The sequence below is a fragment of the Undibacterium sp. Tian12W genome, from assembly GCF_049339405.1.
GTDB lineage: Bacteria > Pseudomonadota > Gammaproteobacteria > Burkholderiales > Burkholderiaceae_D > Undibacterium.
The window spans coordinates 114,618-172,288 of record NZ_JBMPPK010000010.1; the positions used below are offsets into that span (position 1 = coordinate 114,618).

49 protein-coding genes (2 of these 49 cut by a window edge) are annotated in these 57,671 nt (G+C 52.0%); 21 read left to right on the forward strand and 28 right to left on the reverse strand.

From position 1 onward, the window contains the following. Positions 1 to 386: the 3' portion of a fasciclin domain-containing protein gene (locus tag ACO0LI_RS14180; protein ID WP_423033085.1), read on the forward strand. The gene continues 166 nt to the left of window position 1, outside the view; 386 of the gene's 552 nt are visible here — the last part of the coding sequence; its start codon lies beyond the left edge, outside the window; it ends in the stop codon at positions 384 to 386. Positions 387 to 473: 87 nt separating this feature from the next. Here the strand turns inward: ACO0LI_RS14180 and ACO0LI_RS14185 are convergent, their stop codons facing one another. The 3 genes from ACO0LI_RS14185 to ACO0LI_RS14195 are packed head-to-tail and all read right to left on the reverse strand — an operon-like array spanning position 474 to position 3,348. Next, positions 474 to 1,112 (reverse strand): phosphohydrolase, encoded by a 639-nt coding sequence (locus tag ACO0LI_RS14185; RefSeq protein WP_423033086.1) that lies wholly within the window; start codon positions 1,110 to 1,112, stop codon positions 474 to 476. Between the two features lie 29 nt (positions 1,113 to 1,141). Then, positions 1,142 to 2,635 (reverse strand): HAMP domain-containing sensor histidine kinase, encoded by a 1,494-nt coding sequence (locus tag ACO0LI_RS14190; protein WP_423033087.1) that lies wholly within the window; start codon positions 2,633 to 2,635, stop codon positions 1,142 to 1,144. Beyond that, positions 2,632 to 3,348 (reverse strand): response regulator transcription factor, encoded by a 717-nt coding sequence (locus ACO0LI_RS14195; protein WP_423033088.1) that lies wholly within the window; start codon positions 3,346 to 3,348, stop codon positions 2,632 to 2,634. The genes ACO0LI_RS14190 and ACO0LI_RS14195 overlap by 4 nt, the downstream gene beginning before the upstream one ends. A gap of 152 nt (positions 3,349 to 3,500) precedes the next feature. Between ACO0LI_RS14195 and msrB the strand changes: the two genes are divergently transcribed. The 3 genes from msrB (at position 3,501) to msrA (ending at position 6,730) form a co-directional block, all read left to right on the forward strand. Beyond that, positions 3,501 to 3,977, forward strand: a complete 477-nt coding sequence (gene msrB, locus ACO0LI_RS14200) for a peptide-methionine (R)-S-oxide reductase MsrB (RefSeq protein WP_423033089.1) — start codon at positions 3,501 to 3,503, stop codon at positions 3,975 to 3,977. A gap of 20 nt (positions 3,978 to 3,997) precedes the next feature. Beyond that, on the forward strand, positions 3,998 to 5,896 hold the full coding sequence (locus ACO0LI_RS14205) for a cytochrome c biogenesis protein DipZ (RefSeq protein ID WP_423033090.1): 1,899 nt from the start codon (positions 3,998 to 4,000) through the stop codon (positions 5,894 to 5,896). Between the two features lie 126 nt (positions 5,897 to 6,022). Next, positions 6,023 to 6,730 (forward strand): peptide-methionine (S)-S-oxide reductase MsrA, encoded by a 708-nt coding sequence (gene msrA, locus ACO0LI_RS14210; protein ID WP_422950805.1) that lies wholly within the window; start codon positions 6,023 to 6,025, stop codon positions 6,728 to 6,730. 230 nt (positions 6,731 to 6,960) lie between these two features. On the opposite strand, the gene ACO0LI_RS14215 is transcribed toward msrA, so the two are convergent. Next, positions 6,961 to 7,485: a hypothetical protein gene (locus ACO0LI_RS14215; RefSeq protein ID WP_422950806.1), complete on the reverse strand. Its 525-nt coding sequence runs from the start codon at positions 7,483 to 7,485 to the stop codon at positions 6,961 to 6,963. Between the two features lie 229 nt (positions 7,486 to 7,714). On the opposite strand from ACO0LI_RS14215, the gene ACO0LI_RS14220 reads away from it, so the two are divergent. After that, positions 7,715 to 8,830 (forward strand): catalase family protein, encoded by a 1,116-nt coding sequence (locus tag ACO0LI_RS14220; RefSeq protein ID WP_423033091.1) that lies wholly within the window; start codon positions 7,715 to 7,717, stop codon positions 8,828 to 8,830. 126 nt (positions 8,831 to 8,956) lie between these two features. On the opposite strand, the gene ACO0LI_RS14225 is transcribed toward ACO0LI_RS14220, so the two are convergent. The 3 genes from ACO0LI_RS14225 to ACO0LI_RS14235 all read right to left on the reverse strand — a co-directional run bounded on the left by ACO0LI_RS14225 (position 8,957) and on the right by ACO0LI_RS14235 (position 11,222). Further along, complete coding sequence (locus ACO0LI_RS14225) at positions 8,957 to 10,144, reverse strand: GAF domain-containing sensor histidine kinase (RefSeq protein ID WP_422950808.1); 1,188 nt, start codon at positions 10,142 to 10,144, stop codon at positions 8,957 to 8,959. Positions 10,145 to 10,310: 166 nt separating this feature from the next. Beyond that, positions 10,311 to 10,769: a MarR family winged helix-turn-helix transcriptional regulator gene (locus ACO0LI_RS14230; RefSeq protein WP_423033092.1), complete on the reverse strand. Its 459-nt coding sequence runs from the start codon at positions 10,767 to 10,769 to the stop codon at positions 10,311 to 10,313. Between the two features lie 63 nt (positions 10,770 to 10,832). Continuing rightward, on the reverse strand, positions 10,833 to 11,222 hold the full coding sequence (locus tag ACO0LI_RS14235; protein ID WP_423033093.1) for a tautomerase: 390 nt from the start codon (positions 11,220 to 11,222) through the stop codon (positions 10,833 to 10,835). Positions 11,223 to 11,838: 616 nt separating this feature from the next. On the opposite strand from ACO0LI_RS14235, the gene ACO0LI_RS14240 reads away from it, so the two are divergent. The 3 genes from ACO0LI_RS14240 to ACO0LI_RS14250 all read left to right on the forward strand — a co-directional run bounded on the left by ACO0LI_RS14240 (position 11,839) and on the right by ACO0LI_RS14250 (position 16,096). Continuing rightward, entirely contained in the window at positions 11,839 to 13,923 is a 2,085-nt protein-coding gene (locus ACO0LI_RS14240) for a multicopper oxidase family protein (protein WP_423033094.1), read from the forward strand. Between the two features lie 156 nt (positions 13,924 to 14,079). Beyond that, the gene (locus ACO0LI_RS14245) at positions 14,080 to 15,738 is read left to right on the forward strand and encodes a tyrosinase family protein (protein ID WP_423033095.1); all 1,659 of its coding nucleotides are present in this window, start codon (positions 14,080 to 14,082) and stop codon (positions 15,736 to 15,738) included. 28 nt (positions 15,739 to 15,766) lie between these two features. Next, entirely contained in the window at positions 15,767 to 16,096 is a 330-nt protein-coding gene (locus ACO0LI_RS14250) for a hypothetical protein (protein WP_423033096.1), read from the forward strand. 425 nt (positions 16,097 to 16,521) lie between these two features. Here the strand turns inward: ACO0LI_RS14250 and ACO0LI_RS14255 are convergent, their stop codons facing one another. Next, the gene (locus tag ACO0LI_RS14255; RefSeq protein ID WP_423033097.1) at positions 16,522 to 17,457 is read right to left on the reverse strand and encodes a LysR family transcriptional regulator; all 936 of its coding nucleotides are present in this window, start codon (positions 17,455 to 17,457) and stop codon (positions 16,522 to 16,524) included. A gap of 82 nt (positions 17,458 to 17,539) precedes the next feature. Between ACO0LI_RS14255 and ACO0LI_RS14260 the strand changes: the two genes are divergently transcribed. Next, complete coding sequence (locus tag ACO0LI_RS14260; RefSeq protein WP_423033098.1) at positions 17,540 to 18,295, forward strand: SDR family NAD(P)-dependent oxidoreductase; 756 nt, start codon at positions 17,540 to 17,542, stop codon at positions 18,293 to 18,295. Positions 18,296 to 18,794: 499 nt separating this feature from the next. On the opposite strand, the gene ACO0LI_RS14265 is transcribed toward ACO0LI_RS14260, so the two are convergent. After that, positions 18,795 to 21,281, reverse strand: coding sequence for an adenosylcobalamin-dependent ribonucleoside-diphosphate reductase (locus ACO0LI_RS14265; protein WP_423033099.1), 2,487 nt, complete (start codon positions 21,279 to 21,281; stop codon positions 18,795 to 18,797). Between the two features lie 603 nt (positions 21,282 to 21,884). Further along, entirely contained in the window at positions 21,885 to 22,133 is a 249-nt protein-coding gene (locus ACO0LI_RS14270) for a hypothetical protein (protein WP_423033100.1), read from the reverse strand. A 15-nt stretch (positions 22,134 to 22,148) separates the two neighbouring features. Here ACO0LI_RS14270 and ACO0LI_RS14275 point away from each other — a divergent pair, with 15 nt between their 5' ends. Continuing rightward, the gene (locus ACO0LI_RS14275; protein ID WP_423033101.1) at positions 22,149 to 27,263 is read left to right on the forward strand and encodes a two-component regulator propeller domain-containing protein; all 5,115 of its coding nucleotides are present in this window, start codon (positions 22,149 to 22,151) and stop codon (positions 27,261 to 27,263) included. Here the strand turns inward: ACO0LI_RS14275 and waaA are convergent. Both waaA and ACO0LI_RS14285 read right to left on the reverse strand, forming a co-directional pair. Beyond that, positions 27,258 to 28,535 (reverse strand): lipid IV(A) 3-deoxy-D-manno-octulosonic acid transferase, encoded by a 1,278-nt coding sequence (waaA, locus tag ACO0LI_RS14280; protein WP_423033102.1) that lies wholly within the window; start codon positions 28,533 to 28,535, stop codon positions 27,258 to 27,260. The two genes, ACO0LI_RS14275 and waaA, sit on opposite strands and share 6 nt — an antisense overlap. A 3-nt stretch (positions 28,536 to 28,538) precedes the next feature. Beyond that, a complete protein-coding gene (locus tag ACO0LI_RS14285; RefSeq protein ID WP_423033103.1) occupies positions 28,539 to 29,441 on the reverse strand; it encodes a DMT family transporter in 903 nt (300 codons plus the stop codon). Positions 29,442 to 29,831: 390 nt separating this feature from the next. On the opposite strand from ACO0LI_RS14285, the gene ACO0LI_RS14290 reads away from it, so the two are divergent. The 7 genes from ACO0LI_RS14290 (at position 29,832) to ACO0LI_RS14320 (ending at position 34,773) form a co-directional block, all read left to right on the forward strand. Beyond that, complete coding sequence (locus ACO0LI_RS14290) at positions 29,832 to 30,830, forward strand: hypothetical protein (RefSeq protein ID WP_423033104.1); 999 nt, start codon at positions 29,832 to 29,834, stop codon at positions 30,828 to 30,830. Positions 30,831 to 30,885: 55 nt separating this feature from the next. Beyond that, entirely contained in the window at positions 30,886 to 31,731 is an 846-nt protein-coding gene (gene kdsA / locus ACO0LI_RS14295; protein WP_110256067.1) for a 3-deoxy-8-phosphooctulonate synthase, read from the forward strand. Between the two features lie 63 nt (positions 31,732 to 31,794). Continuing rightward, positions 31,795 to 32,160, forward strand: a complete 366-nt coding sequence (locus ACO0LI_RS14300; RefSeq protein WP_423033105.1) for an energy transducer TonB — start codon at positions 31,795 to 31,797, stop codon at positions 32,158 to 32,160. Positions 32,161 to 32,184: 24 nt separating this feature from the next. Next, positions 32,185 to 32,484: a hypothetical protein gene (locus ACO0LI_RS14305; RefSeq protein WP_423033106.1), complete on the forward strand. Its 300-nt coding sequence runs from the start codon at positions 32,185 to 32,187 to the stop codon at positions 32,482 to 32,484. A 53-nt stretch (positions 32,485 to 32,537) separates the two neighbouring features. Continuing rightward, positions 32,538 to 32,966 (forward strand): hypothetical protein, encoded by a 429-nt coding sequence (locus ACO0LI_RS14310; protein ID WP_423033107.1) that lies wholly within the window; start codon positions 32,538 to 32,540, stop codon positions 32,964 to 32,966. Positions 32,967 to 32,999: 33 nt separating this feature from the next. Then, positions 33,000 to 33,446: a hypothetical protein gene (locus tag ACO0LI_RS14315; RefSeq protein WP_423033108.1), complete on the forward strand. Its 447-nt coding sequence runs from the start codon at positions 33,000 to 33,002 to the stop codon at positions 33,444 to 33,446. A 334-nt stretch (positions 33,447 to 33,780) separates the two neighbouring features. Further along, positions 33,781 to 34,773, forward strand: coding sequence for a proline dehydrogenase family protein (locus ACO0LI_RS14320; protein WP_423033109.1), 993 nt, complete (start codon positions 33,781 to 33,783; stop codon positions 34,771 to 34,773). A 21-nt stretch (positions 34,774 to 34,794) separates the two neighbouring features. On the opposite strand, the gene ACO0LI_RS14325 is transcribed toward ACO0LI_RS14320, so the two are convergent. The 15 genes from ACO0LI_RS14325 to rfbB form a co-directional block, all read right to left on the reverse strand. Continuing rightward, entirely contained in the window at positions 34,795 to 35,622 is an 828-nt protein-coding gene (locus ACO0LI_RS14325; protein ID WP_423033111.1) for a helix-turn-helix domain-containing protein, read from the reverse strand. Positions 35,623 to 35,902: 280 nt separating this feature from the next. After that, positions 35,903 to 36,898, reverse strand: a complete 996-nt coding sequence (gene waaC, locus ACO0LI_RS14330; protein ID WP_423033113.1) for a lipopolysaccharide heptosyltransferase I — start codon at positions 36,896 to 36,898, stop codon at positions 35,903 to 35,905. 172 nt (positions 36,899 to 37,070) lie between these two features. Further along, on the reverse strand, positions 37,071 to 38,447 hold the full coding sequence (locus ACO0LI_RS14335; protein ID WP_423033115.1) for a phosphomannomutase/phosphoglucomutase: 1,377 nt from the start codon (positions 38,445 to 38,447) through the stop codon (positions 37,071 to 37,073). Between the two features lie 25 nt (positions 38,448 to 38,472). Further along, positions 38,473 to 40,401 (reverse strand): polysaccharide biosynthesis protein, encoded by a 1,929-nt coding sequence (locus tag ACO0LI_RS14340; protein WP_423033293.1) that lies wholly within the window; start codon positions 40,399 to 40,401, stop codon positions 38,473 to 38,475. A gap of 18 nt (positions 40,402 to 40,419) precedes the next feature. Then, a complete protein-coding gene (locus ACO0LI_RS14345; RefSeq protein WP_423033295.1) occupies positions 40,420 to 40,980 on the reverse strand; it encodes a sugar transferase in 561 nt (186 codons plus the stop codon). 8 nt (positions 40,981 to 40,988) lie between these two features. Then, positions 40,989 to 41,945, reverse strand: a complete 957-nt coding sequence (locus tag ACO0LI_RS14350; RefSeq protein ID WP_423033117.1) for a UDP-glucose 4-epimerase family protein — start codon at positions 41,943 to 41,945, stop codon at positions 40,989 to 40,991. 3 nt (positions 41,946 to 41,948) lie between these two features. Beyond that, positions 41,949 to 42,740 (reverse strand): hypothetical protein, encoded by a 792-nt coding sequence (locus tag ACO0LI_RS14355; RefSeq protein WP_423033119.1) that lies wholly within the window; start codon positions 42,738 to 42,740, stop codon positions 41,949 to 41,951. A 15-nt stretch (positions 42,741 to 42,755) separates the two neighbouring features. After that, positions 42,756 to 44,180, reverse strand: a complete 1,425-nt coding sequence (locus ACO0LI_RS14360; RefSeq protein ID WP_423033121.1) for a hypothetical protein — start codon at positions 44,178 to 44,180, stop codon at positions 42,756 to 42,758. Further along, the gene (locus ACO0LI_RS14365) at positions 44,167 to 45,414 is read right to left on the reverse strand and encodes an O-antigen translocase (RefSeq protein WP_423033123.1); all 1,248 of its coding nucleotides are present in this window, start codon (positions 45,412 to 45,414) and stop codon (positions 44,167 to 44,169) included. The genes ACO0LI_RS14360 and ACO0LI_RS14365 overlap by 14 nt, the downstream gene beginning before the upstream one ends. After that, positions 45,414 to 46,550: a DegT/DnrJ/EryC1/StrS family aminotransferase gene (locus tag ACO0LI_RS14370; protein ID WP_423033125.1), complete on the reverse strand. Its 1,137-nt coding sequence runs from the start codon at positions 46,548 to 46,550 to the stop codon at positions 45,414 to 45,416. The genes ACO0LI_RS14365 and ACO0LI_RS14370 overlap by 1 nt, the downstream gene beginning before the upstream one ends. A 117-nt stretch (positions 46,551 to 46,667) precedes the next feature. Beyond that, a complete protein-coding gene (locus ACO0LI_RS14375; protein ID WP_423033129.1) occupies positions 46,668 to 47,078 on the reverse strand; it encodes a sugar 3,4-ketoisomerase in 411 nt (136 codons plus the stop codon). Beyond that, on the reverse strand, positions 47,075 to 48,052 hold the full coding sequence (gene rfbD / locus ACO0LI_RS14380) for a dTDP-4-dehydrorhamnose reductase (protein WP_423033131.1): 978 nt from the start codon (positions 48,050 to 48,052) through the stop codon (positions 47,075 to 47,077). Before rfbD ends, ACO0LI_RS14375 begins: the two co-directional genes overlap by 4 nt. Then, positions 48,049 to 48,594 (reverse strand): dTDP-4-dehydrorhamnose 3,5-epimerase, encoded by a 546-nt coding sequence (gene rfbC, locus ACO0LI_RS14385; RefSeq protein WP_423033133.1) that lies wholly within the window; start codon positions 48,592 to 48,594, stop codon positions 48,049 to 48,051. Before rfbC ends, rfbD begins: the two co-directional genes overlap by 4 nt. Before the next feature lie 17 nt (positions 48,595 to 48,611). After that, complete coding sequence (gene rfbA, locus ACO0LI_RS14390; protein WP_232063086.1) at positions 48,612 to 49,520, reverse strand: glucose-1-phosphate thymidylyltransferase RfbA; 909 nt, start codon at positions 49,518 to 49,520, stop codon at positions 48,612 to 48,614. Beyond that, positions 49,517 to 50,593: a dTDP-glucose 4,6-dehydratase gene (rfbB, locus tag ACO0LI_RS14395; protein WP_423033135.1), complete on the reverse strand. Its 1,077-nt coding sequence runs from the start codon at positions 50,591 to 50,593 to the stop codon at positions 49,517 to 49,519. The genes rfbA and rfbB overlap by 4 nt, the downstream gene beginning before the upstream one ends. Before the next feature lie 592 nt (positions 50,594 to 51,185). Between rfbB and grpE the strand changes: the two genes are divergently transcribed. The 3 genes from grpE to dnaJ all read left to right on the forward strand — a co-directional run bounded on the left by grpE (position 51,186) and on the right by dnaJ (position 55,139). Then, positions 51,186 to 51,788 carry a nucleotide exchange factor GrpE gene (gene grpE, locus ACO0LI_RS14400; RefSeq protein WP_422950839.1) on the forward strand — a complete coding sequence of 201 codons (603 nt, stop codon included), beginning with the start codon at positions 51,186 to 51,188 and terminating at the stop codon, positions 51,786 to 51,788. A 142-nt stretch (positions 51,789 to 51,930) separates the two neighbouring features. Continuing rightward, positions 51,931 to 53,871 carry a molecular chaperone DnaK gene (gene dnaK / locus ACO0LI_RS14405; RefSeq protein ID WP_422950840.1) on the forward strand — a complete coding sequence of 647 codons (1,941 nt, stop codon included), beginning with the start codon at positions 51,931 to 51,933 and terminating at the stop codon, positions 53,869 to 53,871. Between the two features lie 146 nt (positions 53,872 to 54,017). Further along, positions 54,018 to 55,139, forward strand: a complete 1,122-nt coding sequence (dnaJ, locus tag ACO0LI_RS14410) for a molecular chaperone DnaJ (protein ID WP_422950841.1) — start codon at positions 54,018 to 54,020, stop codon at positions 55,137 to 55,139. Between the two features lie 2 nt (positions 55,140 to 55,141). Here the strand turns inward: dnaJ and ACO0LI_RS14415 are convergent, their stop codons facing one another. Continuing rightward, complete coding sequence (locus ACO0LI_RS14415; protein ID WP_423033137.1) at positions 55,142 to 55,297, reverse strand: hypothetical protein; 156 nt, start codon at positions 55,295 to 55,297, stop codon at positions 55,142 to 55,144. Positions 55,298 to 55,456: 159 nt separating this feature from the next. Between ACO0LI_RS14415 and ACO0LI_RS14420 the strand changes: the two genes are divergently transcribed. Continuing rightward, positions 55,457 to 57,671: the 5' portion of an EAL domain-containing protein gene (locus ACO0LI_RS14420; RefSeq protein ID WP_423033139.1), read on the forward strand. It continues 764 nt past the right edge of the window; 2,215 of the gene's 2,979 nt are visible here — the first part of the coding sequence; its start codon is at positions 55,457 to 55,459; its stop codon lies off the right edge, out of view.

Here is a 57,671-nt window from a genome sequence, read left to right on the forward strand (position 1 = left end):
AGGCTGCAGGCCTGGTTGATACCTTAAAAGGCAAAGGCCCATTCACGGTGTTTGCGCCAACCAATGCCGCGTTTGCCAAGCTGCCTGCGGGTACCGTCGATACCCTGGTCAAGCCTGAAAACAAGGCGACACTGACCAAAATACTGACTTACCACGTAGTACCAGGCAAACATGATTTCATGAGTATTTCTGCCCAGATCAAAAGGCAGGGTGGCCCCGTAGAACTGGCGACAGCCAGTGGTGGCAAATTGTGGTTCATGATGAATGGCCCGCATAACATCAGCATCAAGGATGAAAGCGGCAATGTCGCCAGCATCAGCACCTATGATGTGTATCAATCGAATGGCGTTATCAATGTCATTGATACCGTCTTGATGCCCAAGTAATGATGTGGCTGTAACCGATACAGAAGTATCAGATATAGCCAGAGTGAATGGTGAAGTATCAATGCCGGATTTTTTCCGGCATTGATTTTATGTATTCAGCGCAGTATTGCTCAGCGCAGTATTGCTAAGTGAAATCAGTTTTCCCAAAAACCGCTCACAGGCCACGTCCGGTGCCCATGGTTCCCATGGCTGGCAATCATAGATTTCTGCCAGGGGATCTTCTTCCAATATGGGCAGTTTGATTTCCAGCACATCCAGTACCTCATTACGTGGCCAGCCAGCACAATGCACGGCTTCTGAGGCGGCGATCAGTTCATCTGCGAGTTTATGCAGGCGGTAATCCATATCATCCCAGGCGGGTAGCTGATAGCGTCTGACGATCGCATCTGTGAGCCTGTCGCTGACTTCCTTGAATGGCGCGCCCAGTACGGCTTTGAGTGGTGAAATACAGTCGAAGGCCAGCAGGCCTTCTTCACCATCATGCAAGAGTTCGCGCAAGGCAGCTCCTGCGCTCATAGGCTTTTCTGTCATGGTACTGCGCAGGGCAAGTACGTTCAGGCTATGCTGGGCTACTGACAGTGGCCGTGGCCAACAGGATTCGCCACCCCAGCGGTAAGTTCTCGACAGTCTGTCTGCCAGGTCGCTATCCAGCCAGGCCTGGGGATCGGGGTTAATCAGGTCAAGGTGTTTGCCTGACGGCAGCCTGATCCATGCTCTTGTTTTCAATGGTACTTTTCCTGAATCTATTTGTGTATTTATGAGTGAGTGTTACCCGCAGCGCCAGTTGCCAGTGGCAGGGCAAAGCAGAAGCAGGCTCCCATGCTGTTTGCAGCCGGGTCTGTACGTAATTCTATACTGCTATGGTGTAATTGCAGGATGCGGTGCACGATCAGCAAGCCGAGCCCACCGCCACCGTGACCTTCGCCACTGAGTGCAAATGGTCGCTTGAACAGTTTATCCAACAATTCTGCGGGTATGCCGGGGCCGGTATCGCGTATGCAGATTTCCACTGCCTGCAGGCGTTTTGCTACCTCCACAGTCACCGTGCCGCCTGCCGGTGTATGGCGTATGGCATTGTCGATGAGATTGGTCAGCACCCGCTCTATCATGCCCAGGTCTGCCATGACCATGGTATTGCCATCCAGCCCTGCTTCCAGCCTTACGTGGCCGGTTTGCGCCAGCAGCTCAAACTTCTGGAATACGTCCTGTATCAGGTCATTCAACATGAAGGCTTCAGGCTCTGGCGCTACGCCGCCATGCTCAAGACGCGCGAGATCAAACAGCGCCTGCGCCAGACGGCCAACCTTGCGGCTCTGGCCCAGCACAATCGCCAGGTAGCGCTGGCGCTCAGCAGCATCCAGCGTCGCATCTCTGGCAGCCAGGGTTTCCAGGTAACCGTGGATGGATGTCAACGGCGTGCGCAGGTCATGGGAGATATTGGCGACCACTTCGCGCCTGTCATGATCCATCTGCTTCAATGTATGCCATTGCTCATTGATGCGCGCCGCCATTTGCCCGAAGCTGGTTTCCAGCACCGCGATTTCATCACGCTGATTAGTAGCCTGTGCTAACGGTGGTGGTACGACGGGTTGTTCAGCCTGGGTATCAAAACGGCGCATGGTGTCTGCCAGCTTGTGCAAAGGTCGGGTGACCCAGCGCAGTGCAGCCCAGCCAGCCACCAGGGTCAGCAATGCCACCAACGCCATTGACAACAAGGTGACACGCAATACCGCATTGATACCCGCATGGGCAACATAGCGGTCATGTTCTTCGCCTTGCAAAATAACGTAGATGTAATGCACCTCAGGCCTGTTACTGCGCAATGCCGCCGCGCTGAATACCTTGCGTCTGTTTTCACTGCGCGGGTCGTCCCCGAGTATGGGCAACATGCGGCCATCAAGGAATTTACGTATGGGTACGAGATCAACCTGCTGGCGCTTCAGACGTCCAGGCGGTGCCGCATTGCCGATGATCTTGCCGGTTTCATCGAGCAGATAAACTTCCACACTGGGGTTGACGCTCATTAACTGGTCAAACAAGCGGCGTACAGAATCTGGCCCCATTTCTTCTGTGCCAGTCAGTTGTGCATTGACGGCGATGCTGCCTGCCAGCCCGCGCGACAGGCCTTGCACCACTTCCATTTCGCGCATGTCATTGGCGCGTATCTGCAACCAGGCAGAGACACCGCAACTGGCCAGCAACAATACAGAAAATACCAGCGACAAACGCTGGGACAGCGTCAGCTTCACGTTGCCTCTCCAGGCAGTGCATAACGGTAGCCCTTGCCCCATACCGTCAGTATGCGCTGCGGTTCTGCCGGGTTGCTCTCTATCTTGGCGCGCAGGCGGTTGATATGGGTATTGACGGTATGTTCATACCCCTCGTGTTCATAACCCCAGACCTTGTTGAGCAAATCCAGGCGTGAATATACCTGACCGGGGTGACGTACAAAGAAGTACAACAAGTCAAATTCACGCGGGGTCAGGTCCAGCAACTTGCCATCGGCAGTGGCAACCCGTGTCACTGGCGACAAGGCCACGCCATCTACCGCCACATCTCCAGCTTCAGTACGGCGGCTCTTGTCCATCGCATCGGCACGGCGCAGCATGGCCTTGACGCGGGCCACCAGTTCCAGCACCGAGAAAGGTTTGGTGAGGTAATCGTCAGCCCCCAGTTCCAGACCGAGGATGCGGTGCACTTCGCTGGAACGGGCACTGATGATGATAATCGGTACGTAGTTTTCCATGGCACGTGCCTGTCGGCAGATTTCCAGCCCATCGACACCGGGCAGCATGATGTCGAGGATCAGGGCATCCCAGTTACCTGTACGCAATTGTGCAAGACCCTGTCTGCCGTCAGCGCAATGCGTGACCTGATAACCCTCGTCCTTCATGTGCAGGCGCAGCAGGTCGGCGATGGGCATGTCATCTTCCACAATCAGTATATTTTTTGCTGTATCCACGCTTTTCCCCGCCATCCGAATGTTGTCATTGTGCAGGATTTGCAGAGAAAAAGTATCACAAATCGTTTAACTTTACGTGAAGACTTGGACAGCGATTGAGGCGCACAATAAGAACCATGGCACAGATGCTGTACATACACCAAGGAGGATATATGCAAAACCGACGTCAATTTCTACTGGCTGGCAGCATGCTGGCCATGAGCCGCATGTTGTCAGCTGCCCCTGTGGGTAATGTGTTTGAAGTTCAACGTACCGATGCCGAATGGCGTCGCCTGCTGACTGGCATGCAATACGAGGTCCTACGCCGTGGTGCGACCGAGCGTGCCTTCACCAGCCCGCTCAATGATGAACGCCGCAGTGGCCAGTTCAGTTGCGCTGGTTGCCAGTTACCACTGTTTTCATCAAAAACCAAGTTTGACAGCGGCACTGGCTGGCCCAGTTTTTATGCGCCACTGGAGCGGGCTGTTGTCAATGTGACCGACACCACCTTTGGCATGCTGCGTACAGAAGTGCAATGCCGCCGCTGCGGTGGCCATCTCGGTCATGTATTTGATGACGGCCCGCGCCCTACCGGCTTGCGTTATTGCATGAATGGCGTGGCGATGAACTTTACCCCTGGCAAAGCCTGAACCACGCACAGAAAGCAAACATGTTGCTATTACTTATTTCTTATCTCGGTGGCGTGCTGACCATACTCAGCCCTTGCATCCTGCCGGTGCTGCCCTTTGTCTTCGCCCGCACCGGCCAGCCGTTCCGCCGCAGTGGCTTGCCATTGTTGGTGGGCATGGCGCTGACCTTTGCTGCTGTTGCCACATTGGCCGCGGTGGGCGGTAACTGGGTGTTGCAGACCAATCAATATGGCCGCTGGCTGGCGATGGCTTTGCTGGCTTTCTTTGGTTTGACATTGTTGTTCCCGCATCTGGCTGACAAGCTCACCAAGCCACTGGTGGCTGCAGGTGACCGCCTGTCGAATACCGCGCAGACGGATGGCGGTGGTATAGGTTCATCACTCTTGCTGGGCGTGGCAACGGGCCTATTATGGGCACCCTGTGCCGGGCCAGTGCTGGGTCTGCTGTTGACCGGTGCCGCACTGAATGGTGCCAGTGCACAGACAACTTTTTTGCTGCTGGCTTACGCTGCCGGTGCCGCAACTTCACTGGCCGTGGCCTTGCTGATAGGTGGCAAGGTATTTGCCGCGATGAAACGCTCGCTGGGTGCCGGTGAATGGATACGCCGCATTCTGGGTGCTGCCATGATCGCCGGTGTTGCTGCGATTGCGCTGGGTCTGGATACTGGCTTGCTGACACGTTTGTCCACTGTTGCTACCTCAGGACTGGAACAGCAATTGATAGACCGCTATGCGCCAAATTCGCCAGATTTGCCAAATTCACCAGATGTACAAACCAATCCTGCAACCGCACAGACTGCCCCGCAGCAGGGGGCGATGATGGCCTCGAATGCGATGATGGCGTCCAATGCCATGATGGCATCGAACAAGCAAATGGCATCCAACACCATGGCACCATCGAATGCCATGATGTCTGCGCATGGTAGCAATGCAGCTACAGCAGGCACTTTACCAGAAGAAGGGATCATGCCAGCGTTGGATGGTGCAACACAATGGCTTAATTCCAAACCACTGACTGCGCAAGAGCTCAAAGGCAAGGTTGTGCTCATCGATTTCTGGACTTACTCTTGCATCAACTGTCTGCGCAGTTTGCCGTATGTGCAGGCATGGGCCAAGAAATACCGTGACCAGGGCCTGGTCGTGATTGGTGTGCATGCGCCTGAATTTGCGTTTGAGCGCGACCCTGCCAATGTCAGCAAGGCCGTGCGTGATCTTGGCATCAGCTATCCGGTTGCCATCGACAACAACTATGCAATCTGGCGTGCCTTTGGCAATAAGTACTGGCCTGCGCATTATTTTATCGATGCCACTGGTCGCATACGTCACCATCATTTTGGTGAAGGCGAATATGTGCAATCTGAGCAGGTGATACAACAATTGCTGGAAGAAGCAGGCCAGAAAAATGTTGCCAATGATGTCGTCATCGAGACGGGTGCGGCTGGTGCGCAAATGGCGGCGGACGAAAGCCAGGTCAAATCACCAGAAACCTATCTTGGTTATAGCCGCGTGCAAAACTTTGTTTCAGCTGGTGGCGTACAGCAAAACCGCAATGCCGATTACAGTCTGCCAGCACAACTGACTCTGAATCAATGGGGTCTGGCAGGTAACTGGAAGGTGCAGGAAGAACATGCCGCCCTGACGCAAAAGGGTGGGCGTATCACTTACCGCTTCCAGGCCCGCGACCTGCATCTGGTGCTGGGGCCAGGCAAAGACGGCAAGCCTGTACGTTTCCGCGTCACTATTGACGGCGCTGCGCCTGGTGCTGCGCATGGCAGTGACATCGCTTCCGACGGTACTGGTAAGGTGACTGGCCAGCGTCTGTACCAACTGGTGCGACAATCAGGCAAAGTCGCTGAGCACACTTTCAGCATAGAGTTTCTTGATCCTGGCGTAGAAGCCTACGCCTTCACTTTTGGTTAAGAGGCTGCCGCAAAATTAACCTGGCGTTGTTGCGCCTCCTAGCCGTACTAAAGTACTGTCTTCGTCGGCGACGCCTAGCCAGCTTAATTTTGCAACAGCCTCTACATTATCTACAAGGAGTACGACATGAAAATAGCAAGCAGTTTGACAGCCCTGGTACTGGGCATAGGCGGTGTCGCCGCAGCACTGGTTTTCAATGGACAGGTGCGGGCTGGCGAAGCAGCAGTAATCATTGCCGCGCCAGCGGTGGATGTGCCAACAGGTAGCGCCAAGACAGAGACTGCAGTTTTCGCGGGTGGCTGCTTCTGGGGTGTGCAGGGCGTATTCCAGCATGTGCGCGGTGTCACCAATGCAGTCTCGGGCTATGCCGGTGGCAAGGCAGCGACTGCGCATTATGAACTGGTAGGTTCAGGCGCAACTGGTCATGCAGAAGCAGTGCAGGTGACCTATGATCCCAACCAGATCAGTTATGGCAAGCTGCTGCAGATATTTTTCTCCGTTGCGCATGACCCTACCCAGTTGAACCGCCAGGGGCCAGATAGTGGCACGCAATACCGTTCAGCGATTTTCCCAGCCACGCCAACGCAACGCGATGTGGCTGAAAAATACATCACCCAGTTGAATGCCTCGCGCGCTTTCCGTAGCAAACTGGCGACCACTCTGGAAGCAGACACAGGTTTCTTTGCAGCAGAGGCTTATCATCAAAATTACCTGACCCTGCATCCTAACGAGCCATACATCGCCATCAACGACTTGCCCAAGGTTGAAAACCTCAAGCGCGTCATGCCAGCGGTGTATAGGCCCGATCCGGTGCTGGTGCGTAAAGGTATCTGAGAAGTGGGTAGTGCAAGTTGAATGGCATCAGCCTGCTTTATCCACCTTATGGACAAACATTTACCCGCATGCTGAAATTACAGAAAGCGATAAGCTGATATCGTCAAAGATGTCTTGCTGGAATAATTTTATGAACAGCTTAAGCAGTGCCGCAAGGCGCTGCTTAAGTGCATCATGTTGGATGTGCCTGATCAGTTTCAATAAGCGCTATAAATACTATAGGCATCGGATTACAACTGCCGGTCTTCCGCCTTGAACGTACCCTCAGTGATCGTTAGCACTGCCTTGGTCTTTATATCCCTCAGCTCAAAAGAAAACTTGCCTTCGATGATCTTGCCCTTGACGGCAGTAATCTCCAGCATGTTCTTGCCATCACGCGCAATGTATTCAGCCACTGGTTCGCCAAAGGGTTTCTTGCTTTCACCCTTGATGAATTTGACTTCGCAGCCGCTACTACTAAAATCCTTGGCCTGATACTTGACAGGCTTGCCGTCAAAATCCCTGCAGATAATACTCAGGCGGTCTGTCAGTGTCTTGGGTGGAGGATAAGCAGATGCACCTTTGGTCGAAGCGATCAGGTTCAGTACGCCCTTGGTCGGTATCAGATAGGTAATGCCGTCATCATCGCTCTCGAATAACTTCCCATCAATTTTTGCACTGAGCTGCTGTGGTGTCTTGGCATGTGCCAGCAAGGCTGGCGTCATGCTGAATACTGCCAGTGATGCAGCAGCAATGAGAGAGCGGGACAGTTTCATAAGACTCCTTTTGATGAGGGAATAAAAACCTGTGCGTCACGAGTTGCCAAGACAATACCATATTCTTGAAGATTGGCCCCTGTTCATTCAACGTGTTTGAGCGCTTTAGTGCCTGCCAGCATGTCCGCCTACAGAAAGGACTCCGACCCTCCTACTCGCAGAGAATGATCTTGTCACTAGCATGATAGCAGTCAGGATTCTTTGCCCCCAATTTGTTTAAGGATATGCCATGAGCATACAAACCAGTAACACATTACACCCTTTGATTTACCAGCCTTCTTTTGAAGTACCGGAAGAAGGCGAGGCAGAGGTCATTGCAGACTTGTTGCAGTCGCTAAAGCACATCTCTGAAGTCACGTTCAAAGATTCTGGTCATGCAACACGTAGTGTGCATGCAAAAAGCCACGGCCTGTTGCGCGGTGAAATGCAGGTACTGGATAATTTGCCACAGATATTGGCGCAGGGCATATTTGCTGTACCGCGCAGTTATCCCATCGTCATGCGTCTTTCTACAGTACCAGGCGATATGCTGGATGACAGTGTATCGACCCCGCGCGGCATGGCCGTCAAAGTGGTCGGTGTAGAAGGCGAACGTCTGGATGGAAGTGCAGGGGATGTCACCCAGGATTTTGTCCTCGTCAATGGCGGCCCCAGTTTTTCTGCAGCGGGCGCCAGGGATTTTTCAAATGCCTTGAAGCTGCTTGCACCGACGACCAATAAAGCCCCTGGTCTCAAAAAAGCCTTGTCCGCTGTCTTGCGTGGCACGGAGAAAGTAATTGAAGCCTTTGGTGGTGAGAGTGCGACCATCATCAGTATGGGTGGTCATCCTGAGACACATATTCTCGGTGAAACTTTCTTTAGCAAGACACCGGTGCTGTTTGGTCCTTACATGGCAAAAATCTGCATTGCCCCTGTCTCGGCCAATCTGACTGAGCTTGCCGGTGCAGAGCTCAACGTCAATGGCAAACCCAATGGTTTGCGCGATGCAGTCATCGATTTTTTCAAGGACAATATTGCTGAGTGGGAAGTACGTGTGCAATTGTGTACCGATCTTGCCAGCATGCCGGTGGAGGATGCATCCGTCGCCTGGCCAGAAGATATCAGTCCTTATCTGCCGGTCGCACGTATTATCATGCAGCCGCAACTCGCATGGAGTGAGTCTCGCTCAAAAGCAGTGGATGACAATATGTCTTTCAATCCCTGGCACGGCATCGCCGCTCATCGCCCTATAGGTTCCATCATGCGGGCGCGCAAGGCGGCTTATGACATGTCGTCGAAATTCCGGGCAGCGCATAATGGACTGCAAATGAAAGAGCCAGAAAATCTGGATAACTTTCCTGAGTAAAGAAAAAAATAATTCAAGAGTCGAAAAATAATTCAAGAGTCGCTCAGGAACGGGACGACTGGAAATAGCTGACTGGCAAGAATTTTTCCGAGAGATGCTTTACCCGAATCTGCAAGCGCCACACATTCACATAGCAACTTCCGCACCCATGACGCGGAAGGTGAATGTGGTAGCCGTCGTGTTCGATTGTGCGTCAACAGTACCACCATGCGAGCGGGCGATTTCAGCGACGATGTAGAGTCCCAGGCCCAGTCCGTCATTTCCCATGGCTGGTGAAGACCGCCAGAATGGTTTGAAAAGCTGAAGCAACACGTCCGGAGGGATTGCCTGCCCGGCATTGGTCACGCTCACTTCCAGCATGCCTTCATTGAGTTGAACCTGCACATGCACAGGTGTGTCCGGCGCGCCATGAACCAGGGCATTTTTTAATAGATTGGAGAGCAGCTGGCTTAATCGTCCCGCATCACATGACATCCTCAAATGCGGTGTTATATCAGCGGTGATTTTTCTATATGGGTAGAGACTGCTGAGTTCATCAACGACTTGCTGAAAAACTTGGCTAAGCTCGGTATTCTCGCGCATATTCAAAGAGATACCACCGCCCATACGGCCCCGTGCAAAGTCCATCACATCATCGACCAGGCTGGAAATGCGCAAGGCACTTCTTCGCATGCGTTCAATGACGGTCTTGGTTTGCGTTGTCGCGCCTTGCAGTAGCAAGACATCGGTTCCCGTTAAAATAGAACCTAACGGATTACGCAAATCATGACCCAGTACAGCAATGAATTGTTCGCGCAGTTCAGATGTCTCGCGTTCATGGACAAGGTTTTTTCGGGCATCCCTGAGTGCTTCTTCTGAATCCATTTGCGATGAAAGAAGTTGCGCAAACAGCGTCATGCTTTTTACGATGCCAGCGGTTGACAGTTTGGCTGGCAGTGGGTCTAGACCGCATAAAGTGCCAAAGTAATCCCCATTCGGACGAAACACAGGAATGGATATATAGCTTTGGAAACCATAAATCCGTGGTGTGTGGTGGTCGCTGTATTTCAAGTCGTCTTTGACGCTGTCAATGATCACCGCTTTGCCGGTATCGCGCACTTCTTCGCACAGGGTAGTGGTCACATCAAGACCGTCACCGACTTTTAGCCCAAATTCCAGTTGATCAAGGACGGCACATGTGGTCCATGAATCAGCAGTAACACGGGCTATACATACAAAACGCAAGCCTGTGGTAGCGGCCACTGCTTCAAGTATGGTGGATACAGAATCCATGCTCTGTATCATTGCGACATCGGTTGACTTTTCGTAGGGCATTATTCACTCAGGCAAGGGATTTCCTATCCTACCATCATTCCTGCCGCCATTGCCAGATTACGGATATTAGTCGTACGGCATTGCCATACGGCAGCTTGAACTGCGTACCCACCGCAAAGACGCAGGAGCGCAATCGCATTGTTATATCCATCGCCAACTGATCTCCCTAGTCCAGCAAAAAAGCCTCGGCAAAGTCGTCGGTAAAAATATCTGCCAGCGCAAAACGCAGGGCTTTTGCCCGCTCAGGGCCATAGGTTTTTTCAAAGCGTGCCTGCGCTTTTCGCCATAACAGATTTGCGTCATTCAATTTTTCTGCGCCGGTTGGCGTCAGGGTGACGCGTTTGCTTCGACCGTCTTTGGCGTCTCTGGTTTGCACGAGATAGCCTTCACGCTCCAAAGGTTTCAGATTGTGTGCAAGCGCCGAGCGGTCAAGTACCATCGCATGGGCAAGTTCCGACATCGTCGGTGATACCGAACGCTGCACATGTACGAGGACTGAGCGCTGGGAAATAGTCAGCCCGCATGGAGCGAGAACGGCATCATATAGCTGGGTGACACGGCGGTTGGCCTTGCGTAGCGCAGCACCATTGCAAACAAGCGGATCTTTGGCGCTTTGCTGGGTCAAATCCTGCCTCCATGTGGTTTATTTGGTTTATTCATCACGCCGTTTCCAGTCGGTTCCGCAGGTCTATGCTTCATTCTCAGACCATTCAGGGCTGAAACCACCCAGTGTAGGGTGATACATCTCATCTCCTGTATGCTGGGTGAACTCGACATTCAGCCGGTCTTCGCGCAGGCCGAGGATTGCGATGCAATCAGCACATAGCGCCTTGGCGACCTCCATGCGGAGTTCTGGCGTACGCCCCTTGCGGATGTCGCACATCAATACAGCAACGGCCACAGGCTCGCCATCGACCATTCTCCAGACACCTCCCTCGCCAAGTTCGCGAATGGCGATGCTGATGCGGCGTATATCGACCGTCATGAGCTTGGCATAGGTGGTCGCCATCTGTCTGGCAAGGGTCTTTTTGAGGTCGGCAGGATAGCTGTCGTTGACGTCCAACTGCAAATAAGGCATCGAATATCTCCTGGTTCAGTGAGTAAAGGCCAAGACAGGCTGTTGTTAAGTCCACCGGCAAAATACGGCAAGTCACAGGGCAGTCACAGGCCAGTCACAGGCCAGGCAGCAGAGTGAATCATTGGCACCAGTATTTGTGAAAATACTTGCATATGCCAATATTTATATTTAATTGCATATGCCAGCATTTGTCAAGAAAGCCTTGCTGTGTGTGCTCTCGTTGCTGCAGTGGAAAACTTGCAAACAGGAATGCCATGAAGACATTCACATCTGATTGACAGGAGCGACACCACCTTGAAAACAATCCTGGAAGCTTGATTAAGCACAGCTAAAACAAGAATTTGAAACAAATTGAAAAATTTATCGAAAAAACAACGAATTTGTGCATTGACAGCTTAAGCTTGTTGCAAGTTAGATGGTGGCTTTATAAACTTGGGTTGGCAAAAAATAATGACCAAAATGAATGTTTATGTAGCGAAACCATGTTTTCCAGATGTGGGTAATTCGGTTTGGCAATATTGCTTCATAAAAAGAAACCAAAGCTCATATACACATTGTGAGTTGCTTGCAAAAGTCATCCTCAACTTCTTCCATCAATCAAATTCAAGAGCATCTTATGCACACAAAATTAAAGCAAATGCGCCGCCTGGCTGGTGCCGCCACCATGACAGGGGTCAGCCTGTTTTGTCACGCTGCGCTGGCACAGGATGCTAAAGCCAAAGAAGCACCACAGGCACCGCCACTGGCCAGCCAGATTGATGACAAGGATGTAGCGGCAGACCTGATCAAGCCCGCTGCCAATTTGCTGAGTGGTGAGCAGCGCAAGATGGTGGAAAGATCGGGTCGTGAAATCCGTTATTTCCTGCCGATACAAATGACATCGGGATTTATCTACAATCCCTCGACAGGCGAATATGACCAGGTGTCCTTGCGTTCATATGGCCGTAATGTTTCTGGTGCCCCTAATCTGCTGCGTCCCGACTTTGTTGCTCCTACGGTAGTCATGAAACCCGGGCAAACCGTGCGCTTTGACCTCAGTAACCGCCTCGACAAGGAGCCGGGTTGTGAGCTGGCTGCGAAAGACAATATCAATACACCGCATTGCTACAACACTACCAATCTGCATTCACATGGCTTGTGGATTTCACCATCGGGCAATAGTGACAATGTGCTGCTGGCGATCAAGCCCAAGGTCAATTTTGAATATGAATACAATGTACCGGCAGATCACCCTGCCGGCACTTTCTGGTATCACCCGCATGTGCATGGTTCTACTGCCGTGCAGGTAGGCAGTGGCATGGCCGGAGCGCTGATCGTCAAAGGCGACAGACAGCCTACTGTGCTCAGCAATGGTGATCTTGATACCTTGCTCAATCCTTTCAAGCCCGCTTCTGGCAACTATAGTGAAGTAATGCTGATGCAGCAGATTCCCTATGCCTGCTTCATCAAGGGACCTGACCCTAAAGAGCCAGGCAAAGAAATAGACGTGATACAGACCAATCCTGATGGCACCTGGCTGTGCAAGAAAGGTGACATTGGTGTAGTGCAGGATTTCAAAGCGCAATTCGCCCCCGGTTCCTGGAATAAATCTGGCCGCCATACCCTGATCAACGGCTTTGCACGTAATCCTGCCAAGCCTCTGATGATGGAAGCGGGCAAACTGTATCGCTGGCGTTTGATAGACGCAGGCGTACGTGAATCCATCGTTTTGCGCATCCGCAAAATCAATGACGTCAGCAAGCTGACACCAACCGCAGCCACACCCGAGGCCCTGCAAGCTGAAGTAAAAAATGCCTGTAATGGCATCGACGTATTGCAGTTTGAAGTCGCAACCGATGGTCTGACCCGCCCCAGCGCTTTTGCCAAGGTCACCAATACCTTGCAACCAGGTTATCGCAGCGATATCTTGTTCAGCTTGCCAGAAAAAGGCGATTATTGCGTCTATAGCGATTCAGGCGCACCTGACTTTATCTCAGCCTTGCCGAACAATGCGAAAGTGATCACGGTAATCCATGCTACCGGCAATAAGACTAGCGGCGATCAAACGCAATTCGTCACCAAAGAACTGGTACGTGCAGCTGGCCTGTTGTCGAAAAGTGTGCGCGATACCATCATCAGGGATTTGAAAGATGGCCTGAAACTAACCAAATTTGTACCGCACAAAGCGATACCCGAATCTGAACTTACCGATCCGCAAAAGCCGGTTGACCTGGTACTGGGTATCGATCAGCGTAACGGCAAGACTATCTTTGACGTCAATGGTGCACCCTATGTACCGTCTGAAGTTCATCAGACCCTGATCTTGGGTCAGGTACAGGAATGGCATATCAAGTCTTATAACCCAACTGACACGGGTGAAGCACCGATACAGCATCCTTTCCACATCCACGTGAATCCCTACCAGATTATCAGCATCACCGATAAAAACGGTGTTGATGTCAGCGCACTGACAGATACGACAGCAAAGACAATCGGGCAATACGCCGGTATGCAAGGAGTCTGGAAAGACACCATCATGGCGACACCAGGCTATACCGTCAAAACTCGCACTCGCTATCAGCGCTATATCGGCGAGTATGTACTGCATTGCCATATCCTCGATCATGAAGACCAGGGCATGATGCAAAACGTCAAGGTCGTGCTGCCGGATGGTAATGGCGGTGCCTCTGTCGGTGGGCATGGGGCGCATGGTTCACATTGACGCACGCACATCCAAGTACGGATTTATGCACTGATCCATATTTTCGGTAGTAAGCAAACTTCCTGAATACACAGTGTGGCTGTAAACCGGTAATCCGGCAGCCACACTGCTGCATCTGCCAGCCAGGCCTGGGCAACAAGAGTTAAAGGGTACAAAATGAATATCTCAAAATACCGCTTGCTGGCTGGCTTGCTGCTTGCAAGCTGCTTCAGCATCAATGCCTGCGCGCAAATTGCAGCACCACGGGAAGTGAAATATCGCAAAAACATTGATGAACTCAGTGCAGAAGAACTGGCCGCCTTCGAGCATGCAGTGAAAATGATGAAAGTCAAAAGTGCAAAGAACATTTATGACAGAACAGGCTTTTTATGGCAGGCCTGGGTCCACAATTGCACCTCAGTTGCGGTGAATGACAAGCGGCAATATGCACTGGCTAGCGGTGACAACAAGCAATTGTATGAAGTCATCAACGGGCAATTAAATATGGGTAATGACATCAATGATACGATGGCCAATCCCTTCAATACCTGCAGCTTCGAGACTCAGGTAAAAGGCACTGGCAACGTCATCTATGAAAATCCAGGCATGTGTGAACACAGGAAAGACACTTTTTTCCAGTGGCACAGAGCTGAGTTTTATTTTTATGAAAAAGCCTTGCAGGATGCTGACCCTGAAGGCTTGTCTGGCCCGAGTACGAAAAACGTTACCGTCCCATACTGGAACTTCACCAAGCCGCCCACCGGCAGCCGTTACCCCAAAGCCTTTGAAGATGCTGCATCGCCATTGTGGTTCAAGCACAGGCTGCAAAATCCCGCAGGCAGCAAACCTGCCATGCCCAGCTACACTTCACCTTATCTGATGGGCTACCTGATTTACAAGCAGGACTGGCAATCCTTTGGTGGCTACCCTCTGGGTGGTGCTGGTAACTCGGGCTCATTTGAATCGCAAATCCACGACACCATGCACGATGAGTATGTGCATGGATACTTGCGTAACCCCGCTACTGCCGGGCTTGATCCCCTGTTTTATTCCTTCCATGCCTTCATTGACTATGCTCTCGAAAAATGGATAGAAGAGCACGGCAGCGAGACCATCACAGGTGGCAACTGGTTCATGCGCGGCGAACAGGATGCGCGCCTGCAATTGCCGGTCGGCTTTGAAGAAGGCATTGGCAAAAAGCGCGAGCCCTTCAGCAATTACAGCAAAAACATGGGGCGGGCAGAGCTGTATTACGATACCAAAAAACAGGGGTTTGCCTATCAGTCTGGTGCCTTTGGCGAGTTTGTTCCAAAAAGCCAGATTGACGCCATCGTTGCCAAGCATAATATGCCGGGTGCCACCCTGGGCGACAACCCGCAAAGCCTGTTCAGCGAATTAATGAGCTATGGCGCACATGGCCCGGTAGCACGCCCGAATGCAATCGTTCAGGGCAAGGTCAAAATCCAGTCACTGGATGGCAGCAAAGCCCTGATCGACATCGTGCGCGACGCAGGCAGTGAGGATTACAGTTACCAGGTGGATGTTTATTTTCATCCACAAGATGTCGCTGCTGATGTTGGCAATAAAGATTTTCGCATGCGTTATCTGGTCCTGAGCGCCAGCTATTGGGCCTTGTCCGGACATCACCATCATCATGATGATACAGGCAGCAGTGTACCTTTGAGGTTGACGCAGGATATCAGCAAAGATATCAACAACCTGCGCCTTGGTGGCAAGGACGGGCAGGAATGGACAGTCACCCTGGGCATCAGCTCACGCGATAATCCATCGGGCAAATTTGCCTTCAGCGCCCCCGTCATCAATTACAGCAAATAACGATAACAGATAAAATCAGGAGTGCATGATGGTTTCGTTTAACAGTGATATCAAACCAATTTTTGCCCGCTACACCGCCTGTATGAAAAGGGTAGTGTTAGGTGATACACAGGGCACCGCCAATCTCGAGCTTGACGACTATGAGTGCGTCAAACGCTTTTACTATCAGGTACAGGTAGCCATCCATGGCTATGACGAGGCAGTTGGCGCACCGCCCCTGCTGGTGAAAGACGGCCCCGACAAAGGCAAGCCCGTCAAAGCCTCACACCCCATGCCACCAGGCGGCCAGGACAGACGCATGGAGCAGAAAAAAATAGATCTATATGATCAATGGGTAAAAGAGGGCATGCAACCCTGATTCACTGAGCACCTGTCCGGATTTATGGCGTCATCCATAAATCCGGGCAGGTTTTAGCTTAATTGTGGGACACACCACCATAAGCCGCTACATTTTTTTTGCTGGGTAATTTGCATCCATTGTGACCCACGTTTAGCACACAATCCTACTTATTTTGATGACTACAGGACAGGAGTGATTGACGTGGTATTACCAGGCATTATCCGGAGGAAGGTCCCGCGACACCGTCCAACTACATACACGGTACAGACCTTACTTGGAAGGGACATATCCTTCACAACGAAATCGAATCTTTCGAAAGAAAAGAATCGTACGCCGTCCAAATATGCGTTTCTCACTGGCGAAGAGCTTGCAGGATACCCGACGGTATCCAAGGTGACACGCGTTGGCAAACGCAGTGTCGGGTTGCGGGTCTAAATCAGGCTTTACTGTTTTCCTCGTAAGCGATCGAGAAGCTCCGGAATGATCGTTGTCGCGGACTCTATGACGGCACGGACGCGACTCACGCGTGAAACACCGGCCCGGTAAGCAAGCTGAACCGGTAGGGAAATCGGATCCCAATGGGGCAGAACGCGGACCAGGCTACCATCGGCCATATAGGGCGCGGCAACAAACGCCGGAATCTGCACAACACCCAAGTTTCCAATGGCGGCCCGCGCAAGGGCGCCAACGCCCTGAACTGCAAATCTGCCACGCAGCTTGACCTCGCATGTTTCTGCGGCATTGGCTGTTGATTGCAAAGTCCAGGAAGGTTCCGGGCCATCGCGCAAAAATAGCACTACCTCTGCCGTAGCCAAGTCATCAACCGCCGCAATGGCATGCGATTGCAAATAAGACTTACTGCAAACAAGCACGCGCTGAAGATCGCCTAGATGGCGCACCACCAGACGCTCATCGCGAACTGTACCGAGCCGTAACGCCAGGTCGATAGCGGGATCATGCAGATCGTCAAACGCATATTCGAGCGACATGGAAATCTTCAGTTCCGGGTAGCGCGCCAGCACCTGCGGAATAAAGTGTTCGGACAGTAGTGCGCCGAATTCCGGCGAGGCCGCCAACCGAACCGTGCCGCGGACCAGGGTTTTCTGGTTCTGCACGTCCTCGACCAATTGACCAAGATCGGTCAGAATGGATTCTGCGCGGTCGAACAACGACTTGCCTTCCTGGGTAAGCATCATCCGGCGCCCGTTGCGCTCAAACAAACGAACCTGCAAGTGTGTTTCCAGCGCAGCAAGCTGCTTGCTGATGGCCGATTTCGTGTTTCCAGTCTTGACGGCTGCAGCAGAGACGCCACCATGATGCACGATGTGGACAAACACTTCCAGCAAGCCACTATCGATCGTTCTTTTTTTGGAAACCATATGTTCATTTCTTACCTACTGTTTCAATATCTGATTCTCCCGCACAATCCACGTTGTCGTCAAACCTAACCGAGGAAAATAAATGACACAATTGAATCAGCATAAAAGGCAAGCGGTGGCATTCGTCACTGGCGCGTCACGGGGCTTGGGCAAAGCCGCCGCCTTACATCTGGCGCAGGCTGGATACTTTGTCCTCATCGGCGTACGCGATATCGATGGTTCGCAGGCTCTGCTTGCGGAAATACGGGAAAAAGGAAATAACGGCGAGTTGATCGCACTGGATCTTGACAATCCCTCGTCGATTACTACTGCTGTAAAAGGAATCGAGGCACGGCATGGATCTTTGGACGTGCTCGTCAATAATGCCGCCATCATGCTCGATGGTGGTTGGGTCGGCAACACCACTATCACCATTGACGCCGCTACCCTGAAGCGGACCTTTGAAACCAACTTTTTTGGAACGGTCGCCCTGACCCAGGCACTTTGGCCGCTGCTGATTAAAGCCGGGCATGCCAATGTGGTCAACGTGAGCAGCCGAATGGGATCAAACACCTACCATGCCGATCCGGGCGGGCCCTTGGTCGGCGTCAAACCATTTGCCTATGATGCCAGCAAAGCGGCACTGAATGCGCTGACCACTCACCTTGCGGAACTGGGTCAACCGTCGGGTGTCCAGGTCAACAGTGCCTATCCTGGATGGGTCCGCACTGAGCTTGGCACTGAATATGCCGAGCTGTCGGTAGAAGAAGGCGTAAAGACCATCGTCGATTTGGCAATATTGCCGCCGAATAGTCGAACCGGCAAGTTTGAACATGCCGGTTCAGAAATACCCTGGTAAGGGCGACTCAGGCCGGGCTAGCACCAGTCTTGCGGCGTCAGCCTGGGATCGTTTGCAACAGGTCCGACCGGCTGATGGCTTGCCGCATGCAATATCGCAAACCACCCCAAACTGCCGGATTCAGTCAGACGGCACTTCCGTTATTTGCACTTAATTTTCGCCGGAAAACGCATCGAATGCGGGCATGTCGGTGACGATTACTCTGCAGGTGGGCGTCAACTCCTTCCAGATACTGGCTGATAGCTCGAATCGTTGACGCTCACATCAAATACCCCGTTTAATATATAAAAATGAGAAGTTCAGAAATCCGAACTTCCCATTGTTTATTGATTTTAATTATCGTGAATTTTTTGAAAAATTTTACCAAGGAAATTTCAGTCAATACGCTGGAAAAAATTGATTAAGAAAATGTCACTCAAGCCCACAATATTGGAATGCTTGAAAGTATAGCGACTTATAGTGTACCCCAAATCAATAAGCTCAATAAAGTCAGCAAAAATTAACCGCAAGCCCCAACATAACCACAAGAAACACAACGGCTGCAACCATCTATTTTTTGCAATGCATGGGCACCGCAATCAGGGCATTTTTTGCCAGTCGGGATATAGCTGATCGGCGCAGTTTCAGCTTCATAGGCCAGGTCATCCATGCCGTAGTGGTGACTTCTTTGCTTGAATTTTTCTGCCAATACGGTAATAGGGATCTGGTTGCCGGAAGCATCGAGGAAACCGCGTTTCATCAATATGCGTTGCAGCGAGTAACCGATGGCGGCGACTTCGGATTCATGGAACAGCGGTGCCTGTGAACCATCGTCCTTGGTGATCATGCCACAGCGTACCGTGCCTTTGTCCCACACCACTTCACGCATATCTGCCAGTGCCTTAGCGATGGAGCCGCCTGAGCGTGCTGCCATCGACAGCAAGCGCATGCTGGCTGATATCCATTGTTGACCATCGTTCTTTTGGCCTGCAGGCATGAAGAATTCAAATGGTCGTTCTATCGTTACGCGCTCGCCACCGACCATGCCGTCTATGTGGATGAAGCTGACTGTCAGATAGACAGTTTTTTTGCCTTCATACGTCATGTACTGCACTTTGGATGTCACAGATTCGAGGTCGCCAAATGGACGGCCATCGAATTGCTTGCGCAACAGGTCATCGTCAGGTATCTGCTTGACTTCTGGTGCTGCTTCTGTGGCGACGGACAATACGCTGCCGAGTATGCTATTCGGACGGTAAGTTGCCAGGCCTTTGAGGCCAGCGCGCCAGGCATCCATGTACAGGTTCTGGAAGTCTTCGTAAGGATAATCTGCCGGTACGTTAACAGTTTTGGAAATCGCAGAATCAATATATGGCTGCACGACCTGCAACATCTTCATGTGGTCGCTGGCTGACATATTCAATGCAGTGACAAACTGTTTTGGCAGCTTGCTGTCGTCTGAAACATCATTGCCCTGATGGCGGTACAAGCGCCATGCGTGGTCAGCCACTTCATAGACTTTGGCATCACCAACGGCCATGCGTTTCTTGCGGTTATACACCCAGGAGAAAGCCGGTTCTATGCCATTCGATGCATTGTCGGCAAAGGCCAGGGTGATGGTGCCGGTAGGGGCGATGGACAGCAAATGGGAATTGCGCAAACCATGTTTGGAAATCGCATTGCGTACATTTTTAGGCAGGCGTTTGGCGAAAGCACCGGCCAGGTATTTTGAGCTGTCAAACAAGGGGAACTGGCCTTTTTCTTTCGCCAGTTCTGCCGATGCCAGGTAGGCAGCATCGCGCATGACTTCAGATACTTTTTGTGCGAATGCACGACCGGCATCAGTATCATAACGCTGGCCCAGCATGACCAGGCTGCTGCCCAGACCGAGGAAGCCCAGACCGACGCGGCGCTTGGACATGGCCTCGGCTTTTTGCTGTGGCAAAGGCCAGGCAGTGGCATCCAGCACATTGTCGAGCATGCGTGTGGCGACAGTCACTACTGCTTCAAAAGCAGAGAAGTCAAACTCAGCGGCATCAGTGAATGCACCCTTGATGAAGCGCGTCAGGTTGATGGAACCCAGGCAGCAGCAGCCATAATCAGGCAGCGGTTGTTCTGCGCAGGGATTGGTGGCTTCGATTTTTTCGCAATAGTAGAGATTATTCTCTGCATTCATGCGTGACAAAAACAAGATGCCTGGTTCTGCATGGTCGTAGGTCGATTTCATGACCTCATCCCACAAGTCACGCGCACGCACTGTTTGATATACCCACAGGCCATCTTCACGCTGCCAGGCACCAGCTTCTTTCTTGTCTTCGCCAGGTTCAGCTTTATGTACCAGACAATAATCTGTGTCTTTGGCCACTGCTTCCATGAATTCATCGGTGACGCCGATGGAGATATTGAAGTTCGTCAAACCGCCCTGGTCTTTAGAGCGGATGAATTCGAGGATATCAGGATGGTCACCACGCAAGACGCCCATCTGCGCGCCACGGCGGGCACCGGCAGATTCTACGGTAGAGCAGGATGCATTGAAGACCTGCATGAAAGACACCGGGCCGGAAGCGCGTGAACGGGTGCCGCGCACCAGTGCGTCCTTGGGGCGTATGGTGGAGAAGTCATAGCCTACACCACCACCACGACGCATGGTTTCTGCGGCATCTGCCAGTGCTGTATAAATGCCGGGTTTGCCATCGGTGGCGCTGGAAACAGAGTCACCTACCGGTTGTACGAAGCAATTGATGAGGGTGGCATGCAAATCCATGCCAGCGGCAGAATTGATGCGGCCAGCTGGCACGAAACCATTTTTTTGTGCCCACAAGAATTTTTCTTCGTAATACGCTTGGAAGTCTGGCTGTTCTACGCTGGCGAGTGCCTTGGCAACGCGAGACTGCACATCCTGGATGGTGACTTCATCGCCTTTGGCGTATTTTTCGAGCAAGACATCAAGGGAGATTTCTTGAGGAGACATTTCTGTCAATCCTAAAATTTTTTCGTTTGCGTTCATATGAATAGTTTTTCTTTGTTACTTTGTTGCAGAGATGAATCCTAAGCCCTGCCTGTTAAAGAAAACGGGCAAGGTGCCAGGTTGATTTTCCTGGTATTAGATGGGAAGCAGGATGGCGTAGTCCTTATTAAAACAAGTATTGCCCTATTGAATTTAAGGCATCGTAATGCCAACCATCCTGATGTCTGATGGCTCCCATTATAAACCCCGCCGCGATAATTTTTCTTGAGCTGAATCTAGGTAGGGGCAATCTTTCCAGCAAGGCATAACAAAATTGCCAAGCCAGATTTTCTCAAGGAAACGCGCCACTTTCGCGCCTGGTGAAAACTGACTGAGCGATGCACGATTTTGGATAAAAATGCAGGGAGTTGGGTCGGACTTTATCTTTCCGGCAATCATGTCTGTATGGCATGAAGAGGTTTGTATCGATAAAAAAATTCTTCATCCGGCTTGCCAGGCAGATATGTATTTTTGCTATCCGACTGGCTACTTTTTTGTTTCCATTCGCGTCCAGATGGGGCTCTGATGTCAGTAAGTCTAGCCAAACTTGCCGCTTTTTAGCGAAATCCCTACAAACTGTGAAAAACTCTGTGAAACTCGGGGCTAACAGTGATTTCTTAATGACTGGATAACATATACTTGAACAAAATTTGATCCAAGAAATTCAATAAAAACAGAGGGCACATAATGAGGCAGGGCAGTTTGGCTAGGCGATATACTTTTCCCCAGTTCCTGTTCGCCTGCACCAGCTTGCTGTGCCTGGTTTTCCTTTTCTTTTGTCAGCCAGCCCGTGCTGTCAGTGTCCAAAGCCTGCGCTTTGAGCAGGTTGGGCGTGACCAGGGTTTCCAGCATGAATCCGTGCAATCCATGTTGCAAGACCGCCAGGGCTATATGTGGTTTGGCACCCAGGGTGGTCTGCATCGTTATGATGGCTCCAAGGTGGTATTTTTCCGCCATGACCCCAGCCGTACAGACAGCCTCACCGATAACTGGGTCTGGGCCCTGCATCAGGATGACAAGGGCAGGATATGGGTGGGTACGCGCAATGGCGGCCTGCATCGCTATGACATGGCCACCGAGACCATGGTCAGGTATAAGCGTAACCTCGCCGACATCCGTAGCTCCGGTGGTAACCAGATACAGGCCATCATCGGTGACAGCAGCTCAGGTCTGTGGCTGGCAACGGGCGATGGCCTCGCGCATTTTGACCCGGATACTGCCCGCTTCCAGATTCTGCGTCATGACGACAAGGATGCCGCCAGCATTGCCAGTGACCAGGTCAGTGCCCTGAACCTGGATAAGGATGGCAATCTGTGGGCAGGCAGCAATGCCGGTGTCAGTGTCATGTACCGCGGCAAGACCAGTTTTGAGAATTTTCGCCTCGACAGTGATGCCAAGCCAGACCCGCGCCATAATAATGTACAGGCGCTGCTGAGTGACAAGCCGGGCAATTTGTGGATAGCCACTTCGGCAGGTCTTGAGCTATGGTCACGCGACCGTAAGCAAAAACGCCGCTTTGGGCGGGCAGAAGGCCTGGAACCGGGTGCTGTCACTTCTTTGCTCGAAGACCGTGATGGTCTGATCTGGGTAGGCACCGATGACGGTCTCAAGCGCTGGAACGCTGCTGACAACAAGTTCTCATCTTACCGCCATCATGCCAGCGACAGACACAGCCTGACCGACAACCGCGTCACGCGGCTGCTGCAAGATCGTACCGGTACCTTGTGGGTAGGCACCTGGCTCGGTGGTGCCAGCCGTACCAATCTGGCCAGTGGTGGGTTCGAGCGCCTGCTGCATTTGCCGGGCGAAGCCAAGACCCTCAGCAATAACACAGTCTCCGCCATCACCAGCAAGGACGGCGTGGTCTGGATAGGTACCGGCGATGGCCTGAACCGTCTCGACAAGGCCAGCGGCCAGGTGCGCGCCTATCATCATCTCGACAGCGTGCCAGACAGCCTCAGCAATAGCAAGATCAGGGCTTTGAAGCTGGCACCTGAGGGCAAGCTCTGGGTCGGTACCCAGGATGGCCTGAACCTGTTCGACACCGTGACCGCGCATGCACAGCATTTCCAGAATGACCCCAAGCAGGCAGACAGCCTCAGTTCCAGCATCGTGCACTCACTGGCCTATGACAAGGCGGGCAATCTGTGGGTGGGCAGCGATGATGGTCTGAACCTCATGCAGGGCGGCAAGTTCAAGCGCTATATGCACAATCCCAGGGACAGCGACAGCCTTTCTCATGGCCGTGTTGTGTCCATCCTGTTTGACCGACGCGACCAGTTCTGGGTGGGCAGCTTTGGCGGACTGGATAAACTGGACCGCAGTACGGGCCGCTTTGAACATCACCAGCATGAACCAGATAATCCCACTAGTCTGAGCCATAGTCGCGTGTATGCGGTGTATGAAGACAAGACAGGAGTGATCTGGGTAGGCACGGCTAGCGGCCTGAACCAGATGGTGCAGGGGGCTGACGGCAAGCTCAGCTTCATCCGCTATGCGGGGGCGCTCGGCAATGATGCGATTGCAGGCTTTGCTGAAGATGATGCCGGTAATTTGTGGATCAGTACTGATGGAGCCCTGTACAAACTGGGGCAGGACAGGAAGACCGTCAAAAAATATTCCGCCGATGATGGGCTCATTGATGGCACTTTCACGGTAGGCGCGAGCCACCGTGATGCAGATGGCGCACTCTACTTTGGTGGTTTCCAGGGTATGGCCTGGTTTTATCCCAAGGCCATACGCGACAACAATGCCGAGCCTGTCACGACGATTACTGACTTTTTGATTTTCAACCAGTCTGTGCGTGGCGGCAAATTGCCTGCTGGTGTGAAAATGGATGGCAATATTTCTGATGCAAGGTCTATCACCCTGTCTTACAAGCACAGTGTCGTATCGATAGAATTTGCCGCGCTGAATTATTCCGATCCCCTGCATTATCGCTATGCCTACAAGCTTGACGGTTTTGATCAGGACTGGGTGCAGATAGACGGTGCCCACCGCGCAGCCAACTATACCAATCTGGGGGCTGGTGAATATATATTCAGAACCCGTGCCGCCACCAAGGATGGTGAATGGAGTGAAGGCGCCAGCCTGCTGATCACCATCACGCCGCCATTCTGGATGGAATGGTGGTTCAGGATCATTGTCAGCCTTATCCTGCTGGGACTGATTTTCCTGGTTTATCGCTGGCGTGTCAGCCGTTTCTCTGACCAGCAAAGCCAGCTCGAAGAACTGGTCAGGCAAAGAACCGCAGAGGCAGACCGTGAACGCAAGCGCCTGACCGACCTGACCGACGTCTTGCCGCTCTCGGTTTATCAATACCGTGAAAGACCAGACGGGCAAAGAGAATATGCCTACGTCAGTGAAAACGTCATCAATGTTCTGGGTGTGCCCGCAGCAGAGCTGCTGGCCAACAAGGACGCCCGCTGGCGCACTACACTGGCAGAAGACCGTGACGCCGCCGAGACCAGCCTGAACCGGGCTGTCGATAACCGCACCTACAGCAATTTCCACCAGCGCGTGCTGGTCGATGGCAAGGTACGCTGGCTGCGCTCACAAACGGTAAATCCCAAACGCGTCAATGGTGACTGGATATGGAATGGTTTCTGGATAGATGAAACCGAAACCTATCTGCAAAAAGATGAACTGCGCGAAGCCAAGGAACAGGCCGAGCAGGCTACGGTTGCCAAGTCATATTTCCTGGCGAATATGAGCCATGAGATACGCACACCGATGAATGCCATCATCGGCCTCTCACACTTGGCCAAGAAAACCCGCCTGAGCATCAAGCAGCGCGACTATATCGACAAGATCCACAGCGCCGGTACTTCGTTGCTCGGCGTGGTCAATGACATTCTTGATTTCTCCAAGATAGAAGCTGGCAAGCTCGATATAGAATCGGCAGAATTTGTGCTGGCCGATGTCATCGACGATGTTGCCACCATTGTTGCCCACAACGTCGCAGAGAAAGACATAGAGCTGGTATTTGATATCGATACCCATGTCCCGCACAGCATGCACGGCGACCCCTTGCGTCTGGGCCAGATCATTACCAACCTGGTCAATAATGCCATCAAGTTTACCGACCAGGGTTCTGTCATCATTCTGGTCAAGCAGGTGCAGGCAGAAATCGACAAGGTGCAACTGCAATTCAGTGTGCAGGATACCGGCGTCGGCATGACAGAAGAACAGCAGGAAAACCTGTTCCAGGCCTTTACCCAGGCCGACAGTTCCACTACCCGCAAATATGGTGGCACCGGGCTGGGCCTGACGATCTCCAGGCACCTGGTTGAACTTATGGGTGGCACGATCTGGGTTGAAAGCCAGGTTGGCAGAGGCAGCAGTTTCCATTTCACCTGCTGGTTCGCGTTTGCCACTCCGGCTCCGCAAATCATCTTGCCAGAGCAGGTGCAAAGCCTGAAACTGCTGGTCGTGGATGACCATGACGTCGCCCGCCTGCATCTGCAAAAGCTCGGCCAGCAACTTGGTCTGATAGTGAATGCCGCCAACAGCGGCAAGCTGGCACTGCACATGCTGAGTGAAGCCAGGGTACATGCTCAGCCATATGATTTGCTATTGCTTGATGCCCACATGCCAGACATGGATGGTGCCGCCACCATGAATGCCATCGCCACCAGCATGGGAAGCGAAGCACCCCAGGTCATCATGCTGACCACCATGAATTTTGATGAAAGCACCATGCAGGCCAGGACTTATGCACCGCTTGCCTATCTGTCCAAGCCCACAGGTATGGCCGGTTTGCTCGAGGTCTTGCTGCGTATCAGCGCCACATCGCGTGATGCACCTGCCAGCGCCGCAGTCGAGACGCATAGTGATTGCCGCTTTGAAGGCATGCGCATCCTGCTGGTAGAAGACAATCATATCAACCAGCAAATCGCTGCCGAGCTGATGACCGAGGCAGGCATGATCGTTGATGTGGCCGACAATGGCCGCATCGCCATCGACAAGCTGAACCAGGGCAACCCGTATGACATCGTGCTGATGGACTTGCAAATGCCAGAGATGGATGGCTATGCCGCCACTACCGTCATTCGCTCTTATCCCGAATGGCTGGACTTGCCCATCATTGCCATGACTGCGCACGCGATGAATGAAGAGCGGCAACGCTGCCTTGATACCGGCATGAATGACCATATCGCCAAGCCGATAGATCCTGACAGTTTCTTTGCCACTCTCGCCCGCTGGTGTGGCCAGCGCATGCCAGGTTATCAGGTTGAAGACTTAGCATCAGCACCTGCCGTGACGGCAGCGGCTGTTGGTAGCGTACACGATGCACCGGCTGCATCCACCACAACAGCTACTAAGACGGAGCCAGTCAAACCAGAAGCTCCTGTTCACGATCTGACTATCCCTGGTGTCGATGTTGCCCCTGCCTTGCGCCGTTGCAGCCAGAATCTTGATCTTTACCTGCGCCTGCTGCAAATCTTTGTTGAGAGTGCTGCAAGTACGCCAGACAAGGTCAGGCAGGCATTGGAGCGGGGTGACCGTGGCACGGCAGAGCGCGAAGCCCACACCATGCGCGGTGCGGCTGGCAATATCGGTGCGACTGCCCTGGCTGCAGTATCCACCGAGCTGGAGCTGTCCATAGAGAATTCTGAAGAGAATGAGGTACTGCTACAAAAATTCACCACCGCCAGTGCAGAGCTTATCAATGCCCTGAAACAGGCTTTGCAAAATCAGGCGAGTAAAGCCGCGATACAGGAGAAAGAGGCAGAGCAGACAGGGCGAGGCCGAAATACTACTGAAGCAGCAGAAATCGCAGGTTTGTTCACGACATTGCGTCAGTATCTCGAAGACTCGGACAGTGAAGCACTCGATTATTTCAACACTCACCAGCCCAGCATGCGCCAAGTATTGGGGGCGCAGGCTGATGAATTTGTGCGGGCCCTGCAGGTGTTTGACTTTGAGGCGGCTCTGCAGATACTCGACAATGTCAGTCCCGTCGGCAGTACCGCATCATAGATATTTTTCCAGCATCTGCATGGTACGTGCAGTTGCGCCCTGATGCTGCAAAAAGAAAGTGTAGGCTGCCTCACCCATGCGCTGGCATTTTGGCTTGTCAGCCAGCAAGGCATGGGCCTGGCGGAACAGGCTCAGCGCACCATCGACACGGAAGGCCGCGCCGCAGGCAATCGCCTGGTCAGTGATCTCGGAAAAATTGAAGGTATGCGTACCTGTCAGTACAGGCTTGCCCATGGCACAGGCTTCGATAAGGTTATGTCCACCGAGTGGTACAAGGCTGCCGCCAACAAAGGCGATATCGCAGGCAGCGTAATACATATACATTTCACCCATGCTGTCACCGAGCACGACCTGTATGTCTTTACCTATGGGGGCAATTTCTTCATGGTTCAGGCTGGAGCGGCGCAGGTATTTGATGCCATGTGATTCCAGCAGGCTGGCCACGTGGTCAAAGCGTTGCGGGTGGCGTGGTGTGATGATCAGCAGCGGGTTGGTTTGCAGTAAAGGCACTTGCTCGACAAAGGCTTGCAGTATCAGTTCTTCTTCGCCATCACGGGTGCTGGCGCACAAAATCACCTGACGATCACCAAAGCTGCGGCGCAAGGCCGCACCGCGTTCGCCCATCAATGGAGGTGGGGTCACGTCAAACTTCATATTGCCTGTCACGCCCGGTTGTTCTATGCCCAGCTTATGCAGGCGCAGTGCATCAGGATTTGATTGTGCCGCCACACTGCTGATGGCACGTGCCGCAGGCAGTATCAGCGAAGCCAGACGCTGTGCCTTGCGCAAAGATTTTTCTGACAGACGGGCGTTCACCAGCGTTACCGGTATGGACTTGGCCTCACACTGAGCAATCAGGTTAGGCCAGACTTCTGTCTCTATCAGTATGCACAGTTGCGGCGAAAAATGCCGCAAGAAGCGCACGATCATCCAGTTGATGTCATACGGTAAAAACGCCTGTTGCAGACGAGGGCCTACATCGGCAAACAGCTTGCCACCAGTTTCTCGCCCGGTGGCAGTCATATGGGTCAGCAGGATGCGGTGTTCAGGGCAGCGTGCCAGCAGGGCACGTATCAGCGGTTCGGCCGCACGGGTTTCTCCAGCTGAGACGGCGTGTACCCAGATCGTTGGTACACTGGCGGCGGCTGGGTAAAACCCCAGGCGTTCGCCTATATGCTGGCGATAGCCAGGCTCAAGGCGGCCACGCCACCAAAGGCGGAACAGGGCAAACGGCAGGGACAGGCCCCATACCAGGGAGTAAATAAGACGCATGCTTTATGTCCGACGGAAATTCACCAATACAATACCACCACAGACCAGTACTGCACCCAGCGCAAAGCGCGGGCTAATGGGATCGTGCATAAGAATGACACCAGCGGCCACGCCGAACAAGGGTGTCAGGAAAGAAAAGACAGAAAGACGCGAAGCCAGGTAACGCCGCATCAACCAGAACCAGGTCAGGTAACTGGCAAAGGCAATCACCACCGTCTGGAAAACCAGGCTGACGATGCTGGTCATATTCCATTGCGTGGGCAGGCTTTCACCACGCATCATGACAAATGCCAGCAAGATCGCCGCACCCACCGCCAACTGGTAAAACAACGTGGTCGTTGGTTCTGCCTCAGACAGGCTGGATTTGCGTATGGTAATCGTCGTCGCTGCCCACAACACGGCTGCCGCCACGCCAAAGCTGTCACCAATGAGCATGTCAGCCACATCACGCTGGCTACTGCTGAAGGCACCAGAAAAGGCAATGGCTACGCCTGCAAAGGCAGACAGGATACCCAGCCACTGTGTCGATTGCAAACGCTCAGCCGGTATCAGCCAGTGCAGGCCCAGCACGGTAAAAATAGGGGCCGTATATAAGAACACCGACATATGCGAAGCCGTGGTGTATTTCAAACCCAGCGATATGCATAAAAATTCAACAGCGAACAAAACACCCGCCGCAATACCAGGTAGGAGATGTTTGTCACGCAAAGAAAATGGAATCTTTTTGATAAGTATCAGCAACAACACCAACACCGCAGCCAGCCCTGACCGCAAACCCAACTGCATAGTGGCACCGATAACAGGCGCCGCCAATTTAACCGCCACCTGCTGCAAACCCCAGCACAGGCACAGCACCAGCATGAGGGAAATGGCAAAACCATCAAGATTTTTACGATGAGCAGACATCAAGCTTGGGAGTGTGGGCGAAGAGGTGGGAATATACCTGAAAACGGTGTGCAGGGGTTATGTCTTGCTGGGGCTTAATACACAGCAAAAGGTGTGTGTTTTTATCAACAAGGGATGCAATCATTGTAAATTTTGTAATTATTTTCCTCTAATGCAAGTTCTTTGACGTTGCAGGCAGGGTAATTTGATACCGCAAAACTCTAAAATCGTCGCTCCTGCGCAGGCAGGAGCCCAGCGGCGTTCATCGCCAAGCATGTTGCTTGAAAATTTAGTAAAGCTGAACAAGGCACTTTGCACTTCTACAAAACCACCTCCATAAAATGATATCCTATGCCTCTTAAACAACATGCAAGGACATGTTGAGCCCTCCACCATCATGGACATGAATAGATGAGCACAGACCTCTTTTGGCAAGCACTGGCAAATGCACAGCCACAATTACAGCAAATGGAAATCCGCGATGTCATGGAAGCCATCAATGCATTGCTGGAACCCCATTTCCCCAAGCTGGCTGCTGAATTGCAAGGCAAGACTGAAGATGGCGTCTATGACCTCATCATCACGGCGCATGGCGCAACGGAGCATTTTCAGGATGTCATGACGTTGACGCAGACAGCGCCCAAACTGACCATGTTCAGCAACGTAACGGCCTTCCGGGCGCGCACAGAAATGGGTGAGTTTGGCATGTCCATGGATAATTTCAGTCTCAGCCCTGCCGATGTGCTGGTTGGCCATTATGCCGACGCAGGCAGGGTGGGTTTGCAATTATGGTTTGCCAAACCCATACCGCAAGATATGGTCGATCATGCGAGACACATGTCCTTCATCCTGCTGGACCATGCCATCGGTGAATATGATTTCGCCATCAAGATAGGCCCGGTAGAATTCATGGAGGACGAACCCGGACAAGACACGGTCAGCCTGGCTGCCTTCCCGGCTGTGCTTGATCATTTCTGGCGCGATGAGCTTGGACATACGGCCCTGTTCCCGAGCGGTGACAATGAATGGACAGGTTTTGAGCTCGTCAGCAATACCGACCCCGACGACAAATTGCTGGTACAACGCAATGAGTCCGCCATGGCCCTGGTTGGCAGGGCAGACATGCTGTGGCGCGTGCAGGTTGATGTGGTACTGGACAATAAAGATGATCTTGAAGCCGCTCGCGAATTTGAAGACCAGCTCGAAACCCTGCTCGCACAAACCCAGGAAGGCGTCACCAGCCAGATCACCCTGCACGGCAATGTGCGCAGCATGAACTGGCATGTCAGCGATGTAGAAACCGCTCTGGTCAAGGCGCATAAACTCGCAAAAAACTTTGCCCCGCTGGAGTTTGATATCAGCAGCGAATTTGATCCGCAGTGGCAAGACTATTTGCGCTGGGTGTCGTGAATAAATATCGCCTGATTGCAAACCAAACAAACTATTTTTAAGAATTGGAATCATCTTGACTACCGTAGCCATCACCCCACAAATTCAAGCCAGCAATCAAAGCCCCTTCGTCCTGTTCGGCGGCATGAATGTGCTGGAATCCAAAGACATGGCCTTGCGCGTTGCAGAAGAATACGTACGTGTCACCAGCAAGCTGGGCATCCCCTATGTCTTCAAGGCCAGCTTTGACAAGGCCAACCGTTCTTCCATCCATTCTTACCGTGGTCCTGGCCTGGAAGAAGGCTTGAAGATATTTGAGGCCATCAAGGCAGAATTTGGCGTACCCCTGATCACCGACGTGCATGAGCCATGGCAAGCTGCGCAAGTGGCTGAAGTCGTCGATGTCTTGCAACTGCCAGCCTTTCTGGCACGCCAGACTGACCTCGTCGTGGCACTCGCCAAAACCGGCCGCGTCATCAACATCAAGAAGCCGCAATTTCTGAGCCCTTCCCAAGTACAGAACATCGTCGAAAAATTCAGGGAAGCAGGCAATGACCAACTGATACTCTGCGACCGTGGCACCTGCTTTGGCTACGACAACCTGGTGGTCGATATGCTCGGCTTTGCTGTCATGAAAAAAGTGACGAACAACCTGCCTGTCATCTTCGACGTTACCCATGCCCTGCAACAACGCGAAGCTGGCGCAGCAGCCTCAGGTGGCCGCCGTGAACAGATCGTCGAACTGGCACGTGCTGGCATGGCAACTGGCCTGGCTGGCCTGTTCCTTGAAGCTCATCCTGATCCAGCGCAAGCCAAATGTGATGGCCCCAGCGCCCTGCCGCTGGATAAGCTGGAGCCTTTCCTGGCGCAATTGAAATCGCTGGATGATTTGGTGAAGTCGTTTGCCAAGCTGGAGATTTGATCTCAAAGTCAATTTAAGGACTCTGTTGGCCTTGCATGGTCTTGATCTGATACTTTTAAAAAAATGCTCAACAATAAAATCTCTGCTTTCTGTTTCGTTTTACTGACACTGTTCAATGTACATTATGGAATAGCAAATGCCCAGCCGCAGGCTGAATCAAAGGCGGACACGAGCAATGAAAAATCTGGTCAGGTTCAGGGAGCTGCTCCAGAAAAAGCTTCTTTACTTGATCGTTGCAGAACACCTGAATATTCTCGAGGCATAGCGCTCTCCGGGATAGATGGTAAAACGGTAGTTGACATTGGTATAAGTACTACCGGACATGTGGTGATGGCTGAAGTAGCCCGTAGCAGCGGCTGGCGGATTTTGGATGAAGCTGTATTGATTGCTCTGAGGGCGTGCAAGATTTATGAAACCCCTGGCGAATGAAAAAATCGTATCAGACTAAAGTACATGTGGGTTCTTGAAGATCAACCTGATAAAAGACCAGAAGTGCTGGTTGATACTTGCATCAAATCCGAGTTGGTTAGTTTTGCAAAAGACGATGAACCTGGACGTGGCATCGTGATAGGCGTTCGCCTGAATGTGGATGGCACTATAGATAAAACCAATTTTGAATGGTCAATTGCCCCCAAATTAGACGAAGAGAGTATGAGGCTCGTCAACTCTTGCAAATTCACGCCAGGCATGAATAACAAAAGAAACCGCTCATCATATATTTCTTTGCGCCTCTTGCCCCTGCGTTCAAATTAAATGTCCGGCATCATTGGCGAGTGTATTTTCCGGTAAAGATGTTTAAAACAAGCATGTTCACAGACCTCGATCATCTTTACCGCTTCCCCACCCGAGTTGCCATGGACGCACTGGCAATACGCTTCAATCTGCCCAATGAAAAAAATATGCAGGATTGGGAATATGAAGTTGCTGATGCGAGCAGGATAGATGAATTTCTTGTTGCCTATGATAGTGGCGAGTTGAGCGAAGATGAAAAATTCACGCTCATGGCTATGCTAGTGCAATCATCTTGCGACGCCATAGATAGAAATGAGAATTTTCTGCGTAGCGAGAACTGGACGCAGTTTCTGGACTTGCTTGAGCAAGACATTGGCATACATATCCATCTTGTCTGGTATTGGTCATGTACTGATACCGTGGATTTGAGCGACGCATGGTCGATTACTCCATTTATCCGGCCCATTCTTTTACGGCATCAAGGCAGATTTGTGAAAAATTAAAATGTCTGAATACAGCATAGGCAAGTGACATAGATGAGTATTCAGCAAGCATGTTTAAATGAGATACGTAAGATTTGGCTTGAAGCCGAAGAAAACATGCGCCCATACTCAGTCTGGATAGCTGAGCACAGTCCTGTCTCAAAAGATTGCGCGCACGCTGATACACAGGTTTGTCACGCATGGTTGATGGATCACGATGGGATAGCAAAACGGTCAGCATCTGATTATGTCCGGTTCAGGACAGTGCAGTCTGGTGTGCATTGGAATAGTCTGACAATCCCCGCTTTGCCATCTGCAATATTTAACGACAGGCCATTCCGCATTCACTCCATAGGTTTGGCTTCTTTTGCACCAGTAAGTGAATCGGAATTGATTTACCTGGATTTTATTTGGGGTGGCACATTTGGACGTGGTGCACATTACCAATTCGACGAAGAGAAACAATGGATTGTTTGTGTGAAAAATGTCTGGATATCTTGAGTGAGACATTCACGTACATATTTATCTTGTCTTGTATTGCTCATGTACAGACCTTGACGATTCGAGTGAGGTCTGGTCGATCACCTCATTTATCCGGCCCATCCTTTTTGCGACATCAGGAGAAATTCTCTACTATTTTTTCGCCTATTTGAGTTTAGCGCTAACTGTACGCAGGCACTACCTGCGTACTTCCATCGGCAGGGCAAATGGATCGCTGACTTGTTCCCCCGAGAGCACCTGAGCTTTGAGGTGGGTAAAGGGCAGTTTTCTTCAATACTTTGGCGAAGTATCCCGCCACCATTGACTCCTTTCCATTTTTCGATCGGAGTTGAACATGACAGTATCAAGTTTGCCAAAATTTCCAGCGGCATGGCAACCACTGGTTGCGCAGGCGGCGAATGAACTTCGCCAATTGGCACTGGATGAAGAAGCCAAGGCGCGGTTTTGTTACGATCCAATCTTACGCCCCTATATGCAACGCGTGGCCAAGCGCTATGTCGCTGGCGAGACAATTCCGGATGTGCTGCGGCGCATAGAACAAATCAATGCAAGAGGTCATGCCGGATCGGCTGAATACATGGGAGAGAGTTGCCGGGACGAAGGCAAGGCGCTGGCAGAAACAGCCATATTTCTTGAATTGATTGCAGCTATCGATAGGCAGAACTTGCGCTGTTCGATTTCCCTGGACCTGTCGCACGTGGGATCAGTGATCGATGCGGAACTTGGTTTTCAAAATGTGAAACGCATCGCTACAGCCGCAGCAGCGGTGGGGCGCGAGGTCATGATTTCGATGGAGGGATCGGATCGTGCTGATAATATCTATGCCACCTATGGCCGCTTGCATACAGAGGCGGGCCTGAGCAATGTTGGCATTACCGTGCCCGCCAAGTTGCACCGCAGCGCGCAGGATCTTCCTGCTTTGATGGCCTATCCAGGGCGGATACGCCTGGTCAAGGGCGCATTTCTGGAGCCTGAGAATATTGCTTACAGCCGCAATAGCCCTGAACTGGCAGCCTGGTATCGACGCTACGCAAAAGCCTTGCTCGCGAGCGGCCATCTATGTTCGATAGCGACCCATGATGGTCAAATTCAAGAGGAATTATCTACCTTTATCTCAAGCGACGATGTACGGCATGGTCGCTATGAATTTGAATCCCTGATCGGTTTTGGCACTGATTTGCTTGATAGCTTGCAGAAGCAGGGTTTCCCGACACGGGAATATGCGGTGTTTGGCGAAGAGTATTTTCTTTATGTACTCAACCGTATTGCAGAGGAACCTGTGCGGCTCTATCAGGCCGTGATCGACGTCATGGACGCATCATCATAATTTGCTTATGAAGGTATGAGTCTATCCACGACCCCGATACTGACCTGGTGTGGCTGCCAGATGCTGTTTAAAAGCGCGCTGGAAATGCGCCTGATCCGAGAATCCAATGTCGATGGCAATGTCGGCTATGGCGTGGCCGCGTCTGAGTTGGGCGCGGCCCTGTTGAATGCGGTGATTGATCAGATAGGCATGAGGCGTCATGCCAAATTGATGCTTGAATGCGCGTATTAGATAGGCTGGCGACAATTCTGCTGCGGCGCAGATTTCTTCAAGCTTAAGGCTACGCTTGAAGTTTTCCTTGATGAATTCCGCCGCGCGCATGAGCTTCACGTTGGCGTCCTTGTTGCTGGTGGATGCAGGATCAAGCCGGTTTTGCAGCATTGAGAAAAAATCGATGACAGCGCCATGCTTTTGCAATTGATCCGCATGTTCATCCGCTAATATCGCGCATAGGGTGGTTAATTCCACAAACAGAAAATTGGTCGATATAGTTGAAAATGGCCTGAAGTCAGAATTGATACTAAAACCAAGTTCGTGCTGAAGCGCCGCCAACCATGCATGATCGACATACAACATGTGATAAGACCATGGCTCATCAACAACGGGATTGCAGGCGTGCATCTCTTCAGGGTTGATAATAACAACCGTCCCGGCACCTACCTGCTCTTTCATTTTGCCGTTCAGGTAGGTACTCTTTCCGCCGGTGATTGCGCCAATGGAAAAGCTCTCATGCGAATGCTTCGCATAGCCTATGCTGCGCGCTCCCTTAATAGAGCGCATCTCGACAAAAGGCAGTTTTTCGTCATGCCAGAAATTGGGTGAAGCGCTGTGGCTGGAAGGGGATGCCATGGTTCGCGGTATATTGACTATTGACAGGCGGGGTTTTATTTTACCGTATCTGGCATTTTCCTGAGGTCTTGGTGAGTGCAAGAAAAGGGAGTCGCTGCTGGGCTACCTCTGGCCTGCCTGAATGACTTACGAAGATATTTGAAAATTTAATGTGTAAATTTGTACGGGCATGAAGTAAATACTTTCTGTGACGTGCTACGAACGCCGCTGGATTCCAGCTAAAGGCACGCTGGAATGACGTTAATAAGTAGAAGGGTTATTCTTAACCGCCAGGCCATTGCTATGCACCAGTTGTTCTCATTAGTGTGAAAATCGCCCCGCGAACCTCGTCAACTGTCGCAGGCTCCTCACTATCCCCAAGATTAATAATCTTGTCCGACCAGTTACCCTCAGTTTTCCAGCGTGGTGACGCGCAATAGATTTCTATGGTCGGGGTTTCGTAAGCTGCGGCGATATGCGTCAGGCCGGTATCGACACCGATGGCAAGGCGTGCTTTTTGCGCCAGCAGGGTTGCGGCTTGCATGGATAATGCAGGCAAGACGGTTGCATTAGGCATGACGGCTGCCATGGCTTCTGCTTCGGCTTTTTCTGTAGCACTGCCCCACGGCAGCAGTATCGGCAATTCGTAGTTTTTTAATTCTGCGGCAATCGCCTGCCAATTTTCTTGTGGCCATTTCTTGGCTGCGCCGGCGGTGCCGTGAAAGAACACTGCATACGGCGTGGTTGGCAACCATGCATGCTGGTCAGCGGGTATATCGGGTGCCTGCAAGCCAAAGCTGGCGGGTGTGTTGACGGTATAGCCGCCAGCAGCGGCAGCAACCAGGCGTCCGCGCAGGACGGCGTGGGTGCGCTTATCTACCGGTACGCTGATGTCGTGGAAGATTTTGGAAATGCCTTCATAGCCTGAGCCCTCGGTACCATTTGCCAGACCTACTTTCTTGCCGCCTTTGACGGTTTTTGCCAGGCCCATGATGATGCCGGTTTTGAGCAAGCCCTGGGTATCAAGTACCAGGTCATATTGTTCTTGCCGTAATTGGCGAAAGAAATTTTTTATTTCCTGCCGTGTCGCCGCCTGCCCGAGGCTCTTGCGCCAGCGGCGCAGGGCGAAGGGGAAGACCTGGTCGACACCAGGATTGAGTCGCACCAGTTGCACATAGGCTTCTTCCACCACCCAGTCTATACGCGCCTGCGGAAACTGGCGACGCAAGTCATCCACGATGGGCATATTATGCAAAACATCGCCCAGCGACGAGACACGGACAAGAAGTATTTTCACTTGGATAGTAAGACCGAAAATCTCACCACAGAGACACAGAGTCACAGAGAAAAGCAAGAGAAAATCTTTTGGACTGAAAGTGTTTGTTAAGCACTCTTCACGTCTTTAGGTTTTCTCTGTGCCCCCTCTGTGTCTCCGTGCCTCTGTGGTGAGCTTGCAGGTTTAAATAGAATTAATATGGCAAGACAGCATCTGGCTTAACAGCCAGCACAGCCTGCTTCATTGCACCCTGTATGCGTGCCAGCGCTTCGGGGTTTTCGGCTTCGAAGCGCATGACGATGACGGGTGTAGTGTTGGATGAACGGGCCAGGCCGAAGCCGTCTGGGTATTCAACGCGCAGGCCATCGATGGTGATGATTTCATCGGAACCAGGGAAGCTGGCATTGGCCTGCATGGCAGCGATGATCTTGAAGTTCTCGCCTTCGGCCAGTTGTAATTGCAGTTCTGGTGTTGAAGTTGATTGTGGCAAGTTGTTCAGTGTGGCTGTCATGTCGGCTACGCGGCTGACGAGTTCCAGCAGACGGGCGCCAGCATACAGGCCATCATCAAAACCATACCAGCGGTCTTTGAAGAAAACATGGCCGCTCATTTCACCACCGAGAGGTGAACCGGTTTCGCGCAGCTTGGCCTTGACCAGGGAATGGCCGGTTTTCCACATCAGCGGGACACCGCCACGTGCTTTTACCCAGGGGGCGATATGACGCGTGCATTTAACGTCATACAAGATCTGCGCGCCGGGGTTGCGTGTCAATACGTCTTCGGCAAACAGCATGAGCTGGCGGTCAGGGTAAATGATCTGGCCATCCTTGGTAACGACACCAAGACGGTCGCCGTCGCCATCAAATGCCAGGCCTATTTCTGCATCCGTGGTTTGCAGGCAGCGTATCAGGTCTTGCAGGTTTTCTGGGTGGGCCGGATCAGGATGGTGGTTGGGGAAAGTGCCATCGACTTCGCAAAACAGTTCGATGACTTCGCAGCCCATGCCGCGATACAGTTCGCCAGCAAAAGCACCAGCCACGCCATTGCCGCAATCGACGGCAATTTTCAGTGGGCGGGCAACTTTGACGTCACCGATAATGCGCTCAAGATAAGTCGCCTTGATATCATGCGTGCGGTAGTTGCCGCTGCCTTGTTTGAAATCCTTGTTCAATATAGTTTGGTACAGCGCCTGTATGGCATCGCCATAAATCGCTTCGCCAGCCAGCACCATTTTGAAACCATTGTAATCAGGCGGGTTGTGGCTGCCGGTGACCATGATGCCGGATGTCGCACCCAGTACATTGGTACCAAAATACACCATGGGGGTGACAACTACACCGAGGTCGATGACATCAACGCCAGTCGATTGCAAACCCTTGGCCAGCGCCGTGATAAGGTCGGGGCCGGACAAGCGGCCATCGCGGCCTATGACCACGGCTTTTTCACCTTTGGCGATGGCGGCGCTGCCAAAGGCCTGGCCTATCAGGTGGGCAACTTCGGCATCCAGGGTTTTATCGATGATGCCGCGAATATCGTAGGCTTTGAATATGCTGGGGGAGAGTAGGGACATGATTATTTTTCTATAGTAAAAAGATTCAGTGGAGCAGCCCGGTGGCCGTCTGGTCTTTGGGGCCAGTTTGCTGGGCTTGCCAGATCAGGTCTTCAATACCGCATTGTGGTTCATATTCTGCCACTATTTGCAGCAGCAGGGCACGGATTTGCTCATAATCAAAGGCGGTGCAGGCAGTTTGCAGGTTTTGCAACAGGGCATTGAGTTGATCCCATGGCAACTCGCTCTCCTGGGCGCGCATGATCAGCGGGTGGGAAGTGCCTTCAACATTGTCGCCTATCAGCAATTCTTCATACAGTTTTTCACCGGGGCGCAGGCCTACATGCTGGATTTCTATGGTCCCGTCTGGCGTGTTTTCGCTTTTCACTTCGAGACCGCTCAGATGCACCATGCGGCGTGCGAGGTCGATGATACGCACCGGTTCGCCCATGTCGAGCACAAACACATCACCGCCTTCACCCATGGCACCGGCCTGCAAGACCAGTTGCGCAGCCTCGGGGATGGTCATGAAATAGCGGGTGATCTCTGGATGAGTCAAAGTGATGGGGCCACCTGCCATGATCTGCTTGCGGAACAAGGGGACGACAGAACCGGATGAGCCCAGCACATTGCCAAAGCGCACCATGCAAAAACGGGTATGTTGCTGGCGGCGTGAGCAGGCTTGCAAGATCAGTTCGGCCAGACGCTTGGTGGCGCCCATGACATTGGTCGGGCGCACTGCCTTGTCGGTAGAAATCAACACAAAATTCTTGACCTTTGCCGCCATCGCTGCCTGCGCGACGGACAGTGTACCAAACACATTATTGCGTATGCCTTCTGCCGGGTTATGCTCGACCAGCGGCACATGCTTGTAGGCAGCAGCGTGGTACAGGGTCTCAACTTCACAGGTGGTGAAGATGCGGTCAAGCTTGGCGCTGTCGAGTATGGAACCGAGGAAGGGTAATATCTCCACATCAAGCTTCAGTTGCTGGCGCAGGCCAGTCAGTTCCTGCTCTATGGCGTACAGGGCGTATTCCGACATTTCCAGCAAGACCAGTTTGGCCGGGCGCTGGCGCAAGATCTGGCGGCATAATTCAGAACCTATCGAGCCACCGGCACCCGTCACCATGACACGCTTGCCAGTGATGCAGATACTCAGCAGGCGGGTATCGGGTTCTACCTGGTCGCGGCCCAGCAAGTCTTCTATCTCTACTTCGCGTATATCCTGCAAGCGCAATTCGCCATTCACCAGGCTTTGTATTGATGGCGTGACCTTGATCTTCAGTTTCAGCGATTCGAGCTGGTCAAGTATCTGCTTTTGTCTGGTCTTGCTGATGCTGGGCATGGCCAGCAGGATTTCGCGTATATCGTGGCGTTCAGCCAGGTCCTTCAACAATTCAGGTGCAAATACCTTGACGCCACCTATGGTAGAACCCTGTATCGATTTATTGTCGTCGATGAAGGCATTGCAGACATATTCACCACCGGCACGCAGGGCAGTGGCCAGTTGTGCACCAGCCTTGCCCGCCCCATAGATGGCAATGCGGGTGGCGTTCTCGGCCATGTCGGCCTGCAACAGCCAGGCCCTGGCCAGGAAGCGGCTGGCCCCCACATACAGGATGGAACCTGCCCAGAAAAAACCAAACACCGCACGCGACAAAGGCGTGATATGCAGCATCACCGCCACAAAGGCCATGAACAACACTGACAGGGTGACACCAAAGACCACCACGCTGATGATTTTTTGATCGATGAAGCGGATCACGGCACGGTACAAACCTATGCGTATGAATACCGGTATGGCGATCAGGGAAGAAGAAACGATGAGCCAGAAGTAATGATTGAACAGGCTGGCATTAAAGGTTTCATAACGCAGCCAGATCGCCAGGATAAACATCAGCGGCAGGCATACGGCGTCAGCCAGGGCGGCTATCAACTGTTTTTGCAGGCGGGGCAGATTGAGTACGGATTGCATCATGATAGCGCAGCCTTATTAATGTGTAACACCATCACGACGCACCACCTTGTAAAAGGTCAGGAACAAGATGCGGATATCCAGCATGAAGGACTGATGCTGCAGGTAATAAGCATCGAGATCTACTTTGACAGGAATAGGTAATTCATCCCTGCCGTTGATCTGTGCCCAACCCGTCAGGCCAGGCGGGATAGTGTGCACTTGCTTTTCAGTGCGCAGGGCAATCAGGTCATGCTGGTTGAACAGCGCAGGGCGTGGGCCGACAAAACTCATGTCGCCACGCAGTATGCTCCACAATTGCGGCAATTCATCGAGGCTGGATTTGCGCAGGAAAGAACCGATGGGCGTCAGGTATTGATCAGGATTGGCGAGCAAATGTGTGGCAACCGCCGGTGTGTCGATGAGCATGCTGCGGAACTTGGGCATCTTGAAAATGGCATTATTACGCCCGACCCGGTCTGACCAGTAAACCATGGGGCCGCGTGAAGTCAGCTTGACGCAGATGGCAACGATGATCAATGGCAGGATCAAAAACAGGCTGGCGGTCAGGGCAAGGACGAGATCGAAAAGGCGCTTCAACATATTTTTCATTCAACGGGTATGGCTGCGGCTGTAGCCTGCAAGCCTTGTTCTACAGTATAGGGCGGCGACCAGGCCAGCAGCTTTCTGGTTTTGCTGATATCGACTTGCAATGACTGGCACAAACGGTCAGCCACATTTTTCTTGCCCAGCATGCTGGCTGCGATTGTCAGCAAAGCGGCAGGGAACGGTAATAACTTCGACTTGACTTGCAAGGCCTGCGCGCACAGGCGCAATAATTCTGTCGTCGATAAATCCCTGCCATCGGATGCCAGGAAAACCTGGTTGCGCGCCGCTTCGTTCAAACGGCAATGCAGGACAAGATCAACCAGATTGCCAAGATACACAAAGCTGCGCTGGTTGCGTATGCTGCCCAAGGGCAAAGGCAGGCTACGGCGCACCATGCGCAGCATGCTCAGGAAATTAGCCTTGACGCCCGGCCCATACACCAGTGGCGGACGTATGATGGTGACAGCCATGCCCGTTGTCTGTGCCAGTTGCAGCAAGGCCTGCTCTGCCTCCATTTTGGATATGCCATACGCATCTTGCGGCAAGGGTTGGTCATCAGCGGTATATGGATGACCTGGCAAGGTCGCTTCGCCATTCACCTTGACTGAACTCAGGTAAATAAATTGCCTGACGCCCGCCGCTGCTGCCTGACGCGCCAGTTGCAGGCTGGCATCGACATTCACAGCACGGAACTGCGCGAGAGGGTCGCTGGCTGTCTCTTGCATTACATGTACCCGCGCTGCGCTATGGATGACGATATCCACGCCTTGCAAATGGGCAGACCAGTCAGTGTCAGCCTTCATGTCGCTGACAATGGGATTGCGCATGCCTGCAGCCTGCCAGGCCAGGGGACGGCGGCTGGGGCAAATCAGGGCAACATCCTGAGTCAGGCAGGCGCGGGCAAGAGCCTGGCCGACAAAGCCGCTGGCACCGGTCAACAAGATTTGCTGCTTCATACCTTATTTGGCAGCAGGCAAATTCGACCGCCTGTCATAGACAAAATAGCGGCGCGACAAAAATTTGAGGAAGCTGCGGAAAAACCAGCTCGCATGGCGTGATACCAGGTTGCGGTTTTTGTGGGCGGCAGTGTGGGTGGCATCAAGTTGCGGATAAAAACGTATACCCTTGCCCAGCAATTGCTTGGAGCGGTAACAGATATCCACATCTTCAAAATACATAAAATAGCGGGTATCAAAACCTTGCAGGGCCTGATAGTGCAGTGCATCAAAAGCCAGGAAGGCACCAGAAGCCCAATCGACATGGCAGGTTTCTGTCATGGTTTTCTTGTCATAGGGCTCGGACAGGGAACGCACTGCCACCATGCGCAATAAAGAAATCACATTCGGGAAGCGGCGTACATTCGCATCCACATACAGGTGCTGGTCATCGCGGTAGAGATTGATGGTCGCCACCGGAAATGCATCACGCCGCATGTTCTCTACCAGCGTGAAGATAGTGTCAGCAGTGATGGTGATGTCAGGATTCATGACGATAAAACTGTCACCTTCAGCAAAACCTATGCTGCTGCTGATCAGGTCAAACAGGTAATTATTGTTTTCACCAAAACCGAGGCCAGGTTTATCATCTACGTAAGAAACGCCATGTTGCAGGCAATAGGCTTTCAACTCCGGCGAAGGCTGATTATCCTTGATCCATACATGCATGCCTTCAGCGGCATCGCGCAGGCCACCCATGCCGCTTGCAATAAGCAGGTTTTCATGGCCGTGACTGACGATTGCGACATGTATCATAAATTAGCTGCAGCACTAAGTCTGGTGACCAGGCTGCCGACTTTGTATCCAATACTTTAAAAATAATACGCCCAGTTTCCAGTCAGGGAAATTATGGATGGGCGGCGTGAACAATTTCCTTGTGTACCAGATTTTCTCATAGAAATCACAGTTTATAGGTGCCGGATTTAACCATGGCGGCTGTTTTTCTTGCGCATTCGCTGTTTCTGCCATACTGATGCGGCGTGCAACCTGTTCTATGCCGTGCGCTTGCCTGATTTCTTGCAGTATGACAGCCTGGTCTAAGCCGGGGCGTTGCTGCTTTTGTTGCAGATAATAATCCATATCATCCAGCAAGGTATCCTGACTGCCTGATTTGAGCTGGTCTGCTGGGGAATAGCCGTGCGCGCCTGTCAATATGCCAAAGCAGGGCAGGCCCTTGACTGCCATTTCCGGGAAGGCCGTGCCACCGGTCAGCGGAAAACTATCGACATACACACTGGCATCGCGCATACAGGCCAGATAATCCTGATATGCCATGCGCTTGTGGAAAATCGCCTGCTCGCCCATCTGCCGCGCAGGCTTCCACCACCACCAGTTGGTTTTCAGGTTGGGGCCTATCAACATCAGTTTGCGTCCCGTCCTGGCTTGTAGTTGCACTGCAAAATCAGGGAAGGAATACGCACCGCCCGGTTTATATTTATAGGCTGATCCTGCGCTGGCAATATGGCCGGTGGCATTTTCCAGCCGTTCGGTGGTGGTATCCGGCAATTTTAAGGGGATGCCTGCAAACACGCATTTCTCATGTGTGCCGCGCAGCTTGCTGAGTTCCCAGCCAAAATAACTGAGCTCGAGCACTACATCTGCGATGCCGTGACCGTAAGAAAATACATGGTCTGCATGGTTGTACATATAAATGCGGGTGCCGCACAATTGCCTGGCTAATCCTGCCGCGATGACAGCATCGACGTCATAAGGGTGGATATGCAGCACAAGGATTTTGTATTGTGCAAATTGATTCAGCAAGGCCTGTATCTTTTCTTGCCTGTCGCTGTACCTGGGCAGGCAGATGCAGGGATGGCCGGGTGTACTCAGTTTTTCCCAGGTAGCAGGCGGTGCTTTTTCTGTTACCAGTACCGCAGAATCCTGCAAAGCCTGGCTGGCGATCAGGTGTTCAACGACGCGGGTATGGCCGCTGGCGGTATAAGCCTGGCTCAATACATGCAGATAAGTTGCCTGGATGTCTGTTTGTGCCGGCGCTGTGAATAAATGCTGGTAGCGTTGCAGTAAAGTCTGTTCCAGTTCAACCAAGGCATACTGGCCCAGATTGTTTTTCCATAGCAGCTCGCCCAGCGCGCGGGCGCGCCGTATGCAGCTATCGAGCTCTCCAGCCGCGAGTACACGGGCGATGCATGCCTGTATAAAACTGGCGAGCTTGGGTGGGCGTTCAGCGGTAGGCATATTTTTTCAAAATCCAGGCGATACATGCCCAATACAATACATAGTTAATGCAAAAAGCAATCACCGCACCCTGCAGGCCAAAGGTCGGGGTCAGCAGATAAGTCAGGATAACCAGCGACAGGCTGAAGACGATCTCGGTAATCACATAAGGTGTGGTCAGCGCCCGGCCCAGCATGACAAAGCCCAGCACCCAGCTACCTATCTTGATAAAGTCCCCCACCAGTTGCCAGGCCAATAGCTGCAACATGGGGCGAAATTCTTCAGTGAACACTAGCCACAGCATGAGGTCACGCAAGAGATAGACCATGACTGCACCCAGCGCTGTCAAAGGCAGAACGAAGCGATATACCCGGGCGATTTCTTTTTTCAGTTCTGCCGCGACCTTGATTTCTGCCAGGCGCGGCAGGTAATACACCGTCAGCGTGGTAGTGATCAGCATCAGGTAGATATCACTGATGCGTGTCACCGCCTGCCAGTAACCAGCATCTTGCCAGCCAAAGTCTTGCACCAGATGATTGCGTATCAGCATCTGGCTCAACGGCACGACTGTGGCAGTGACGATGGCCATCAGAGCATATGCACCGAGTTTGCGCAGCATGCCCTTATCTGTTTTTGCAAACAGCATGCTAAAGCTGAACCACTTGCTGCGCAGGCAGAGCACGAGTGTGATGATGGCGACGAAAGACTGGTTCACGGCCAGCGCGACCAGTGCACCATACAGGCCCCAGACGCTGGCCAGCAACCAGGTTGCCAGCAGGGTGACTATGCTGGTCGCGATATTCGCGCCTACATAGGCGGCGACTGCTTTCTTGCCATTCAAAATCGCTAGCAAGAGTGTATTCAAGACAAACAGCACCAGGCTGGCAGCCAGCCATAAAAACACACTGCCATACTGCGCATCTTTTAACAGCAATACCGCCAGTTGCTGGTGAAATACCGCAATGACGACAGACGCCGTCAGCGAGCAATAAATAGAGATACGCGCGGCGCTGGCCCATACTCTTTGCTGGGCAGCGGCATCGTCGCCATGTTCAGCAGTGTGTTTGGTCACGCCTGTGGAAATCGCACCACTGGCAAATGACAAGATCATGGTCACAGCATTCTGGAACTGGCCTATGACGGCATAGCCGCCTGGCCCTACATACACTGCCAGCAGTTTGTTCAGACCCAGCATGGTCAGCATCCTGACCATGACAGCAATTGCATTTAACAGGCTGGTACGTACCAGTGTCATTATCTGGTAACTGAGGTAGCCGAGTCAGCTTGCAGGGCGAATTCGCGTACAGCGGCGATGACGCGGCTGGCATCTTCAGATGCCAGATACGGGTCCAGCGGCAGGCTCAGGATTTCGCGGTGTACCAGCTCTGACAGCGGGAAGCTGCCTGCAGGCAAATTCAGTTCAGCATAAGCTGCCTGCAGATGTGGCGGAATAGGGTAGTGCACCAGCGTGCCTATGCCTGCCTGCTGCAAGTGTTTTTGCAGAGCATCGCGTTGCGCATGACGTACCGGGTAAACATGCCAGGCCGGTTCAGACCACTCGGGCACAAAAGGTATCACCAGACCAGGCAAGTCTTTCAAGCCTTCCTGATATTGCTGTGCCAGTGCACGGCGCTGTACATTCCAGCCATCGAGCCTGCCGAGCTTGACGCGCAGCAGGGCTGCCTGCAATTCATCAAGACGCGAGTTATAGCCTTTGACTTCATTATGGTATTTGATTTGCGAACCATAGTTGCGCAAGACCCTGAGCTTGTGCGCGAGCTCTGCATCGTTCGTGGTCACCGCACCGGCGTCACCGAGTGCACCGAGGTTTTTACCTGGGTAAAAACTATGGCCGGCCGCATCACCTATGCTGCCCGAAATACGACCCTTGTAGGTCGCGCCATGAGACTGTGCCGCATCTTCTATGACCTTCAAACCATGCTGGCGGGCGATGGCGATAATCGGGTCCATATCCACCAACTGACCATACAGATGCACGACCATGATGGCCTTGGTGCGCGGCGTGATGGCCGCAGCAATTTTTTGCGGATCGATATTATAGGTGGGCAGATCAGGCTCGACTGCCACTGGCGTCGCACCCGCATACGACACCGCCAGCCAGCTGGCGATATAAGTATTCGAAGGTACGATGACTTCATCACCTTCGCCTATGCCATAGGCACGCAAGATCAGGTGCAGCGCATCCATGCCATTGCCAACACCCACGCAATACTGGCTGCCGCAGTACGCAGCATATTCAGCTTCAAAGGCTTCCAGCTGTTTGCCCTGGATGAACCAGCCGCTATCCAATACTTCATTAAAAGCCTGATTCAACTCTGCTCGCAAATCCTGATGCTGAGGCTTGAGTTCCAGATAAGGTATAGGTTTCATATTATCCATTCGTTCAAAAGAATGGAGACACAGAGAGTTTGCATTGATTTTCTCTCATGTTTTTCTCTGTGGCTCTGTGTCTCTGTGTTGAGAGGTCTTATCGCAAAAAACTATTTTCTAGGATTGTGGAGTAGTCTGCAAATAAGCTAAAAACTCATCATACTTGCGCAAATAATCTGCCTCGTCATAGTGCTGGTCAGCAAACACCAGCAAGACGCAATCTTCAGTGAAATTTTTCATTTCATGCCAGATGCGTGTGCCTATGTAGACGCCTTTGGCTGGAGAATCAAGTTCCAGTTCGACGCGCTCTTTGCCGTCATCAAACACCATGGTGCAGGAACCGCGTACCGCCACTGCTACTTGCTGCAAGGTCTTGTGGGCATGGAAGCCGCGTTCCACACCTTCCAGCGTACCAAAAATATAGTAGACCCTGGCGATAGGAAAAGGGATGTCCTGATTGGCCTCGACGGCGACCAGGCTGCCGCGCTCATCACCGAGCACGCGCATAGGTATCATTTGCAGTTTCACGTGGTCTGACCTTGAGCTTGAGTTGTTGTGTGGAGTGATGCAAAAGCAGGCGCTTGCACGCTTTGCATGCAGGCATCCAGAGGGATGCGCCAGTCTGGTATAGACAATCCAAAAGCAGCCTGCAATTTTTCTGTATTCAATAAAGAGTTGTGCGGGCGACGCGCAGGCACAGGATATTCACTGGCCGGTATGCCGATGATCTGCGGCGCAGCCTTGCCCAGTTTGTTTTGCTGGTCTGCCAGTTCTATGATGGCGGTGGCAAAGTCAAACCAGTTGGTTGCGCCTGTAGCACTCAGGTGATACACACCGCCAAATTGCTGCCACCATGCCGCTGTATCTGTGGATTGCTGTAGCTGAGCCAGTATCTCGCAAGTAGCAGCAGCCAGCCAGTCAGCCGAATTGGGCGTGCCCCACTGGTCATTGACGACGCGCAACTGGTCGCGTTCACTCGCCAGCTTCAGCATGGTCAGGAAAAAATTCTTGCCAAAGTTTGAATACACCCAACTGGTGCGCAAGATCAGGTGCTGGCAGCCACTGGCGATGATGGCCTGCTCGCCTGCCAGCTTGGTTTTGCCATATACATTCAAGGGGCCTGTTGCATCAGCTTCTGCATAGGCTTGCCAGTTGCCATCAGCATCTGCCTTGTCACCGGCGAAGACATAATCCGTTGAATAATGGATCAGGCCTGCACCAAGCTTGCGTGCTTCTTCTGCCATGATGGCGGGTGCAGTCGCATTGATGGCATGTGCCTTTTCTGCTTCGCTCTCGGCCAGATCTACCGCGGTATAAGCCGCCGGATTGATGATTAGGTCAGGCTTGAAGTCGGCGATGCACAGTCGCAATTGCGCGGCATTGCTCAAATCCAGTTTTGCTCTTTGCGGCGCATGGATGATCGCCGTTGCAGGCAGGCGTGATAAGCGTGGCAAGAGAGCATGGCCCAGTTGCCCGCTCGTGCCTGTCAATAATATTCTCATGCAAAGACCTCGGCATCTGCCAGCAACTTGCCCAACTGGTCTTTGCCAGACAGCAGTGGTGCATCCTGCAAGGGCCAGTTGATGTCCAGCACCGGGTCATTCCATAGCAGGCAGCGTTCATGCTCCGGTGCCCAGTAATCGGTGGTCTTGTACAAAAATTCTGCGCTGTCGCTAGTGACTAAAAAGCCATGGGCAAAGCCTGGCGGTATCCACAACTGGCGCTTGTTTTCTCCAGACAGGACGACAGTCTCAGACTTGCCAAAAGTCGGTGAAGACTTGCGCAGATCAACGACGACATCAAAGACTTTACCGGCAATCACGCGCACCAGTTTGCCCTGGCTTTGCTGTATCTGGTAATGCAGGCCGCGCAAGACATTTTTGGCTGATTTGGAATGATTATCCTGCACAAAATTGACATCCAGGCCGGTGAGTTCAGCAAAGGTGCGGGCATTAAAGCTTTCATAGAAAAAGCCACGGTCATCGCCAAAAACTCTGGGTTCAAGTATCAGTACGCCGGGCAAGCCGGTTTCTACCACTTTCATCGTAAAACTCTCATCTCTCAATACGCTTTCTTGTCCAGTAACTTCAACAGATACTGGCCATATTCATTTTTCTTCAGTGGCTGCGCGAGTTTTTCGAGGTCGGCGTCACTGATGTAATGGCGGCGGTAGGCAATTTCTTCAGGGCAGGCTACTTTCAGGCCCTGGCGTTTTTCTATCGTGGCGATGAATTGTCCTGCTTCAAGCAGGGATTCATGGGTGCCGGTATCAAGCCAGGCCATGCCCCTGCCCATCAGTTCCACGTTCAGCGTACCCTGCTTCAAATATTCATTATTGACGTCGGTAATTTCGAGTTCGCCCCGGGCTGAAGGCTTGATGCTGGCGGCGATGTCACAGACCTGGTTGTCATAGAAATACAGACCAGTGACAGCGTAATTCGATTTCGGTGTCTTCGGTTTTTCTTCTATGCTGATAGCCTGACGTTTCTCATTGAATTCAACAACGCCATAGCGTTCAGGATCTTGCACATGATAGGCAAATACGGTTGCACCGCTTTGCTGTGCATCAGCCTGGCGCATTTGCGGCTCAAAATCATGGCCGTAATAGATATTGTCACCAAGTATCAGCGCCGTGCTGGCATTGCCTACAAATTCACGGCCTATGATAAAGGCTTGCGCCAGGCCATCGGGTGAGGGCTGGACGGCGTAACTCAGTTGTATGCCCCATTGATTGCCATTGCCCAGCAATTCGGCAAAGCGTGGCGTGTCCTGCGGTGTGGAAATAATCAGGATGTCACGTATCCCCGCCAGCATCAGCGATGTCAGCGGGTAATAAATCATGGGCTTGTCATAGACTGGCAGCAATTGCTTGGATATCGCCTGTGTCACCGGATACAGTCGCGTGCCTGAACCACCGGCCAGGATAATTCCTTTGCGTGCCGAAGTACTGGCCATGTTGTTGCCACTCATACTACGTCCCCGTCTTCATCTTCTTCATATTGCAGCGCTACCCACTTCAGGTATTCGCCAGACTGTACCTGCTTGGTCCACTCATCATTGGCCAGATACCATTCCACGGTTTTTCTGAGGCCGGTAGTGAAAGTCTCTTGCGGCTTCCAGCCCAGTTCTTTTTCTATCTTGCGGGCATCAATCGCATAGCGACGGTCATGGCCTGGCCTGTCAGTCACATGCCTGATCTGGTCCTTGTAACTGCCTTGCGCTTTGGGTTGCAGCTCGTCAAGCAATTCACACAAGGTATGCACCACGCTCAAATTGGTTTGCTCATTCCAGCCACCGACGTTATAGGTTTCTCCGGGTTTGCCAGCGTCAAGTACGCGGCGGATTGCTGCGCAATGGTCCTTCACATACAACCAGTCACGTACTTGCAAGCCATCTCCATACACCGGCAAATCTTTGCCTGCGCGGGCATTGGCTATGATCAGCGGTATCAGTTTTTCCGGGAAGTGGTAAGGGCCGTAATTGTTTGAGCAATTGGTCGTCAGTACCGGCAAACCATAGGTATGGTGATATGCGCGTACCAGATGGTCGGACGCTGCCTTGGTGGCTGAATAAGGGCTGTTCGGTGCGTAGGCCGTGGTTTCGCTAAATGCCGCATCGTCTGCAGCCAGCGTGCCATATACTTCATCAGTAGAAATATGCAGGAAACGGAAGTTGGCCTTGTCTTCGCCTTCCAGGCTTTGCCAGTAAGTGCGTGCCGCTTCCAGCAAGTTGAAGGTGCCGTTGACATTGGTCGTTACAAAGGCTGCCGGGCCATGGATGGAGCGATCTACATGGCTTTCTGCTGCGAAGTGGACGATAGCCCTGGGTTGATATTCAAAAAACAAGCCGCACAGATGCGCGCTATCAACGATGTCACCTTTGACAAACACATGGCGTGCGTCATTATTCAGGCTGGCCAGGTTGTTCAAATTACCGGCATAGGTCAGTTTGTCGTAATTGAGTACGGACTCATCTGACTGGGCCAGCCAGTCCAGAACAAAATTGGCACCGATGAAACCTGCGCCCCCTGTGACAAAAATCATGCCTCACTCCTCTAATAATCGCTGAAATCTGCTGAATTGCTCGCAACAGGCGATTTTACTTGAGAAGAGCGCGCTTTCGTTGAAGGGGCCTACTAATCTATGCGTTTATTTAATATGTTTTGGCAATTATTTATGTACAGGCCGTCCGGGGCAGCGTGTAACAGCGCGCAGCAAAGCAGCGGGCGAGCTTATAAACTTGCCAATATGAAAATGTTGCTATGTCTTGTTGGATTAAGAGGCCAGCGGGTTTGTCTGCGACAGGCAGATCCAGGCAACGGTGGCAACGGTATAGGCCAGCAAGAGCAGGGAGATGAGTGAGAGTTTCATGATTAAACCTCCAATGGAGATATTTCTTAATCATCATTTTAGGAGGCAGCACGGCATATGCCAGTAATGAATTGTTTTGACTTTGTTACGAAATGTGTTCGTTTGTACATTAAATGTAGCTTGCAGGCAGCTCAAAAGCCCCCATGTTCTGGCAAACAGGCGCAAATAAGGGATGTTCAGGAAAATTTGCTGATAAAGCCTTGAAATCGTAAGGATATATCCCCAGATGCAGGGGTAATGTACGTTTTTGATCGGGAGAGTAAGTATGCAAGAGCAAGAAAACCAGCAAGCGGAAAAGGTAGAAATAAAAGAAGCCACCGCGCCGGAAGTTCAACTGGACGGCGTAGTTCAAGGTGAAACGGTGCAGACATCCGCACCAGAAGCTGCCCAGGCTGCAGCGCCTGTACAGGACACCGCCGAGCAAGTCATTGCCAAACTGGAAGCAAAAGTGCAAGAATTGCAAGATTCTTTCATGCGTGCCAAGGCCGAGGGTGAAAACATCCGCCGCCGCGCCCAGGAAGACATCAGCAAGGCACACAAATTTGCGATAGAAGGCTTTGCCGAAGCCATGGTGCCAGTCAAGGATAGCCTGGAAATGGCCCTGAAGATTGATACACCATCCATAGAAGCGCTGAAAGAAGGCGTGGAAATGACTTTGAAGCAACTCAGCTCAGCATTTGAAAAAAATCGTCTGACCGAAGTCAACCCGGTTCAGGGCGACAAGTTGGACCCGATGAAACACCAGGCCATCTCCATGGTGCCTGCCGAGCAAGAGGCAAATACCGTTGTGACAGTATTGCAAAAAGGCTATAGCATTGCCGACCGTTTATTGCGTCCGGCTTTAGTGACAGTAGCGCAAGGAAAGTAAGAAAAGCGTAAAAATACACGCAAAAGTGGCTTGAAAAGCGTGTTTTTTACCATATATCCGAAACAGACGAGTCAGTTACAGCAAAAAAATTGCACTGACTCACCAACATTGACAAAAAAATCTACATTCTGAGGGAATTATCATGGGAAAAATGATTGGTATTGATTTGGGTACTACCAATTCTTGCGTTGCTATCATGGAAGGCGGTCAGCCAAAAGTGATAGAAAATGCAGAGGGTGCTCGTACTACGCCTTCCATCATTGCGTATCAAGAAGACGGCGAAATCCTGGTTGGCGCATCCGCCAAACGCCAGGCTGTTACAAATCCTAAGAACACACTGTTCGCGGTAAAACGCTTGATCGGTCGTAAGTTCGAAGAAAAAGAAGTGCAAAAAGACATCGGTCTGATGCCTTACTCCATTTCCAAAGCTGACAATGGCGACGCATGGGTGTCCGTGCGCGACAAAAAACTGGCTCCACCGCAAATCTCTGCAGAAGTTTTGCGCAAAATGAAAAAAACCGCTGAGGATTACCTCGGTGAAGAAGTGACAGAAGCGGTCATCACTGTTCCCGCTTACTTTAATGATGCACAACGTCAGGCAACCAAAGACGCTGGCCGTATCGCCGGTCTGGATGTCAAACGCATCATCAATGAGCCAACTGCTGCTGCGCTGGCCTTTGGTCTGGACAAAAAAGAAAAAGGCGACCGCAAGATTGCCGTGTATGACTTGGGCGGCGGTACTTTCGACGTTTCCATTATTGAAATAGCTGACGTAGATGGCGAAATGCAATTTGAAGTATTGTCCACAAACGGCGATACTTTCCTCGGTGGTGAAGATTTCGATCAACGCATCATCGATTACATCATCGACGAATTCAAAAAGATCAATGGTCTGGACCTGTCCAAAGACCCTATCGCTTTGCAACGTATCAAGGCTTCTGCCGAACGTGCAAAAATCGAATTGTCGAGCTCGCAACAGACTGAGATCAACGAGCCTTACATCGCCATGGCAAACGGCGCACCTGTGCATTTGAATTTGAAAATCACACGTGCCAAGTTGGAAGCCCTGGTTGAAGAATTGATCCAGAAAACGATAGATCCTTGCCGCATGGCGATCAAGGATGCAGGCGTGAAAACAACTGACATCGACGACATCATCCTCGTCGGTGGTATGACACGTATGCCTAAAGTGCAGGACGTGGTCAAGGAATTTTTTGGTAAAGAACCACGTAAAGACGTTAATCCTGATGAAGCCGTTGCCGTTGGTGCAGCGATCCAGGGTTCTGTCTTGTCTGGTGACCGTAAAGATCTGTTGTTGCTGGACGTGACACCTTTGTCCCTGGGTATCGAAACCCTGGGCGGCGTCATGACCAAAATGATCCAGAAAAATACGACTATCCCGACCAAGTTCAGCCAGGTATTCTCTACTGCAGACGACAACCAGCCTGCGGTGACGATCAAGGTTTATCAGGGTGAGCGCGAAATCGCTGCCGGCAATAAAGGCCTGGGCGAATTCAATCTCGAAGGTATTCCACCAGCAGCACGTGGTACACCACAGATTGAAGTGACTTTTGACATCGACGCCAATGGTATCTTGCACGTAGGTGCAAAAGACAAAGCCACAGGCAAAGAAAACAAGATCACGATCAAGGCCAACTCTGGTTTGACAGAAGATGAAATCCAAAAAATGGTCAAAGACGCTGAACTGAACGCGGAAGAAGATAAAAAGGTCAAGGAACTGGCCGAGTCCCGCAATCAGGGCGACGCTCTGGTGCACTCCACCAAGAAAGCTTTGGCTGAGCATGGTGACAAGCTCGAAGCTGGCGAAAAAGAGAAAATCGAAGTCGCCATCAAGGAACTGGAAGATGTCTTGAAATCCGGTGACAAGGCTGAGATTGATACCAAGCTGGGCGCATTATCGACAGCATCACAAAAGCTGGGTGAAAAAGTCTATGCCGACATGCAGGCACAACAGGCAGCAGCAGGTGCGGCCGGTGGTGCAGGCGCTGCCGGTGCAGATGCCAAACCTAAAGATGATGATGTAGTCGATGCTGACTTCAAAGAAGTCAAAGACAGCAAGTAATATCTACTTTGACGGGCTTGCCCGTCATGATGCGCCGGGTGGCTCGCATTGCGGTGCCTGCCCGGCGTTTGCGCTTAAGTTTTATGCTTAAGTTTATGCTGAAGTCCTAGACTTAAGTTCAAGAACAATACTGAGGTTAACAAGAGATGGCGAAGCGTGATTTTTACGAGATTCTTGAGTTAGGCAAAAACGCCACTGAAGAAGAAATCAAGAAGGCCTATCGCAAAATGGCGATGAAATACCATCCGGACCGCAATCCGGACAGTAAGGTCGCGGAAGAAAAATTCAAGGAAGCCAAAGAGGCTTACGAGATGCTTTCCGACAGCCAGAAGCGCGATGCCTATGACCGCTATGGTCACGCCGGTGTCGATCCGAATATGGGTGGCGGCGGCGGTGGTGGCGCAGGTGGTTTTGCGGATGCCTTTGGTGATATTTTCGGTGATATCTTTGGTGGTGGCGGTCGCCGTAATGCGGGCCCGCAAGTATATCGTGGTGCCGATTTGCGCTACAACCTTGAAATCTCACTGGAGCAGGCTGCCAACGGTTTTGATACCACCATCCGCGTACCTAGCTGGGATTCTTGCGAGACTTGTCACGGTTCTGGCGCCAAGCCAGGCACTTCGCCGGTTACCTGTACTACTTGCGCCGGTCATGGCCAGGTACGCATGCAGCAGGGCTTGTTCAGCATACAGCAGACTTGTCCCAAATGTCATGGCACAGGCAAAATGATTCCTGACCCTTGCCCTAGCTGCTCCGGCGTTGGTCGTATCAAACGTAACAAGACTCTGGAAGTCAAGATACCGGCTGGTATTGACGACGGCATGCGCATACGTTCATCCGGCAATGGTGAGCCAGGCGTCAATGGCGGCCCCCCAGGTGATTTGTATGTAGAAATCCATATCAAGCAGCATCCGGTATTTCAGCGTGAAGGCGATGACCTGCACTGCGAAATCCCTATCTCCTTTGTCAAGGCAGCACTGGGTGGCGATATCGAAGTACCAACCTTGAGCGGAAAGGCATCTTTCACCGTGCCTGAAGGCACCCAGTCAGGCAAGACTTTCCGCCTGCGCAGCAAGGGTGTGAAGGGCGTGCGCTCTGGTTATGCGGGTGATTTGTTCTGCCACGTTGTCATCGAAACACCGGTGAAACTGACAGAAAAGCAAAAAGAACTCTTGCGTGACTTTGAAAAGCTGACGGTAGAAGGCGGCTCCAAGCACAATCCGCAAAGCAAAACCTGGATGGACAAGGTCAAAAAATTCTTTGAATGAAGTTATAGAATAAAACCGCATCTTGAGTATTTTGCAAAAAGACCTGCAAAATAAACTGAAAAAGCCTGTTCAAACTTGTTTGGGCAGGCTTTTTTGTTGCTGCCAGACAGCTTAACCATTTCTTGCACATCAAGGGTGTAATTCTGCCTTTCACTCATATGGCATTCTGCTACTATGATAAAAGCAGTTTATTGTTGCTCCTGAGTTAAAAGATTGATCAGAAGCAGGCAAAAAATAAGTAAAAATTCAGCAGCGAACAATGGCTTAAATCAAGAAATCGGCACATTCAGCCTGTTTTCAGGACACTTATCGCCTTGATGGATAAATCATATATCGGCTTGTCATCCAGATATCCCAGGCTTTTTGCTCTGGGCGTGGCTCTGATTGTGTTCCTGGGTTTGTGGGCTCTGGACAATAATGAACGCGAACTGGCAATACAAAAGCAAAAAGTCGATATCATAGAAAAACTGGTAGTCTTGCGCACTAAGCTCAGCACCGGCATGACTTCGAATATTTCTGCCGCCCGGGTATTGGCTGTCACTTTCGCCACCAAGCCCAGCCTGACTGAGCAAGAATTCAAGGTGCTGGCGACAGAAGTGGCCAGTGCCAATCCCAGCATACGCAATCTGGTACTCGTCAAGGGTACGGTGGCCAGTTATGTCTATCCCTACAAAGGCAACGAAAAAATCCTTGGCGTTGATTATCGCCAGTTGCCCAAGCAATGGCCAGTCTATCAGCGCATGATAGAAGAGCACACCATACAGATAGCCGGGCCACTGACCCTGGTACAGGGCGGCGTCGGGCTGGTGGTACGCATCCCTGTCTATCAGCATGAAAACCGTGACGAGTTCCTGGGCTCGGTCGCCATGGTCGTTAATTATGACCAATTGATGGAGCAGGCTGGCATCGCCCAAGTGCAAAATGAAATCAGTCTTGCCATACGTGGCCGCGATGCCAAGGGCAGCAAGGGTGAAGTATTTCTCGGTGAAGCCAATTTGTTTACCGGCGATGCCGTCAGACAGAGCATCATCTTGCCGGGCGGTAGCTGGGAACTGGCTGCCTTGCCGCATGGTGGCTGGCAAGGCACGACCAGGCTATCCAGATTCATCGAAGTTTTTGGTCTCATCGTCTGCCTGATGGCATGGATGCTCAGCTATCAATCGACCATCAAGCGCCGTCAGCGTGAACTCAACGCCGAAGAATTACGCGAAAGCGAAGCCCTGCTGCGCTTGCGCAATGAAGCCCTGAGCGCAACATCGCAAGGCGTCATGATCGCCGCGCGCGATGGTCATATCAACTACGTCAACGAAGCTGCCTGTCATTTAAGTGGCTATGCAGAGCATGCCTTATATGAAAAAAAACTCGGTGACTTATTCACACCTGCTGTCGCCGCCATGCTGACGCAAGACAATCAGGAGCAAAAACCACTGACGCTGGAATACAGCCGCAAGGCCGACAATGGCCAGCTGTTATGGCTGGAGCTATTGCTGACCCCCGTGTATGACCAGCAAAATGTTTTGCAGCAATACGTTGCCCTGTTGCGTGACATCACAGACAAAAAGCTGGCCGACAAGGAACTCGAAATTGCCGCGATGGCTTTTGAAACCGAAGAAGGCATATTGATTACTGATGCCAACCTGGTCATCTTGCGTGTCAACAAGGCATTTACCCGCATCACAGGCTATGAAGCCAGCGAGGCCGTAGGCCAGGGTACCAGGCTGATGCAATCGGGCCGCCACGACGAGTCGTTCTATAGCCAGATGTGGGACGAAATACGTCGCAATCACCGCTGGCAAGGAGAATTGTGGAACCGTCGCAAGAATGGTGAAATTTATTCCGAACGCCTGGTGATATCTGCCGTGCTGGATGAAGACGGCAAGGTCAGCAATTATGTCGGCTCCTTCAATGACATCACCGAGCATAAAGTCTCGGAAGAAAAAATTCACCAACTGGCTTTCTTTGACCCACTCACGAGTTTGCCTAACCGCCGCCTCTTGCTCGACAGGCTGGCGCGCGCCTTGTCGTTAAGCCGCAGGCATCAGCGCTATGGTGCGATTTTGATGATAGACCTGGATAACTTCAAAACCCTGAATGATACCCAGGGCCATAATATGGGCGACTTGCTACTGACCCAGATAGGCAAGCGCATCCATGCCTGTGTCAGGGCAGACGATACCGTTTCGCGCACCGGTGGTGATGAATTCGTGGTCTTACTCGAAGGCTTGCATGAAGACCTGCAATATGCTGCCGGCCTGGCTGAAAACGTCGCAGAAAAAATCCGTATTACCCTGAGCCAGACCATCAATCTTGGGCATATTGATTATGAAAGTTCAGGCAGTATAGGTATCACCATGTTTGGCAGCGAAGCAGTCGGCATCGATGAGTTATTACGCCGCGCTGACATGGCCATGTACCAGGCCAAGGCACTCGGTAAAAACAGTGTGCGCTTCTTTGACCCCAGCATGCAGGCAGCGCTGGAATTCCGCACTGCGATGGAAACCGATTTGCGCCATGCCCTCATGCACAAGCAGT

Coding starts and splice junctions, on each gene's coding strand:
- rfbD (WP_423033131.1), bottom strand. CDS start 48,052: ATGAGAATATTATTGACAGGCACGAGCGGGCAACTGGGCCATGCTCTC.
- ACO0LI_RS14310 (WP_423033107.1), top strand. CDS start 32,538: ATGTTCACAGACCTCGATCATCTTTACCGCTTCCCCACCCGAGTTGCC.
- ACO0LI_RS14355 (WP_423033119.1), bottom strand. CDS start 42,740: ATGATACATGTCGCAATCGTCAGTCACGGCCATGAAAACCTGCTTATT.
- ACO0LI_RS14205 (WP_423033090.1), top strand. CDS start 3,998: ATGTTGCTATTACTTATTTCTTATCTCGGTGGCGTGCTGACCATACTC.
- ACO0LI_RS14415 (WP_423033137.1), bottom strand. CDS start 55,297: ATGAGTGAAAGGCAGAATTACACCCTTGATGTGCAAGAAATGGTTAAG.
- ACO0LI_RS14290 (WP_423033104.1), top strand. CDS start 29,832: ATGAGCACAGACCTCTTTTGGCAAGCACTGGCAAATGCACAGCCACAA.
- ACO0LI_RS14365 (WP_423033123.1), bottom strand. CDS start 45,414: ATGACACTGGTACGTACCAGCCTGTTAAATGCAATTGCTGTCATGGTC.
- ACO0LI_RS14320 (WP_423033109.1), top strand. CDS start 33,781: ATGACAGTATCAAGTTTGCCAAAATTTCCAGCGGCATGGCAACCACTG.
- ACO0LI_RS14315 (WP_423033108.1), top strand. CDS start 33,000: ATGAGTATTCAGCAAGCATGTTTAAATGAGATACGTAAGATTTGGCTT.
- ACO0LI_RS14360 (WP_423033121.1), bottom strand. CDS start 44,180: ATGCCTACCGCTGAACGCCCACCCAAGCTCGCCAGTTTTATACAGGCA.
- ACO0LI_RS14300 (WP_423033105.1), top strand. CDS start 31,795: ATGCTCAACAATAAAATCTCTGCTTTCTGTTTCGTTTTACTGACACTG.
- ACO0LI_RS14275 (WP_423033101.1), top strand. CDS start 22,149: ATGTTGCAAGACCGCCAGGGCTATATGTGGTTTGGCACCCAGGGTGGT.
- ACO0LI_RS14250 (WP_423033096.1), top strand. CDS start 15,767: ATGGTTTCGTTTAACAGTGATATCAAACCAATTTTTGCCCGCTACACC.
- ACO0LI_RS14335 (WP_423033115.1), bottom strand. CDS start 38,447: ATGTCCCTACTCTCCCCCAGCATATTCAAAGCCTACGATATTCGCGGC.
- ACO0LI_RS14225 (WP_422950808.1), bottom strand. CDS start 10,144: ATGCCCTACGAAAAGTCAACCGATGTCGCAATGATACAGAGCATGGAT.
- ACO0LI_RS14215 (WP_422950806.1), bottom strand. CDS start 7,485: ATGAAACTGTCCCGCTCTCTCATTGCTGCTGCATCACTGGCAGTATTC.
- ACO0LI_RS14370 (WP_423033125.1), bottom strand. CDS start 46,550: ATGAAACCTATACCTTATCTGGAACTCAAGCCTCAGCATCAGGATTTG.
- ACO0LI_RS14260 (WP_423033098.1), top strand. CDS start 17,540: ATGACACAATTGAATCAGCATAAAAGGCAAGCGGTGGCATTCGTCACT.
- msrB (WP_423033089.1), top strand. CDS start 3,501: ATGCAAAACCGACGTCAATTTCTACTGGCTGGCAGCATGCTGGCCATG.
- ACO0LI_RS14220 (WP_423033091.1), top strand. CDS start 7,715: ATGAGCATACAAACCAGTAACACATTACACCCTTTGATTTACCAGCCT.
- ACO0LI_RS14285 (WP_423033103.1), bottom strand. CDS start 29,441: ATGTCTGCTCATCGTAAAAATCTTGATGGTTTTGCCATTTCCCTCATG.
- rfbC (WP_423033133.1), bottom strand. CDS start 48,594: ATGAAAGTGGTAGAAACCGGCTTGCCCGGCGTACTGATACTTGAACCC.
- ACO0LI_RS14325 (WP_423033111.1), bottom strand. CDS start 35,622: ATGGCATCCCCTTCCAGCCACAGCGCTTCACCCAATTTCTGGCATGAC.
- ACO0LI_RS14240 (WP_423033094.1), top strand. CDS start 11,839: ATGCACACAAAATTAAAGCAAATGCGCCGCCTGGCTGGTGCCGCCACC.
- grpE (WP_422950839.1), top strand. CDS start 51,186: ATGCAAGAGCAAGAAAACCAGCAAGCGGAAAAGGTAGAAATAAAAGAA.
- waaA (WP_423033102.1), bottom strand. CDS start 28,535: ATGCGTCTTATTTACTCCCTGGTATGGGGCCTGTCCCTGCCGTTTGCC.
- rfbB (WP_423033135.1), bottom strand. CDS start 50,593: ATGATTTTTGTCACAGGGGGCGCAGGTTTCATCGGTGCCAATTTTGTT.
- ACO0LI_RS14305 (WP_423033106.1), top strand. CDS start 32,185: ATGTGGGTTCTTGAAGATCAACCTGATAAAAGACCAGAAGTGCTGGTT.
- dnaJ (WP_422950841.1), top strand. CDS start 54,018: ATGGCGAAGCGTGATTTTTACGAGATTCTTGAGTTAGGCAAAAACGCC.
- ACO0LI_RS14340 (WP_423033293.1), bottom strand. CDS start 40,401: ATGCAATCCGTACTCAATCTGCCCCGCCTGCAAAAACAGTTGATAGCC.
- ACO0LI_RS14255 (WP_423033097.1), bottom strand. CDS start 17,457: ATGGTTTCCAAAAAAAGAACGATCGATAGTGGCTTGCTGGAAGTGTTT.
- msrA (WP_422950805.1), top strand. CDS start 6,023: ATGAAAATAGCAAGCAGTTTGACAGCCCTGGTACTGGGCATAGGCGGT.
- dnaK (WP_422950840.1), top strand. CDS start 51,931: ATGGGAAAAATGATTGGTATTGATTTGGGTACTACCAATTCTTGCGTT.
- rfbA (WP_232063086.1), bottom strand. CDS start 49,520: ATGAGTGGCAACAACATGGCCAGTACTTCGGCACGCAAAGGAATTATC.
- ACO0LI_RS14270 (WP_423033100.1), bottom strand. CDS start 22,133: ATGCTGGAAACCCTGGTCACGCCCAACCTGCTCAAAGCGCAGGCTTTG.
- ACO0LI_RS14265 (WP_423033099.1), bottom strand. CDS start 21,281: ATGAACGCAAACGAAAAAATTTTAGGATTGACAGAAATGTCTCCTCAA.
- ACO0LI_RS14235 (WP_423033093.1), bottom strand. CDS start 11,222: ATGCCTTATTTGCAGTTGGACGTCAACGACAGCTATCCTGCCGACCTC.
- ACO0LI_RS14350 (WP_423033117.1), bottom strand. CDS start 41,945: ATGAAGCAGCAAATCTTGTTGACCGGTGCCAGCGGCTTTGTCGGCCAG.
- ACO0LI_RS14245 (WP_423033095.1), top strand. CDS start 14,080: ATGAATATCTCAAAATACCGCTTGCTGGCTGGCTTGCTGCTTGCAAGC.